Consider the following 56225-nt stretch of genomic DNA (forward strand, 5'->3'; position numbering starts at 1 on the left):
GACCGGCACCATGGGCTATGTCCGCGGCCTGGCCGGCTACCTGTCGGCCAACAGCGGCCGGCAGCTCGGCTTCGCCATCTTCGTCGTCGACGAGGCGCAGCGCGCCGCGGCCGATGCCGCGACCGATCCCTATGTCCTCGCCGTGTCGCAGCCGGCCCGGCGCTGGCTCGGCCGGGCGCGGGCGACCGAGCGGGAGCTGCTGCGGCAATGGGCCGCCGCGTATTAAAGCAGGTCGCGCAGCCGGTACCAGGCCATCGCCAGCACCAGCGCCGGCATGCGCAGCAGCCTTCCGCCCGGGAAGGGCTGATGCGGGATCCGGGCGAAGACGTCGAAGCGGTCGGCCTGGCCGCGGATCGCTTCGGCCATCACTCGCCCGGCCATGCCGGTCAGCAGCACGCCGTGGCCGGAGAAGCCCTGGGCGAAGAAGATATGCGGCGCCAGCCGGCCGAAATGGGGCGTGCGGTTCAGGGTGATGCCGACATGGCCGCCCCAGCAGAACTCGATCTTCTTGTCGGCCAGGCCGGGCAGGGTGCGTGCCATGGTCCGCCGCATGGTCTCGGCCAGGCGCCGCGGCTCGTAGCCGGAATAGCTGACACCGCCGCCGAACAGCATCCGGGAGTCGTGGCTCAGCCGGTAGTAGTTCAGCACGAAGTTGATGTCGGCGACCGCGAAGCCGGACGGCACGGTCTGCTGCGCCAGCTCCTCGCCCAGCGGCTCGGTGGCGATGATGTAGGTGCCGACCGGCATGACTCGCGAGCGGATGGTGCGGTCGACCTCGGCCGACAGCGCCGGCAGGTAGGCATTGCCGCAGAGCGCCACGAAATCGGCGGTGATCCGCCCCGTCGGCGTCTCCGCCACCGCGGGGCTGGCCTGGTCCAGCCGGGTGATCGGCGTGTCCTCGAAGATCCGCACGCCGAGCGAGCGCGCGGCTTCGGCCAGGCCGAGCGCGTAGTTCAGCGGATGCAGCTGGCCGCTGCCGCTGTCGAGCAGGCCGCCGACATAGCCGGGGGCATCGACCAGCGCCCGGACCTCGGCCCGCGACAGTATCCGGCCGTGGTGGTAGCCGAGCCCGTCCCATTCGGCGAGATGGGCCTCCAGCTCCTCCATGTGCCGGCGCTTCAGCGCGCCCAGCACATAGCCCCAGCGCAGGTCGCAGTCGATGCCGTACTGCTCGACCCGCTGCCGCAGGATCGTCTTGGCCTCCTCCGACATGTCCCACAGCTTGCGGGCGTCGTCGCGGCCGACCCAGCCGGCGATGGCGCTGATGTCCTTGTTGAAGCCGGTCACCGCCTGGCCGCCGTTGCGGCCGGAGGCACCCCAGCCGACCCGCTGGGCCTCGACCAGCACCACGTCGAGGCCGCGCTCCCTCAGTTCGATCGCGGTGCAGAGGCCGGTATAGCCGCCGCCGACCACCAGCACCTGGCAGCGCAGGTCCCCGTCCAGCGCGGGGAAGCGCAGGTCGCGATTGGCGGTGGCGGCATACCAGGAGCGGACATGGCCCCCCGGGCGGGCTGGTTGCATGACACGATTTTGCTGGCCTCGGATGGCGCCTTCAATAACCTGCGCCGGGCCGGGGCGGCCAGCCGGGCAGACGCCCGGTCCGTCATGTCCTGCCCGCATGACCGCAGCCCAGGGCTGCCCGGACGGCTGTTCGCTTGTCCCGGCCGGATCGAAGGGTAAAAATAGGACCATAAGCCGTGACCCCGGGGTAGCCCTTGCCGGTGCGCATGCAGATACGCGAGGTGGTGGAGGCGACGGTCCTGACCTTCGTCCTGGCGATGCTCGGCATCGCCACGAAGGGGCTGGAACCGCTCGCCCTGTTCTGGCCGGCGAACGGTGCCCTGATCGCCTGGTTCCTGCGCCGTCCCGGCCGTCAGCACCCGCTCTGCTGGGCCGGGGTGGCCGTCGCCTTCGTCGCCGCCGACCTGTACAACCTGCGCAGCATCGATCTCGCGGCGGTGCTGCTGCTGTCCAACCTCGCCGAGATCACCGCCGGGCTGCTCCTGCTGGCGCCGCTGGGGCCGGAGGACAGGGAGCTCGACCATCCCTCCGCGGTGCTGCGCGTGGGGGGCGCCTGCATCGTCTCGGCCCTGGCCGGCGGCGTCGTCTCGGCGCTCGGCTTCGCCCTGCTCGGCGACTCGGCGATCCTGCTGAACATCGGGACCTGGTGGATGTCGGAGATCGCCGCCCTGGCGGCGGTGCTTCCGCTGGCGATGACCCTGCCGTCGCGGCCATGGCCGTCCGGCTGGCTCTCGCGCATGATCCGCCTGGATGCGCCGGAGCTGGCGGGGCCCCTGGCCCTGCTGGTCCTGATGGCGGCGCTGGGCGTGGCCACCGGGGGGATCGGCACCACCGGATACCTGCTGCTGCCCCTGATCTGGTCGGCGATGCGGGCCGGCATCTTCGCCACCACGGTGCTGGCCGCGCTGGCCGGGCTGTGGATCTTCGCCGCCCTCGGCCTCGGCCTCGACCGGCTGCCGTCGCAGACGCTGGCCGAGGATCCGCTGCGGATCCTGTTGTCCGTCCGCCTCTCCGTCGCCCTGATCTCCCTGGCCGCCGTCCTGGTCGCCAGCATCATGGCGACGCGCCGGCGGATCGAGCGGCGGCTGGCCGAAAGCGAGAATCGCCTGGCCCTGGCCTTCGAGGGGACCCATGACGGCATCTGGGACCTGGAGGTGGCGTCCCGCCAGCTCTCCATCCTCGACGCCATCTCGCTCGCGGCCAGGAGCGAGGAGGCGCCGCGCCGGCCGCTCGACGACTGGCTGCGCCGGGTCCATCCGGACGACCGGGAGCAGGCGACGACGGCGCTGGAGGAGCATCTGGCCGGGCGGTCCTCGGGCTGCATCGTCGAATACCGCTGGCCGGGACCGGATGGCGGCTGGATCTGGCTGCTGGCACGGGGGCGGGCGGTCGAGCATGACGCCGAAGGGCGGCCGCTGCGCGTGGTCGGTTCCTTCATGGACGTCTCGGCCCGCAAGGCGCTGGAGCAGAAGATCGAGTACATGGCCAATCACGACGCGCTGACCGGGCTCGCGAACCGGCACGCGCTCGATGCCGCGCTGCGCGACCGGATGGCGGATTATCGCAGCCGGTCGGCGGGCGCGGTGCTCATGGTGGTCGATCTCGACGGCTTCAAGGCGGTGAATGACGGGCATGGTCACCTGGCCGGCGACACCGTGCTGCGCACCCTGTCGCAGCGCCTGACCGAGGTTCTGCCCGCGGGCATGGTGGTGGCGCGGGTCGGCGGCGACGAATTCGCCGTGATCGGCGGCGAGCTGAGAGCCGATGAGATCGAGGCCCTCGCCGGCCGGATCGGGGCGGCCCTGGCCGTTCCGATCGCGGTGGGCACCGGCACCGTATCGGTCGGCGCCAGCATCGGCTGGGCTTTCGTGCCCGGAGATGCCGAGGATGAGCACCGGCTATCCGCCGTGGCCGATGCCCGGCTCTACGCCGCGAAGCAGGAACTGCGGCGCCGCGCCGCGCCGGAGTCGCCGTCGCGCGCCTCGGCCTAGCGACGCCGCGCGCCGATCTGGGCTGGGGGCGTCGGGTTCGACTCAGCCGGCGGCGGCCGGCCGGCACCCCTGCGGCTTGAACACCCGCGTGGTCGAGGCGGGGTGGCGGGCCAACGCCGCCGGCGGCCGGACCGGGCGCGGGGCAAAGCCACCGCCGCAGTTCGGGCAGCGGCCGCCCAGCACCGTCCCGGCGCAGCTCGCGCAGAAGGTGCATTCGAAGCTGCAGATCATTGCCTCCCGCGACTCGGGCGGCAGGTCCTTGTCGCAGCATTCGCAGCTCGGGCGCAGCTCCAGCATTCGCTTCTCCTCGAAGGATTCCGGCCGGGAGTCCCGTCCGGGCGGCGACTGCCGCACCGCCGGAATCATACAAATGGTTAATGCCTCGACAACTGCTGCAAAAGCGGTGCGCGCTGTGTCAGTATCCCTATGGCCAACAAGGAGATCTCGATGCGCGTGAGCCGAATTGACAACCCCGCCAAGCGAATGCTCGGTTGGCTCGTGCGGTATTCGGTTGCCGGCAAGCACACACGCAAATTCTTCTCTGACCTGGCTCATGGCGGCTCCTCGAAGAAGGCGAAGGCCGCCGCCGAGGCCTTCGCGCTGGAGCATCTGGCCGATCATCAGGAGATCCGATCGCTGCGGACGCGGCTGCTGCCGCGCCGGAACACGCCGCACGGGATCCCGGGGGTCGCGCGCTATGTCCGTCCCGGCGGGACGTCCGCTTTCTGGACGGCCTATTGGACTCAGGACGGGGTGCGCCGCCAGAAGAAGTATTCGGTCACCCAGCTCGGCGAGCATGACGCGCGGGAGCTGGCCTTCGCCACCCGTGCGGAGATGACCTCCGGCAATCAGGAGCGTCTGGTCGAGCTGCTCGAGATCTATGTGCACGACCGCAAGGCCAAGCGGCAGCGCCGCGCGGCCGAGCCGGCCGTCGCCCCGCCGCCGGATGCGCCGAAACGGCGGTCCAGGCCGGCAGTGGACGCAGCCGGCCAGGAGCGCCGCAGCCGGGCCTAGACCTTGCTCAGGTACCAGTCGTATTCGAGTTGGCTGATCTGGGAGAAGAACTTGTCGCGCTCGGCCCATTTCAGGGCCAGATAGATGTCGAGGAAGCGGCGGCCGAAATACTCGTTGAAGAAGGCCGAGCCGTCGAGCTGCTCCAGCGCCACGATCCAGGACGAGGTCAGGGTCGGCTCGATCTTGTCATAGGCGTTGCCAGAGATCGGCGGGCCCGGATCGATCTGCCGCCTGATCCCGTGATGCGCCCCGGCCAGCACCGCCGCGACCACCAGATAGGGGTTGCTGTCGGCACCGGCGACGCGGTGCTCGACCCGGCGGTCCTTCGGCTTGCCCGGCGGGATGCGCAGCGACACGCTGCGGTTGTTGGCGGCCCAGGTCGGAGCGTGCGGCACGTATGAGTTCGGTTGGAACCGGCGGAAGGCGTTCTGGTTCTGGGCGAACACCGCCATGCCCTCGGCCATGGTGGCGCCGAGGCCGCCGATGGCGTGGCGCAGCATCGGCGTGCCGTGCGGGTCCTCCGCGGCGAACAGGCTCGCGCCGGCCGCGTCCAGCAGGCTCATATGGATGTGGAAGCCGCTGCCGGCCTGGTCCGGATAGGGCTTGGCCATGAAGGTGGCCTCGACCCCGTGCTTGGCCGCGACCGACTTGACCACGCGCTTGAACAGCACGGCATCGTCGCAGGCCTCCAGCGGGTCGTCGACATGGCGCAGATTGATCTCGTACTGCCCGGGGGCGTATTCCGAGACCAGGCTGTCGACCGGGATGCCCTGCGCCACGCAGGTGTCGTAGATCTCGTGCAGCAGGTCGTTGAAGTCGTACAGCTCGTCGATGCCGTACACCTGGGTGGTGTCCTGCCGCTTGCCGCTGATCGGCGACACCGGCGGCCGCGGCCGCCCGTCCTCGCCGCGCTTGCGGTCGACCAGGTAGAACTCGAGTTCGACCGCCACCACCGGGTGCAGCCCGTCGTCCCGCAGGCGCTGCACGACATTGGCCAGGACGGTGCGCGGATCGGCGAAGAAGGGGGATCCGTCGAGATCCTGCATCGCCAGCAGCACCTGGCCGGTCGGGCGCGACAGCCACGGCACCGGATCGAGCGTGTGGGGGACGGGGAAGCAGTCGCGGTCCGCGTCGCCATCGGCGAAGCCGAGGCCGGTCTCCTCGACCGTTTCGCCGGTGATGTCGGTGGCGAAGAGGGAGCCGGGGAAGGTCAGGCCGTCGCGGAAGATCTTTTCCAGCGCGGTGACGGGGACTTTCTTGCCGCGCAGGACGCCGCACATGTCGCAGACCAGGGCGTCGATGTGGGTGATGTCAGGAAATTGCGCGCGGAAATTCCTTACGATGTCGTTCGGTGTGCGTTCATGCATTTGGTCACGCAATTGTTGCCACGAAGCGCCCATCCTCGCAGCCGGCCTGGAAGTGTCAAGGCGAACCGAGTCGGTTCCCTGGGAGGGAGGGGCAAGCCTTGCGCAGGACTCGGACGGCAGGCCATGCTCGCCCGATGTTTCGCCGCCTCCTTCTCATGTTCCGCCGGATCGCTCTTCGCCGCTTCGTCAGGGCGCATCCGCCCTCGCGGCACGTCGCGTCGGCTTCCGAGGACCTCGTTGCCGCATATCAGGGCAGGCTTCCCGCCAGCTTGCTCGAGTTGTGGCGCAGGAAGGGGCTGGGCCTCTACGGAGATCGCCAGCTCGCCCTGATCGACCCGCGGCAATGGCAGGCCGTGCTCGACCGCTGGATCGTCTCGCCGCCGGACGCCGTGCAGCGCATCCCGATCGCGGTGACTCCGTTCGGCATCCTTCTGTATTACCGGAAGCTGACCGCCACGGACGAGGATGTGGTTGGTTTCGACCCGGTGTCGAAGACCATGGACGTGCTGACCTGGAGCCTCGACGATTTCTTCAACCGGTTCCTGTGCGATCGGAAGCCGCTCGATACCCTAATTCCGCCGAGAATGGCGCAGGTCGCGCGGGAGGAATGCGGACCGTTGGCGCCGGGCGAGGTCTATGAGGCCGACCGGATGCTGCTGACGATGCAGATGCTGAAGCTGGCGAAGGTCGATGCGCTCGAGATGCACAGGCGTCTGCGCGACGCGGTCGATCTGCCCGAGCCGAAAGCCGACAAGCCGAAGACCGTCGCCGAAGCGCTGCCGGCCACGCATCGCGCCATGTTCACGGACATCGTGCCGGGCGGTGGCCTCTGCGGGCTCTATCTCTCGTCCTATATCGACTGGCACCGCCTGTTGGCGCTCCAGCCGGACGGCCAATACCACCTGCTGTTCTGGCGCATCCATCACCAGACGTTCGAGCGGATCGAGGTGCGGTCCTACACCGGCTCTTACGAGATCTCGCACGGTGCCGGGGGCGACGAGGTCGTCGTGCTCGGCATCGCCTTGCGAAGGGATTCGACCGGCAGCGACGCCAATGACAGCAAGTTGGTCGTGATGCGCTCGGGCGGCGTGACCTTGCTGCTGCGTGCCGAGGAGCTGGAGGATGTTGCAACCGCGATCGGCGGGCGGGACGTGATGGGGCGAAGCGAATATTATTTCCAACGCGTGTCGTTGGACGACGCTTTCACGGCGGAGCCGAGCGACGGTCGCGCAGCGCCCCCGTTCGAAGACCTGCCGCGTGCGCTGCAGGCGCTGATCCATGTCGAGCCGCTGGTCGCCACGATCATCCATATCGACGACCCCGTCCTGGCCGACGAGGAGGATGGCCGAGGAACAGTCATGTGCACGCTCGACCTCGGCGAGAACGACGGTCTGCGCCACAATATGCCGCTCTATTCGCCCCACGATACCGGCCGTGGCCTTATCGGCTGGGTCTGGGGGATGGCTCCCAAAGCGTGCAAGGTCGGCGTCCGTTACCGGCGCGGCCAAAACGGCACGATCGCGCATGGCCCTGCAATCGGAGACATGCTCACCACCCGCGCGCCGGGCAAACGGTAGAACCCTTTATCCCCTCGTCGACGGGTGCGAACCTGGGACGGACGGCTGATCCCCCTTCCCAACCCCCCGGGGGGCTCGGCTATGGTGACCCGGCTGAAACGAGAAGCGGGGTCCGCCTAAAGGGGCTGACCGGATTTTATGCAAAAGATGGTGGACTTCATTCACGACCATGGCGTGACCGAAGTCGAGTGCCTGGTCCCGGACATCAACGGGATCGCCCGGGGCAAGATCCTGCCCGACGACAAGTTCATCAAGGGCCTGAAGACCCGCGGGATGCGGATCCCGGAATCGATCTTCATGCAGACGGTGACCGGGGATTACCCCGACGACGACGTCACCAACGCTGCCGACATCGACATCTACATGGTGCCGGACCGCGAGACGATCCGCATCGTGCCCTGGTACGAGGAGCCGACGGCGCAGGTGATCTGCGACGCGGAATATGTCGACGGCAGCCCCTGCGAGCTGTCCTGCCGTCATGTGCTGCGGCGGGTGCTGAAGCTGTACGAGGCGAAGGGCTGGAAGCCGCTGGTGGCGCCCGAGCTCGAATTCTACCTGGTCAAGAAGAACATCGACCCCGACTACCCGCTGGAGCCGCCGGTCGGCCGGTCCGGCCGGCCGGAGACCGGGCGCCAGTCCTACGGCATCGACGCGGTCAACGAATTCGACCCGATCTTCGAGGAGATCTATGATCATTGCGAGGCGATGGGCCTCGACGTCGACACCCTGGCGCATGAGGCCGGGGCGGCGCAGATCGAGATCAACTTCAACCATGGCGACCCGCTCGAACTCGCCGACCAGGTGCTGATCTTCAAGCGCACGGTGCGCGAGACGGCGATGCGCCACGACGTCTACGCCACCTTCATGGCCAAGCCGCTGCAGAACGAGCCCGGCAGCGCCATGCATCTGCACCAGAGCGTCAACGACGCCAAGACCGGCCGGAACCTGTTCGCCACCGAGGACGGCGAGAACAGCGACCTGTTCCTGTCCTACATCGCCGGCCTGCAGAAATTCGTGCCGGCGGCGATGCCGCTGTTCGCGCCGAACGTGAACTCCTACCGCCGACTCGACCCCGAGAGCGACGCGCCCATCAATGTCCATTGGGGCATGGACAACCGCACCGTCGGCTTCCGCGTGCCGATCGACGAGCCGCAGGCCAAGCGGGTCGAGAACCGGGTCGCCGGCGCCGACTGCAACCCCTATCTGATGTTCGCGGCCTCGCTGGCCTGCGGCTATCTCGGCATCGTCAACGAGATGCAGCCGTCGAACCCGGTCGAGGGCTCGGCCAAGCGCCTGGCCTTCACCCTGCCGCGCCACCTCTATGACAGCCTCAACAAGTTCTCCGCCTCGCGGCCGTTGCGCGAGGTGCTGGGCGAGAAGCTGGTCGACGCGGTGTGGTGGGTGAAGAACAAGGAGTACGACGCCTATCACCGCGTCATCAGCTCCTGGGAACGCGAGAACCTGCTGCTGAACGTCTGAGCCGGATCGCCCGCTCCGTGGGGGCGGGCGGGGATGATCGGGAGGTGGCCTTGGTGGGCAAGTTCGAGCCGGTGGATTCCGGCCAGGTGCCGCGCTTCGCCGGCATCCCGACCTTCATGCGCCTGCCGGTGACGACGCCCGCCGAGGTCGACATCGCCCTGGTCGGCGTGCCGTTCGACGGCGGCGTTACCAACCGCGCCGGGGCGCGGCACGGCCCGCGCGAGCTGCGCAACCAGTCCAGCCTGATGCGCCGCGTGCACCACGCCACCGGCGTCTCGCCCTACGACCTGGTGCGGGTCGGCGATTGCGGCGACGCGCCGGTCGACCCGATCAGCCTGGCCAAGTCGCTGGAGTCGATCGAGGCCTTCTACGCGGGTCTGCGCCGGGCTGGCGCGGTGCCGGTCTCGGCCGGCGGCGACCATCTGGTGTCGCTGCCGATCCTGCGCGGCATCGCTGCTGGCGCCCCGGTCGGGCTGATCCAGTTCGACGCCCATTCCGACACGTATGACAGCTTCTTCGGCAATCCCTACAACCACGGCACGCCGTTCCGCCGGGCGATCGAGGAGGGGCTGGTCGACCCGAAGCGGATGGTCCAGATCGGGCTCCGCGGCTCGATCTCCGATGCCGGCAACTACGATTTCGCCAAGGCCTGCGGCATCCGCATGATCTTCATCGAGGAGTTCGACCGCCGCGGCCCCGACCATGTGATGGACGAGGCGCTGGAGATCCTCGGCGCCGGGCCTGCCTATGCGACTTTCGACATCGACGCCCTCGACCCCTCGATGGCGCCGGGCACCGGCACGCCGGAGATCGGCGGCATCACCACACGCGAGGCCCAGCGGATGGTGCGGCGCCTGGCCGGGCTGGACCTGATCGGGGCCGATCTGGTCGAGGTGGCGCCGCCCTTCGACCCGTCGGGCCTGACCGCCGTGACCGGGGCGACCCTGATGTTCGAGCTGCTCTGCGCGGTCGCCCCGGGTGTGGCGGCGCGCCGCGCAACCGCCTGACGCGGAGGAGGCCATGGCCATCGTCTTCGCCTATGTCACCGTCCCCTCGGAGGCCGATGCCGCCCGCATCGGCCGGGCCCTGGTCGAGGAGCGGCTGGCCGCCGGCGTCAACATCCTGCCCGGCATGCGGTCGATCTACCGCTGGCAGGGCAGGGTGGAGGAGGCGGCGGAGGCGGTGCTGATCGCCAAGACCCGCGCCGACCGCTTCACCGCCTTGTCCGCCCGGGTGCGCGAGCTGCACCCCTATGAGCTGCCCTGCATCACGGCGCTGCGGGTCGAGGCCGGCGACGCCGCGTATCTCGACTGGATCCGGCACGAGAGCGCGGCTTAGGCCGGTCGGATCAGGGCCGGCCGGTGCGAGGCTGCAGCCAGGCCAGGATCCGGGCCGGCCGGTCGCCGGCGCAGCGGAAGTCGCGCGCCGCGGCCGTCCGAGCCGCGAAGGCGGCGGCCTGTTCCGGCGATTGCCGCTGCTCGGGCGGCAGCGCCATCCAGTCGCGGATGATCGCGCGGCGAGGGGCATGTTCGGACTTCATCTCTGTCGCTCCTCCGGTTCCAATGCGGCGGCTGTCCTAGCCGGAGGGCGCGTAAAGATGGAATTCGGGACTCTCCGCCGACCCGAGTCTCGCGGCTGTCCATGGCCGTCCGGCGTCTGCGGCGGATGACCGCCATGCGGCCGGCGCAGCCGTGCCGGATCGCCTCGCGCCTTGAACCAAGGCCGCGTCTGCCAAAGTTCAGGATATGACATTGCCCCTCTCGGTCCTCGACCTCGCGCCGATCGCCTCCGGCTCCCAGCCCGGCCAGGCCGTCCGCAACTCGCTCGATCTCGCCCGGCTGACCGATCGGCTGGGCTTCACCCGCTACTGGGTGGCCGAGCACCACTCGATCCCCGGCGTCGCCTCGACCGCGCCGGAGGTGCTGATCGGCCATGTGGCCCAGGTGACCGAGCGCATCCGCGTCGGCTCCGGCGGAGTGATGCTGCCCAACCACGCGCCACTGCGGGTGGTCGAGGCCTTCAAGATGCTGGAATCGCTGCATCCGGGCCGGATCGACCTCGGCCTCGGCCGGGCTCCGGGCTCGGACCAGCTGACGGCGCTGGCGATGCGCCGGTCGCAGGAGGCCGTCGTCGCCAACGATTTCCCCGAGCAATATGCCGAGCTGCGCGCCTTCGCCGACGGCACCTTCCCGGCGGACCATGCTTTCCGCAATGTCCATGCGGTACCGGACGACGTGCCGCTGCCGCCGGTCTGGATGCTGGGCTCCAGCGAGTTCGGCGCCCGCTTCGCCGCCCGGATCGGGTGCGGCTTCGCCTTCGCCCATCATTTCAGCCCGCAATACACGATGCCGGCGATGCATCTGTACCGCGCCAACTTCCAGCCCTCGCCGGCGATGCGGGCCCCGCACTCGATCCTGACCGTCTCGGTCTATTGCGCCGAGGATGCGGCGGAGGCGGAGCGGCTGGCGGCGCCGCACCAGCTGTCCTGGGTGCGCCTGCGCACCAACCGCCCGGGCCTGCTGCCGAGCCCGGAGGAGGCGCTGTCCTACCCCTACACGGCGGAGGAAAAGCGCGTGGCCGAGAATTCGCGCCGCAACCAGATCGTCGGCACGCCGGAGACGGTGAAGGCCGAGATCGAGCGGCTGGCGGGCGAGACCGCAGCCAGCGAGGTGATGATCACCAGCATGATCCACGACCACGCCGCCCGGCTGCGCAGCTATGAGCTGGTGGCGAAGGCGTTCGGGCTGCCGGGGGCTGCGGCGGCGTGACCCGGCCGCGGCCTCTTCCCCTCGCTCCCCACATGCGCTAAAAGCGCCGCCCTTTCACAGCCCCGTCCGACCGGATCCGGGGCCTTTCGGCGTTGTGCGGCGGAGGCGGAGATGGCGGTCTGCGGCCTGGATTTCGGCACCTCGAACTCGACCCTCGGCATCGTCGATACGCAGGGCGCGCGGCTGCTGCCGCTCGAGGATGCGGCGACTGCGCTGCCCAGCGCCATCTGGTTCGACCTGGTCGGCGGCGCGCCGCGCTTCGGGCGTTCGGCCATCGACTCCTATGTCGAGAGCCTGGACGGCCGCCTGATGCGTTCGATCAAGTCGGTGCTCGGCACGCCGTTGATCGAGGAGGACACCTGGGTCGGGCGCGAGCGCATCGGCTTCAAGCAGGTGATCGCGATCTTCCTGGCCGAGATGAAGGCGCGCGCCGAGGCCGCCTGTGGCCATGCCCTGGAGCGGGTGGTGCACGGCCGGCCGGTGCATTTCGTCGATGACGACCCCGCCGGCGACCGTGCCGCCCAGGACACGCTGCAGGGCATCGCGCGCGAGGCCGGCTTCTCCGAGGTGTCGTTCGAATACGAACCGATCGCCGCCGCCCGCACCTACGAGGCAGGGCTGGACCGGGAGGAGGTGGCGCTGATCGTCGACATCGGCGGCGGCACCTCCGACATCTCGATCGTCCGGCTGGGGCCGCAGCGCCGGGCGCTGCCGGAGCGGGCGGCCGACATCCTGGCGAATGACGGCATCCGGCTGGGCGGCACCGATGTCGACCGGCTGTTCAGCCTGGCCACGGTGATGCCGGCGCTGGGCTTGGGCACGAAGATGAAGCGCCAGGGCGCGGTGGCGCCCAGCCGCTACTTCCACATGCTGGCAACCTGGAGCCGGATCAACGCCCTCTATGCCCCCAAGGTGGTGGCGGAGGTCCGCGACGTGCGCCGCGAATCGCGCGCTCCGGAGAAGTTCGACCGGCTGCTGCGGGTGCTGGAGGGCAATCTCGGCCACAGCCTGGCGCTGCGGGTCGAGGCGGCGAAGATCGCGCTCGGCAGCCAGGATCCGACCGTGATCGACCTGCGCCTGGTCGAGCCCAAGCTCGGGCTGCGGGCTGGCCGGGCGGTGCTGGATGCGGCGATCGGCGACGCCGTCGGCCGGCTGTCGGCACTGATCCGGCGCTGCATCCAGGCGGCCGGCCTCACCCCGGACCGGCTGGACGCCGTGTTCCTGACCGGCGGCTCGGCCCTGCTGCCGGCCTTCCGCGCAGCGGCGCTGGCCGAGGCGCCGGCCGCCCGGGTGGTGGAGGGGGACAGCTTCGGCGCCGTCGGGGTCGGCCTCGCCATCGAGGCGCAGCGTCGTTACGGATCCTGAGAACAACAGCCTGAAACATTGAGCCGTCATGGCGAGCCCAAAAGGGGCGTGGCCATCCAGGGCGGCTCGCACTGGCCGCTGGACGGCCACGGCGCTCCGCGCCTCGCCATGACGGAAAAAGGGTCGAAGACTAAATATCAAAGGCCGCGGTGTGAGCGCCTAAGTCATGGCCCGGTCTGCTCGGGCAGCATGCGGTCCAACGTACCGTCGCGGCGGATGGCAACATGCCAGACCGAAGCGGCGACGTGTAGCCCGACGAGGCCGTAGAGCGCCCAGTGTCCCACCGCGTGCACGTTGGCGCCGATCCACCAGATCGCCTCGGTTGCCGGGGTCAGCAGCGGCACCTCGAACAGGCCGAAATACGGGATGGTGCGGCCGCGGCCGGCCGACATGAGATAGCCGCTGATCGGCATCGCCAGCAGGACGAGGTACAGCAGCCAGTGGCTCGCCGTGGCGGCCATCGCCTCCCACGCCGCCCATCGGGCCGCGGGCGACGGTGGATGGATCGCCCGCCACACCAGCCGCACGGCGGTCAGGGCCAGGATCGTCAGCCCGACCGATTTGTGCAGCATGACGATGGTGGCGCGCGAGGCGTCACCGTTCGGCAGGCTCTCCATCACCCAGGCCAGCACCAGCACGGCCAGCATCAGCGCCGCCGAGATCCAGTGCAGCCATTGCGCCGTGGCACTGTAACGGCCGGTGGCAGCCCGGGGCGTGGCGGTGGTCATCACCTCCGTGCTCATTCGGCACGCTCCTGCAGCGACGGGGACGGGGCGGCGGGTCGGCCGAGGCGTCCGGCCACGTGCTCCAGCCCGCGGCAGGCGACGTAGAAGGCGGGGGTGAAGATCAGGCCGAAGGTGGTGACGCCGATCATGCCGAAGAACACCACCACGCCCAGCGATTGGCGCATCTCCGCCCCGGCGCCGGTGGCCAGCACCAGCGGCACCACGCCCAGGATGAAGGCCAGTGAGGTCATCACGATCGGCCGCAGCCGCACCCGCGCCGCCTCGATCGCGGCTGCCGCGCGGTCGGCACCCGCCGCCTCGGCCTGGCGCGCGAACTCGACGATCAGGATCGCGTTCTTGGCGGCCAGGCCGATCAGCACCACGAAGCCGATCTGCGCCAGGATGTTGACGTCCATCGCCGAGGCCAGCAGGCCGGTCAGCGCCGCCAGCAGGCACATCGGCACGATCAGCACCACCGACAGGGGCAGGGTCCAGCTCTCGTACAGCGCCGCCAGCAGCAGGAAGACGAACACCGCCGAGGCCGCGAAGACCGGGAGCGCGCTGGTGCCGGCCAGCCGCTCCTGCAGCGCCACCTCGGTCCATTCGAAGCCGTAGCCCTCGGGCAGGGCCTCCGCGGCGATCCGCTCCATCCGGTCCAGCGCGGTGCCGGTCGACACGCCGGCCGCGGCGGCGCCCTGGACCTCGGCCGCCGGGTACAGGTTGTAGCGCGGGATGCGGTAGGCGCCGGCCCGCTCCTCGAAGGTCGCGACCGAGCCCAGCGGCACCATGGCGCCGGCGTCGCTGCGGGTCTTCAGCCCCTCCAGCGCCGCCGGGTCCTGGCGGAACCGGGCGTCGGCCTGCGCCCGGACCTGGAAGGTGCGGCCCAGCAGGTTGAAGTCGTTGACATAGGCCGAGCCGAGATAGATCTCGAGCGTCTCGAACACCCGGGATGCGGGCACGCCCAGCATCTCCGCCTTCACCCGGTCGATGTCGGCGTACAGCTTCGGCGTCGCCGTGTTGAACGGGCTGAACACATTGGCGAATTCGGGCAACTGGCCGGCTGCGATGACGACCTGGCGCACCGCCGCCTCCAGCTCCTCCGGCGTGCCGCCGGCGAGGTCCTCGACCATCAGCTTGAAGCCGCCGGTGTTGCCCATGCCGCGGACCGAGGGCGGCTTGATCGGCACCACCCGCGCCTCCGGCACGTCGGCCAGGCGCGCGGTCAGGTCGGCGATGATCCGGTCGACGGTCTGGCCGCGTGCCGCCCGCGCCTCATAGGGATCGAGGATGGCGAAGACCACGCCGCTGTTCGACGCGTTGGTGAAGGTGGCGCCGTCCAGCCCGGCGATCGCGACCGTGTGGGCCACGCCCGGGGTCGCGTCCAGCCGGTCGGAGACGGCCTTCATCGCCGAATCGGTGCGGGCCAGGGCCGCGCCGGGCGGCAGCTGCACCGCGGTCAGGAAATAGCCCTGGTCCATCACCGGGATGAAGCCGGTCGGCGCCTGGCTGAACTGCCAGCCGGTCAGGCCCAGCAGCCCGCCATAGGCGACCAGCACCAGCGGGCCGACTCGCAGCAGCCGCCGGGTCAGCCCGCCATAGCCCAGTGAGATCCGGTCGAAGCCGGCATTGAAGCCGTGCGCGCCGGCGACCAGGCCACGCAGCAGGAGATTGCGGGGCCGGGTCGGGTGCTCGCCATGCGGCCGCAGCAGCAGGGCGCACAGCGCCGGGCTCAACGTCAGCGACACGAAGGCTGAGATCGCGGTGGCCGCGGCGATGGTCACGGCGAACTGGCGGAAGAATCGGCCGGAGATGCCGGACATCATCGCCGCCGGCACGAACACCGCGCACAGCACCAGGGCGATGGCGATCAGCGCGCCGCTGATCTCCTCCATCGATCTGTGCGCCGCCTCCCGCGGCGACAGGCCGGCGCGCAAATGCCGTTCCACGTTCTCGACCACCACGATGGCGTCGTCGACGACGATGCCGATGGCCAGCACCAGCCCGAGCAGCGACAGGTTGTTCAGCGAATAGCCGAGGCCGGCCATCACGGCGAAGGTGCCGATCAGCGAGATCGGGATCGCCAGGATCGGGATGATCGCCGCCCGCGAGCTGTGCAGGAACAGGATCACCACCAGCACCACCAGCGCGATCGCTTCCAGGATCGCCGTGCTTCCAGGATCGCCGTGTAGACCTCGCCGACCGACTCGGCGATGAACCGGGTCGGGTTGAACGGGATGGCGTAGTCCACGCCGGCCGGCAGGCTGCGGCCCAGCTGCGCCATCGCCGCGACCACGCGGTCGGCCGTCTCCAGCGCGTTCGAGCCGGGCTGCTGGAACACCTGGATCGGCTGCGAGACGCGGCCGTCGAACAGCGCGCCGCCGCGGAAGCTCTGCGCCGTCAGCTCGACCCGGGCGACATCGCGGATCCGGGTGACGCGGCCGTCGGTGTCGGTCTTGACGATGATGTCCTCGAACTCCGCCGGATCGGACAGGCGCCCCAGCGTCTCGACATTCAGCTCGAAGGCGCCGTCGGACGACACCGGCGGCTCGTTCACCACGCCGGCGGCGACCTGCACGTTCTGGGCCCGCAGCGCCGCCAGCACCTCGCCGGCCGTCAGGTTGCGGGCGGCGACCGCGTCCGGGTCCAGCCAGACCTGGATGGCGTAGTCGCGGGCGGTGGGCATGCGGACGTCGCCGACGCCGCTCACCCGCAGCAGCGCGTCGCGGATCCGCAGCGTCGCGTAGTTCGAGAGGTAAAGCGGCGAGCGCGAGCCGTCCGGCGAAAACAGCTGCACCACCATCAAAATGTCCGGCGACGATTTGCGCACCGTGACGCCGAGGCGGCGGACCTCCTCCGGCAGCCGCGGCTCGGCCACCGCCACCCGGTTCTGCACCAGCACCTGCGCCTCGTCGAGGTCGGTGCCGAGCGCGAAGGTGACGGTGATGGCGAGTTGGCCGTCGCCGGTGGCCTGCGAGGCCATGTAGAGCATGTTCTCGACGCCGTTGATCTCCTGCTCGATCGGCACGGCGACGGTGCTGCTCATCACCTCGGCCGAGGCGCCGGGATACTGGGCGCGGACGACGACGGTGGGCGGCGTGATCTCCGGATACTGCGCCAGCGGCAAGGTGAGATAACCGGCGATGCCGATCAGGACGATCAGCACCGACAGCACCGTCGCCAGGATCGGCCGCTCGATGCAGAGATGGGGCAGGTGCACGATCAGTTGACCATCGCCGTGGCGGCCGGCGCGATCTCGCCGGCCTGCGGCACCACCTTCTGCCCGGCGCGGCCGCGCAGCAGGCCGTTGATCACCACCCGGTCCTCGGCCTTGAGCCCGCTCTCGACCACACGCAGGCCGCCTGGCAGGCGGGCGCCCAGCCGCACCGGCGTGGCGCGCAGCGTGTCGTCCTCGGCCACGGTCAGGACGATGCGGCTGGCCTGGTCGGTCAGCAGCGCCGTCTCCGGCACCAGCAGCGCATCGCGCTCGCCGGACGATGCCAGCCGCAGCCGGCCGAACTGGCCGGGGGTGATGAACAGGTCCGCATTGGCCAGCACGGCGCGCGCGCGGATGGTGCCGGCGCCGCTCTCAAGCCGGTTGTCGACGAAGCTCATCGTGCCCTGGTAGGGCCAGCCCTCGTCATCCTGCAGCCGCGCCTCGATCGGCACGCCGCGGTCCCGGATCGATCGCAGGTCGCCCGACTTCACCGCCCGCTCATAGGCGACGAAGTCGCGCTCGCTCATGTCGAAGACGAAGTAGATCGGGTCGAGCGCGACGACGGTGGTCAGCAGCGTGCCGGTGTCCGACACCAGGCTGCCGGCATCGACCCGCCGGTTCGACACGCGGCCGCTGATCGGCGCCTTGATCTCGGTGAAATCCAGGTCCAGCTGCGCCCGGGTCAGCCCGGCCTGGGCCAGCTCGAAGGCGGCGTCGGCACCCTGTTTCTGCTGCCGGCGCTGGTCCAGCGTGGAGCGCGACACGGCGGAGGTGCCGGCCAGCTGCTCGGCCCGCCGCAGCTCCAGGTCGGAGAGGTCGCGCTGCGCCCGGGCGCTGGACAGCTGGGCCTGGGCCTCGGCGACCGCGGCCTGGTAGGGGCGGGGATCGATGGTGAACAGGGTCTGGCCGGCCTGCACGATCTGGCCGTCCTCGAAGCCGATCGACTGCAGGTAGCCCGAGACCCGGGCGCGGATCTCCACGCTCGCGGTCGGCTCGAAGCGGCCGGCATATTCCCTCTGGTCGACCACCCGCCGCAGCAGCGGCGGCGACACGATCACGCTGGGGGCCGGCCGCGCGGCCGCCTGGGCCGTCGTCGCCGCGGTGCTCCGCGACGCCTGCCATCCCAGCACGGCCAGCCCGCCGACCAGGGCCAGCGCCACAACTCCCGCCAACGTCCGAATCACCGGGCGTCCCATGCCTCGAGCTCCCTATGGCCTGGAGCGCAGAGTGCGGGCCGGTTGTCTCAGAACTGTGTCGCGACGGATCGGGGATTGTCGCGAATTGTCTCAGCGTTGCTGCATTGCACAATTCGATACGAAAGGGGCCGGATGACGGTTCATCCGGCCCGCCGAGACGCTCAGCCGTGGCTCAGTTGCAGAAGTTCGGCTGGTACTGATAGACCCACTGGGTCTTGGTGGTCGGGTTGGTCGACACCCAGCCGGTCATGCCGCGGATGGTGTCGAACATCAGCTTCGAGCGCTGGTCGACCTTGTCGGTGAAGTCGCCGTCCTTGTCCTCGACCTTGAACGACACCTCGGCGCTGGCGACGGTCGACGACCCGTTGGCGTACCAAAGGGTCAGGTCGAACTCGGCGTCCTGCTGGCCCAGGTCGCTCTCCGGCCCGTCATAGGTGCGCTCGGTGATCGACAGGTTGCCGACGATCGCCAGCGTCTCCTGGCTCGGCAGGTTCAGGTTCTCGGTCGGCGGAAACAGGTCGACCACGTCGTCGAGGATGTTCAGGTTCTTGGTCGCCGACAGCGGCTCGGTGGTCGAGTGCGAGTAGACCCATTTGAATGGCGGGGTGATGTCCGCCTCCAGCTTGGTCTCGGCGTCGTCGTGGCTGCCGCCGACATCGGTGTTGGCCGCGGTCGACTGGCTGTCGGAGCGGAACTTCAGGTTGATCTCGCGATCGGTGCCCTCGACCCGCTCGCGGAAGCTGTAGCCGAGATTGTTCAGCCGGCAGGTGCCCGGCGAATCGTAGTAGCGGACGGTGCGGACCTTATCGACGGCGAAGCTGCCGTCGACGGTGCGGTCGAAGCCGGCGGCGGTCAGCCTGGTCCGCAGCTGGGACAGGAAGCTGTTGGCGGTGGCGACCGGCTGCGCCTGGAACTTTGCCGGATCGAGCAGGACCTTGTATTCCTTGCCCGTCAGCGGGTCGGCGGCCTGCGCGGTCCCCGCGCCGGCCACCACGAGGCCGATCAGCCCGAGGCGAAGCCATGTCATCATTTGGTGCGAATCCCCCGGCATGAATGATGCGAATGCGCGGCAGGCTAGGCGGTCTGTATGAAGCTGATATGTCACCGACCCCATGATCGACGTCACATGGCGAGACTTTTCTCCATGCTCGCGCTGCTGCTGACCGCCGCCTGCGGCGCGGCCGTGAGCACGCCCAAGCCTGCTGAAGTCGCCCTGCCGGCGCCGCCGGCAGCCGAGGCAGCTCCGGCGCCGGAAGCCTCGGCCGCGGCCCAGCCGTGCCGGCCGGTGTCCTTCGAGGCGGTTGACTACACGATCTGCGAGATCGACCTGCGCCGCTATCGGCTCGGCCTGTTCTGGCAGGACCGCGACGGTCGGCCCTATGGCTCGCTCTACGCCTTCAAGCGGGCGATGGCAGCGGCGGGCGATCCGCCGCTGGTGGCGATGAATGCCGGCATGTACCACCCGGACCTGTCGCCGGTCGGCCTCTTCGTCTCCGGCGGGCGGCAGCTGAATCCGGCCAATGAGGCGGATGGCGACGGCAACTTCTTCATGAAGCCGAACGGCATCTTCTACACCGACGGCGAGCGCGCCGGGATCCTGGAGACCGGGGCCTATCTGCGCCAGGCCCCGGCCGCCGGCATCGCCACCCAGTCCGGCCCGCTGCTGGTGATCGACGGCGCCTTGCACCCGCTGTTCAGCGACGACGGCCCGTCGCGCAAGACCCGCAACGGCATCGGCCTGCGCGACGACCACACCGTGGTCTTCGCCATCTCGCGCGACGGGGTCAGCTTCGGCAGCTTCGCCCGGCTGTTCCGCGACGCGCTGGGCTGCCGCAACGCGCTCTATCTCGACGGCTCGGTCTCGGCCCTGTCGGCGCCGGACGGGCTGTCGGTCGGCTGGGGCATCCGGGTCGGTCCGATCCTGGCCGTATTCGACCGCAGCGCGCCGGTCAGCTAGCCGGGCCCGAGTCGCTCGGCTAGTGACGCCGCGTGCCGGTGGCGATATGCTTCAAGGCACCATGACACGGCCAAGGCCCCATCGCAGTCGCCAATCGCGCAAGCAGGAGCTGATGCTGCTGTGCGCCCGGATCGGCTATAACCCGCCGCGCGCCTGACTTTGCTATGGGGCCGCGGGGAGGCGGCCCGGTTTCCGCATTTTTTCGTCCGGATTCACGCGAGGTCGCGTCATGAACAGCTTTGCCGCCAGCCGCACCACCGCCGAGTGGAAGGCGCTGGACACCGCCCATCACCTGCATCCGTTCACCGACTACAAGTCGCTCGCCAGCGAAGGCGGCAGCCGCGTCATCACCCGCGCCGAGGGCGTCTGGCTTTGGGATTCCGAAGGCCGCCAGATGATCGACGGCATGGCCGGGCTGTGGTGCGTCAATGTCGGCTACGGCCGCAAGGAGCTGGCCGACGTCGCCCATGAGCAGATGCTCGAACTGCCGTTCTACAACACCTTCTTCAAGACCACGACGCCGGCCGCGACCGAGCTGTCGGCCAAGCTGGCCGAGATCACGCCCGCGGGCCTCAGCCGCGTCTTCTACGCCAACAGCGGGTCGGAGGCGAACGACACCATCGTCCGCATGGTCCGGCACTATTGGGACCTGAAGGGCAAGCACCGCAAGAAGGCGATCATCGGCCGGCAATACGGCTATCACGGCTCGACCATGGCCGCCGTGTCGCTGTGCGGCATGGGGGCGATGCACCGCCAGGCCGACCTGCCGTTCCCCGGCTTCCACCACGTCATGGCGCCCTACTGGTACGACAATGGCGGCGACCTGGAGCCCGAGGCCTTCGGCAAGCTCGCCGCCAAGGCGGTCGAGGACCGGATCAAGGAGCTGGGCGCCGACAGCGTCGCCGCGGTGATCGCCGAGCCGATCCAGGGCGCGGGCGGCGTCATCATCCCGCCGGCCAGCTACTTCCCCGAGCTGCAGCGCATCTGCCGCGAGCATGACGTGCTGCTGATCGCCGACGAGGTGATCTGCGGCTTCGGCCGCACCGGCGAATGGTTCGGCTCCGACCTGTTCGGCATCCAGCCGGACCTGATGACCCTGGCCAAGGGCATCACCTCGGGCTACTTGCCGCTCTCCGCCGTCATGGTCGGCGACCGGGTGGCGGAGACGCTGATCGAGGAGGGCGGCGAGTTCTATCACGGCTTCACCTATTCCGGTCACCCGGTGGCCTGCGCCGTGGCGCTGGCCAACATCCGGATCCTGGAGCGGGAAGGGCTGGTCGACCGCACCCGGACCGATATCGGCCCGTATTTCCAGGACCGGCTGCGCGAGGCCTTCGCCGACCATCCGATCGTCGGCGAGGTCCGCGGCGTCGGCCTGATCGCGGCGATCGAGCTGGTCCAGGACAAGGCCACCCGCCGGCGCTTCCCGAACTATGGATCGGTCGGCACCCAGTGCCGCAACCACTGCTTCGCCAACGACCTGGTGATGCGTGGGGTGCGCGACGCCATGGTGCTGTCGCCGCCGCTGGTGATCTCGCGCGACGAGGTCGACGAGCTGGTCCGCCGGGCCAAGCTCGCGATCGACGCCACGGCGCGGGACGTCGGCAAGATGTGAAGGGCAGGGCGGTCGTGATACGGCCGCCCTTCTTCGTTGAGGACAGGGTTGCAAATGTCACGGACGCAGGGCACAGGGAGGACGGTTCGAGCCCGTTTTGTGCACCGCGCCATCGCCGCGATTGACAGTTTTCCCAGCGGCGAGTTGCATTGAATCAGAAGGGGGAGCCGGCTCGACGGGTTCTCGAACAGATCACAGACAGGGAATGGTTACATGAAGCGTCTCGTGCAAAGCCTTCTCGCGACCGCCGCGCTGTGCGCCGTGGCAGCGCCGGCTCTGGCCCAGGAGAAGGTCGTCAACATCTACAACTGGTCGGACTATATCGGCGAGACCACGCTGGCCGACTTCACCAAGGCCACCGGCATCAAGACCGTCTACGACACCTATGACGGCAACGAGGCGCTGGAAGCCAAGCTGCTGACCGGCAATTCCGGCTACGACGTCGTCGTCCCGACGGCGCAGCCCTTCCTGTCGCGCCAGATCAAGGCCAAGGTCTATCTCGAGCTCGACAAGTCCAAGATCCCGAACTGGAAGAACCTCGACCCGGCGCTGATGAAGCTGGTCGAGAGCGCCGATCCGGGCAACAAGCACGCCATCATCTACCAGTGGGGCACGGTCGGCGTCGGCTACAATGTCGACCAGGTGAAGAAACGGCTGGGCGACACGCCGCCGGACAGCATCGCCATGGTCCTGGACCCGGAGAACGCCAAGAAGCTGGCCGATTGCGGCATCACCATGCTGGACAGCCCGACCGACGTGATCCCCTCGGTCCTGAACTATCTCGGTCTCGATCCCAACAGCCAGAAGCCTGAGGATCTGAAGAAGGCCGAAGACGCCCTGATGAAGGTCCGCCCCTATCTGAAGTACCTGCACTCGTCGCAGTACATCAACGACCTGGCGGGCGGCAATGTCTGCGTCTCCCTCGGCTGGTCGGGCGACGTCAACATCGCCAAGACCCGGGCCGATGAGGCGAAGAACGGCGTCACCATCGACTATTTCATCCCCAAGGAAGGGGCGCAGATCTGGTTCGACATGGCGGCGATCCCGAAGGACGCGCCGCATGTCGACAATGCCTACGCCTACATCAACTTCCTGCTCGAGCCGAAGGTGATGGCCGGGATCGACGATTTCGTCGGCTACGGCAACGCGGTGCTCGGCGCGAAGGAACTGATGAATCCCGACATCGCCAACGACCCGCGCATCTTCCCGCCGGAGGACGTGATGAAGCGGCTGTTCGCGATCACCGAGGCGTCGTCCAGCTACGAACGCCTGCGGACGCGGACCTGGACCCGGTTCCGCACCGGCCAGTAGACAGCGCGGCCGCCGCATCCAGCACCGGATGCGGCGGCCGTTCCACTTGAGGGACAGGGTCCGGAGACGGGGATGGGGCAAGCCAAGCCGAAGCAGCAGACGGCGCCGCAGCCATGGCGCAATCCGGACGAGAAGCCATATGTCCGGATCGAGAAGGTGACCAAGAAGTTCGGCGACTTCACCGCCGTCGACGATGTCAGCCTGTCGATCTATCGCGGCGAGTTCTTCGCCCTGCTGGGCGGGTCGGGCTGTGGCAAGACCACGCTCCTGCGGATGATGGCGGGGTTCGAGCGGCCGACCGAAGGCAAGATCTTCATCGACGGCGTCGACATGACCGCCGTGCCGCCCTATGAGCGGCCGGTCAACATGATGTTCCAGTCCTACGCGCTGTTCCCGCATATGACGGTGGAGCAGAACGTGGCCTTCGGACTGCGCCAGGACCGGGTGCCGGCGGCCGAGATCAAGACCCGCGTCGCCGAGGTGCTGGACCTGGTCCAGCTCGGCCGCTTCTCCAAGCGCAAGCCGCACCAGCTCTCGGGCGGCCAGCGCCAGCGCGTCGCCCTGGCGCGCAGCCTGGTCAAGCGGCCGAAGATCCTGCTGCTGGACGAGCCGCTCGGCGCCCTCGACAAGAAGCTGCGCGAGCAGACCCAGTTCGAGCTGGTGAACATCCAGGAGAAGGTCGGCATCACCTTCGTGGTCGTGACCCACGACCAGGAGGAGGCGATGACGATGTCCAGCCGCATCGCGGTGATGAACTCCGGCTACATCTCGCAGCTCGGCACCCCGGCCGAGATCTACGAATACCCGCAATCGAAGTTCGTCGCCGATTTCATCGGCTCGGTGAACCTGTTCGAGGGGCGGGTGGCCGAGGACCATCCGGAGCATGTCATCATCGACAGCCCGGAGGCGGGCTGCCAGCTCTATATCAGCCACGGCCTGCCGGTGCCGGTCGGGACCCAGGTCTGGGTCGCGGTGCGGCCGGAGAAGATCGCGATCTCGAAGCAGCCCGGTGAGGGCGACACCAACTGCACTGTCGGCGTGGTCAAAGAGATCGCCTATCTCGGCAACCTGTCGATCTATCTGATCGCGCTGCCGAACGGGAAGACGGTGCGGGTGACGGCGCCCAATGTCTCGCGCCTGACCGAGATGCCGATCACCTGGGAGGACGAGGTCTGGCTGTCCTGGCAGCCCTTCGCCGGCGTGGTGCTGACGCAATGACCGCGGTGACGGCGAGCGAAGCGGCAGAAGGCTCGGGCCCGCGGGTCGCGGCGGGCCCCTCGATCCTGCGGCGGCTGGGCGGGCGGCTCGGCCGCAGCCTGGTCATCGCCATCCCCTATGTCTGGCTGTTCCTGTTCTTCCTGATCCCCTTCGTCATCGTCCTGAAGATCGCCTTCGCCGACAAGGTGATCGGGCAGCCGCCCTACACGCCGCTGTGGGACTGGATCGACGAGGCCCATCTCGGCATCTCGCTCAGCGTCGGCAATTTCCAGTTCCTGCTCGACGATCCGCTCTATGTCAGCGCCTATTTCAGCTCGGTGAAGATCGCCGCGATCTCGACGGTGCTCAGCCTGCTCGTCGGCTATCCGATGGCCTATGCCATCGCCCGGTCGAGCCAGCAGTGGCGGGTGCCGCTGCTGATGCTGGTGATCCTGCCGTTCTGGACCTCGTTCCTGATCCGGGTCTATGCCTGGATCGGCATCCTCCAGCAACAGGGCCTGCTGAACAACCTGCTGATCTGGCTGGGCATCATCGACCAGCCGCTGGAGATCCTCCACACCGACACCGCCGTCTATATCGGCATCGTCTATTCCTACCTGCCCTTCATGATCCTGCCGCTCTATGCGACCTTGGAGAAGCTCGACGTCTCGCTGCTCGAGGCGGCGGAGGATCTGGGCTGCCGGCCGTGGAAGGCGTTCCTGCTGATCACCCTGCCGCTGTCGCTGCCCGGCATCATCGCCGGATCGCTGCTGGTGTTCATCCCGGCGGTCGGCGAATACGTCATCCCCGAGCTGCTCGGCGGCATCGACACGCTGATGATCGGCAAGGTGCTGTCGAACGAGTTCTTCCAGAACACCGACTGGCCGGTCGCCTCCGCGGTCGCGATCGTGCTGCTGCTGGTGCTGGTGATCCCGATCATGGTCTTCCAGTACGTCCAGGCCAAGCAGCAGGAGGCGGAGCGATGAGGCGGCCCTGGTTCCTGTTCACGTCCCTGGTGTTCGGCTACGCCTTCCTCTACGTGCCGATCATCCTCCTGATGATCTACTCCTTCAACGAGAGCCGTCTGGTCACGATCTGGGGCGGCTTCTCGACCAAATGGTACGGCACGCTGCTGGAGAACCAGCAGATGCTGGACGCTGCGCGGCGGTCGCTCGAGATCGCCGCCATCGCCGCCACGGTGGCCTGCGTGTTCGGCACCGTGGCCGGGATGGTGCTGGCCCGCTTCGGGCGGTTCCGCGGCCGCACCCTGTTCTCCGGCATGGTCACGGCGCCGCTGGTGATGCCCGAGGTGATCACCGGCCTGTCGCTGCTGCTGCTGTTCGTGGCGATGGAGGGGCTGTTCGGTTTTCCCCAGGGCCGCGGCATGGTGACGATCACCATCGCCCACATCACCTTCTGCCTGGCTTATGTCGCGGTGATCGTGCAGTCGCGGCTGGTCAGCCTCGACGAATCGATCGAGGAGGCGGCGATGGATCTCGGCGCCCGGCCGCTGACGGTGTTCTTCTGGATCACCCTGCCGATCATCTCGCCCGCGGTGATCGCCGGCTGGCTCCTGTCCTTCACCCTGTCGCTGGACACGCTGGTGATCACCAGCTTCGTCTCCGGCCCCGGCTCGACCACCCTGCCGGTCTACATCTTCTCCAAGGTGAAGCTCGGGGTGACGCCGGAGATCAACGCGCTGGCCACCATCATCGTGGTGATCGTCACCACGGGCGTGGTGATCGCCGGCGGGCTCCTGGTGCGGCACGAGAAGAAGCGGCGGCGGGACGAGCAGCTGGCGTTCGCCGCAGGAACGTAAGGCGGACGGGGTCGAAACGGCGTTTTCTGCCGATTTTTGCCGGCACCGCGCAGGACTCTGAGTCATGCGTGGCGCGCAGGTGACCCTCGGCGTTTGCCCCTGGAGCAAAAACCGGGCCCGATCGACTATATCTACTGCACCAGAGAACAAAAGATGAGTTTCTCATGTCGTTTCTGTCGATCTTTGGAACCATTCGTCTGGCGCCGTTCGGCCGCCGTTTGACGAAGGGGGAAAAGTCGATCTCCCAGCGCCGCATTTGATTGCCGCGCTGTCGTCATAGGTCCTTCGGGACGATCGGTTTCTCGGGCCTGGCCGGTTGGTCGGGCCCGTTCCATATCCGGGGGACCGCACAGCGCTCTTTCATCCGGACGCGGCGGACGCTAGCCTCTGGCGCTTGAGCCAGAACCACTGCGGAACCCGATTGTGACCGTCCCTGCATCCCTCGGCTACGTCATGCCCGCGGAATGGGAGCCCCACAGCCGTTGCTGGATGGCTTGGCCCTGCCGCGAGGAGATCTGGGGCGAGCACATGGACGCCGCCTGCACCGCCTATGCCGACGTGGCCCGGGCCATCGCCGATTTCGAGCCGGTGACCATGGTCTGCAACCCCTCGGACGTGGCGGAGGCGTCGCTGACCCTCGGCAACGGCACGCCGATCGATGTGGTGTCGATGGAGATCGACGACAGCTGGCTGCGCGACTCGGGGCCGACCTTCCTGCTCGACCGCAATGGCCATCTCGCCGGTGCGCATTGGCGCTTCAACGCCTGGGGCCAGAGATACCAGCCCTACAGCCGCGACGCGGTGGTGGCGAAGCGGATCCTGAAGCATGTCGGCGCCCGACGCTTCCGCGCGCCCTTCGTGCTCGAGGGTGGGGCCATCCATGTCGATGGCGAAGGCACGGTGCTGACCACCGAGCAATGCCTGCTGAACCCGAACCGCAACCCCGACGTGACCAAGGCCGAGGTCGAGCAGAGCCTGCGCGACTGGCTCGGCATTTCCACCGTGATCTGGCTGCCCGAGGGGCTGGAGGACGATGTGACCGACGGCCATGTCGACGAGATCGCCTGCTTCGTGCGGCCCGGCGTGGTGCTGGCACTGTCGACCGACGACAAGAGCGACGGCAATTTCGACGTGCTGCAGACCAATCTGGACATCCTGCGCTCGGCCAAGGATGCCAAGGGCCGGCCGCTGCAGGTGATCGAGGTGCCGCAGCCGGCGCGGCAGGAGCATCGCGGCGAGCGGCTGAGCCTGTCCTATGTCAATTTCTACATCGCCAATGGCGGCATCGTGATGCCGGCCTTCGACGTGGCCGAGGACGAACGCGCCTTCCGCATCATCCGCGACGCCTTCCCGAACCGCCGCGTGGTCCAGGTCCATGCCCGAGACATCTTCCTGGGCGGCGGCGGCATTCATTGCATCACCCAGCAGCAGCCGGCGCCGTAGCGCCGGCTGCTGCCGGAGCGATCAGGCCGTCGCCAGGCGCGGGTTGCGCACCGCGTCCAGGCTCCAGGCGCCGCCGCCGGCCGTAGCGAGGTACAGGAAGACGAAGCTGTACAGCGCCGCCAACTCGCCCTGGTTCAGGATCGGGAAGAAGCCGCCGGGCGCATGGGCCATGAAATAGGCCACGGCCATCTCGCCCGACAGCAGGAAGGCGACCGGGCGGGTGAACAGCCCGATCAGCAGCAGCACGCCGCCGACGATCTCCATCACGCCGGCCAAGCCGATCAGCGAGAACAGCTCCAGCCCGTCGAAATAGGCGACATGCGGGAAGCCGAACAGCTTGGCGAAGCCGTGCTGCAGGAAGAACAGGGCGGTGGCGATGCGCAGGATGCTGAGCACGCGCGGCGCCCAGGTACGGTCGAGCTGGTCGTTCAGGTCAGCCATGATCGTCTCCGGATCAGAGGGGAGGGGTGCCGCTTGGGCCTTGAGCCCGTTGGTCCGGGCCCGGTCGAACGCCGATCCGGGCCCGGTGGTGGCGTTGCGATTGAGTTGCTTTTGCGGTCCGCGGTCAAGCCGCCGATCGCACAACAATTCGTCGCGCCGCGGACAACAATGGCGGTTTCAGTAGCCGACGGTGAAGCGCTGCCTGATATGGGCGGGCTTCTCCAGCTCGTCGATCAAGGCGACGGCGTAGTCTTCCTGGCTGATCCGGCTCTGCCCGTCCGCGCCGACCAGAAGCTGGTCGCCGCCCAGACGGAATTTGCCGCTGCGCTGGCCCGGCGCGATCACCGCCGAGGGCGACAGGAAGGTCCAGTCGAGGCCGGTCTCGCCGCGCAGCAGGGTGAGGTAGTCGCGGCCCCTGGACGCCTCCTCCTTGTACAGCGCCGGGAAGTCCGGCGTGTCGACCAGCGCCACGCCCGGCGCGACCTCCAGGCTGCCGGCGCCGCCGACCACCAGGTAGCGCTTCACGCCCGAAGCCTTGACCGCCTGCAAGAGCAAAGCAGGGTCGGAGGCGGTGTAGTGCACCGAGCTGATCACCGCATCGTGCCCGGCCAGCAGCTTCGCCAGGCCATCGGCGTCGAACACGTCGCCGTGCTTGGCGGTCAGCTTCGGGTGCTGCGGCAGCTTCTCCGGGTTGCGGACGATGCCGGTGACCTCGTGGCCGCGGCTCAGGGCCTCGGCCAGGATCTTGGAGCCGACATTGCCGCTGGCGCCGATCAGGGCGAGCTTCGCCATATTGAATTCTCCGAACTTGGTTACGAATAGGTACCGACAGGAAGTTCGGGATGCCCGCCGGTCCGCGCAAGAAGGGTGTTGAAAGTAACCGAGGGACCGCGGAATGACCGGCGGCGGCTAGAACCGCTTGTACCAGACGCGCTGGGGTCCGGTGTCGAGATGAACGAAGTCGGAGCGCCAGTAGAGGCCGAGGCCGCCGCTGGCGACCGCCTGGGCGTGGTTCGCCAGGAACACCATGCCGTAGCCCTGCACCGACAGGTCCACCGCCTTGCCCTGCAGGTGGAGGCTGTTCCGGGCGGCGCCTTCGGGGCGCAGCTTCTCGTTGGTCTCGGGGGTGCGGAAGCCGGAGTGCAGGTTGATCGTCACCCGCCGGCCCTTGGCCACCTGGTAGCGCCGGGCCATCAGCCACAGCAGGTCGAACACGCCCGGATCCATGTCGGTCGCCTTGTCGACATGGTGGTCCCGCAGCAGCCAGTTCAGGCGCTTCCAGGCGTCGAACGAAACCACGCCGTCGACGGCGTAGACGTCGTCGAAGCGCTCATCGGTGTGCGGGTTGTAGAGCTTGAGGCGCCGTTCGCCGGCCTGGTCGACGGCAGGGGCCGCCGCGGCGCAGAAGGGAAGGGCGGCGAGCCCGAGCAGGGCCCGCCGCCGCGTCACCCGGCTGGGGTCAGCCGGCATCCTTGATGCTGTCGATGATCTTGCCGACGAGGCCGTAATCCTTCGCCTCCTCGGCCGACATCCAGTAGTTGCGGTCGGTGTCGCGCTCGACCTTCTCGATCGGCTGGCCGGTTTCCTTGGCGATGATCTCGTTCAGGCGGCGGCGCATCTTGATGATCTCGCGCGCCTCGATGTCGATATCGACCGCCCGGCCGCCGGCGCCGCCGGACGGCTGGTGCAGCAGGAACCGGGTGTTCGGCAGCGACAGGCGGTTCTCCTTCTTCGCCGCCAGGTAGATATGGGCCCCGGCGCTGGCCACCCAGCCTGTGCCGATCACCTTCACCGGCACGCCGATGAAGCGGATCATGTCGTGGACGGTGTCGCCGGCCTCGACATGGCCGCCCGGCGAGTTGATCACCAGCCGGATCGGCGTCTTGTCGTCATCGGCGGCGAGCGCCAGCAGCTGCGCGCTGATCCCCTGCGCCAGCTTCATGGAGATTTCACCGAACAGCAGCACCGTCCGGTTCTTGAAGAGGATGTTGCCGATCTGCGGGCCGAGCTCCTCCTTCTTCTCCTTCTCGGGGCGCTCTTCCTCTTCTTCCTCTTCCTCGTCGTCGAGACGCGGCGGGAACGGGCGGTCGACCATGGGGGATCCTGTCACTTAAGAGATCTGTCTGACCTGCAAGAGGTAGCGTGCCGGACCCCGCTTCGCAACCAGGGCCTTTCCTGAAGTCCGGCGAAGCGGCTCAGTGGAACAGCTGGACGGCGTTGGTCAGGGTGGTTACAGACGCCATAATTTGGCCCAAAGCAGGACCGCCCTGCACAGGGCAGGGCGGTTGCATCGCGGCTCAGGCTTGTAGATCAGGATTTGAGGCGGGTCCAGACCCGGTCGCGCAGCTCGACCGCCGCGGCGGAGCAGTTCTTGTTCGGGTTCAGCCGGCCGAGAGCTTCCTGCGGCGTGTTCACCGCCGGGTCGTCGCGCAGCTTGGCATCCATGAACTCCGGCGATCCCTTGATGCCGTTGTTGTAGCCGGTGAAGTTGCTGACCGCGGCGATGGTCTCGGGCTTCATCATCCAGTCGATGAAGATCTTGGCGTTCTCGACGTTCCGCGCGCCCTTGGGCACGGCGAAATTGTCGTTCCAGAAGTTGATGCCTTCCTTCGGATAGACATAGGTGACGGTCGGCTTGCCCTCCTTGGTGCGGTGCGCGGCGCCGTTCCACTGCATGTGGGCGACCACCTCGCCGGCGATCATGCGCTCGATCGTGCCGTCGGAGTTGTAGAGGGCGACGGCCGGCTTCTGCGCCTCCAGCAGCTTGAAGATCTTGCCGGCGTCGTCGCTGCTCTCGGTGCAGAAATCGACCTTCAGGTACATCGCCGCGGCCTTGTAGACCTCGACCGGGTCGTTCAGCATCGCCAGCTGTCCCTTGAACGGGCCGTCCGGGTCGAAGATCGACCACCAGCTGTCGTCGACCTTGGCGCTGACCTTGGCAGTGTCGTAGCTGAAGCCGGTGGTGCCCCACATATAGGGGGCGGAGTATTTCCGCTCCGGGTCGTACCAGGGCTTGTCGTGCGGCGCGCCGACATTCTTGAAGTTGGCCATCTGGCCGGCATCGATCTCCTGCAGCAGGCCCTGCTTGATCATGATGTCGACCATGTAGTCGGACGGCACCACCACGTCGTAGCCGGCGGCGCCGGCCTGCAGCTTGGCCAGCAGGGTCTCGTTCGAATCATAGACGTCGAGCGTGACCTTGATCCCGGTCTCGGCCTCGAACTTCTTCAAGAGTTCCGGCGGGTAGTAGTTCGACCAGTTGTAGAAATAGAGCTCGCCGGCGGCCTGCGCGGCCGATGCCGCGGCCAGCGCCCCGGCGGCCGCGACGGCGGCGAGCAGAAACTGTCTTGCGGATCCCATCTCAACCTCTCTGTTGTCGCCGGATTGTGATGTTGCCCCGCCGACGTCCGGGACGGTGGCCTGGCCGCTCAGGATTTGAGGCGGGTCCAGACCCGGTCGCGCAACTCGACCGAAGCGGGGGAGCAGTTCTTGGCCGGCCGCAGCCGGCTGGCATCCTCCGGCGGCATGTTGATCGCCGGATCCTCGCTCAGGGCCTTGTCCATGAAGGCCTCGGAGCCCTTGATCGCGTTCATGTAGGTGGTGAAGTTGCTGGCCGCGGCGATGTTCTCCGGCTTCAGCATCCAGGCGATGAAAATCTTGGCGTTCTCCGGGTTCTTGGCGTCCTTCGGCACCACCAGATTGTCGGCCCAGAGGCTCAAGCCCTCCTTCGGATAGACGAAGACCGCGCTCGGCCGCTGCACCTTGGTGCGGTGCGCGGCGCCGTTCCACTGCATATGGGCGACGACCTCGCCGGCGGCCATGCGGTCGACCGACCCGTCGGAGTTGTAGAGCGACACCGCCGGCTTCTGCGCCTCCAGCAGCTTGAAGATCTTGCCGGCGTCCTCGCTGCTCTCGGTGCAGCGGTCGATGCCCAGGTAATAGGCGGCCGCGTTGAACACCTCGACCGAGTCGTTCATCATCGCCAGGCTGCCCTTGAATGGGCCGTCCGGATTGAAGATCGACCACCAGCTGTCGTCGACCGGGCCCTTCACCTTGGCGCTGTCATAGGTGAAGCCGGTGGTGCCCCACATGTAGGGCGCGGAATATTTCCGTTCCGGGTCATACCAGGGCTTGTCATGCGGGGCCACGACGGCGCCGAAGCCGGGCATGGCGGCGGCGTCGATCTCCTGCAGCAGACCCTGCTTGACCATGATGTCGACCATGTAGTCGGACGGCACCACCACGTCGTAGCTGGCGCCGCCGGCCTGCAGCTTGGCCAGCAGGGTCTCGTTCGAATCATAGACGTCGAGCGTGACCTTGATGCCGGTCTCCGCCTCGAACTTCTTCAGCAGGTCGGGCGGGGTGTAGTTGGTCCAGTTGAACAGGAACAGGTCACCGGCCGCCCAGGCGGCGGGACCGGTCAGCAGGGCCGCGGCGAAGGCGGCGGCCAGGCAGATGCGTCGGTTCCGAATTTTAGACCTCCCTGGTTAGCTCCGCGCCCGTCCCACCACCCAGGACAGGGCGACGAAGACGATCGAGATCAGCAGCATCAGCGCGGAGATGGCATTGACCTCCGGCGTCACCCCGATGCGGATCATGCCGTAGATGTAGATCGGCAGGGTGGTCGCCCCGGCGCCGGAGACGAAGAAGGTGATGACGAAATCGTCGAGCGAGATGATGAAGGCCAGCATCAGCCCGGACAGGATGCCGGGCCAGAGCAGCGGCAGCGTCACCCGGCGGAAGGCCCGCCAGGGCGTGGCGTAGAGGTCGGACGCGGCCTCGCCCAGGCTGGCATCCATCCCCTCCAGCCGCGCCCGGATCGGCAGGTAGGCGAAGGGGATGCAGAACACCACATGGGCCAGGATGATGGTGAACAGGCCCAGCGGCAGGGCGACGGCGGTGAAGAACAGCAGCGTCGCCACCGCCGTCACCACCTCCGGCACCACCAGGGGCAGGGCGATCAGGGCGCTGACCGCGGCCTGGCCGCGGAAGCGCCGCCGGGCCATGCCGATCGCGGCGGGGATGGCCATGACGGTCGCGACCACCGACGACACCGAGGCGACGATCAGCGAGTTCTTCGCCGCCCGCAGGATGTCCGGATTGTTCAGCACCACGCCGAACCAGCGCATGCTGAAGCCGCCCCAGATCGTCGCCGTGCTGCCGGCGTTGAAGGCCAGCACCAGCAGCACCACGATCGGGATGTAGAGATAGGCGAAGAAGGCCCAGGCGGTGGCGCGGACGCCGGGGAAGCTGCGAAGCGGGCTGCTCATTTCGCCACCTGCGGCGCTCCGCGGAAGCGGATCAGGTACAGCATCATCGCCAGCAGCACCACGGCCAGCAGGGCGAAGGACAGGGCGGCCCCGAACGGCCAGTTGCGGGCCGAGCCGAACTGGTTCTGGATCAGGTTGCCGATCATCATCGATTTCGACCCGCCCAAGAGGTCCGGCGTCACATAGGCGCCGAGGCAGGGGATGAAGACCAGGATGGCGCCGGCGGCGATGCCCGGCATGGCCAGCGGGATGACGATACGGCGCAGCGCCCGCCATTTATCGGCGCCCAGGTCGTAGGCGGCCTCGACCAGTCGGAAATCCAGCTTCTCCAGGCTGGAATAGATCGGCAGCACCATGAAGGGCAGGAAGGAGTAGGTGAGGCCGATGGCGATCGCCGTCTCGGTGTACATCAGGTTCAGCGACCCGGTGGTCAGCCCCAGCCCCTGCAGCGCCGAATCGAGCAGCCCGCCGGAGCGCAGCATCAGGATCCAGGCGTAGTTGCGGACCAGGAGGTTGGTCCAGAACGGGATGGTGACCAGGAAGATCAGCAGGTTGCGCCGTGGCGGCGGCTGCATCGCGATGTGCAGCGCGGTCGGGAAGCCGACCAGCACGCACAGCACCGTGGTCAGCAGCGACAGCCAGACCGAGCGCAGCAGGATCTGGGTATAGGCCGGGTTCCAGATCAGGCTGTCGTCGAAGTCGCGCTCGTACAGGAAGCGGAGATAGGCGTCGGTGGAAAAGGTGTTCCACTGCACTCCGCCGAATTGGCCGCGCTCGGCGACCGAGACCACCGCCATGATCGCCAGCGGAACGATGAAGAAGATCAGGATGAAGCCGACCGGGACGCCGATCAGGCTCAGCGTCTTGAGTCCGTTGCCGCGCGCCATCGGGGACCTCAATCGGCCAAAGCGTGGCCGGCGCCGGCCGGCACCGCGATGCCGACCCGGTCGCCGGGCCGGAAGCTCTGCGGCGACCCGGTCCGGTTCTGCAGCCGGGCGGTGACCAGCGGGCCGTCCTCGGCCAGGCGGATGTGGTAGGTGGTGTCAGTGCCGACATAGACCACGGTCTCGACCGTTCCGGCCAGGCTGTCCGGTCCGGGCTCGGCGGACAACAGGACGCGCTCCGGCCGCACCGCCAGGGTGGCACCGTCGGCGCCGCCGAGGCGGGCGGCGAGGGGGCCGTCGAAGAAGTTGGTCTCGCCGATGAAATGGGCGACGAAGCGTCGCTCCGGCCGGTCGTAGATGTCGCGGGGGCCGCCGATCTGCAGGATCTCGCCCTGGCTCATCACCGCGATCCGGTCCGACATCGTCAGCGCCTCCTCCTGGTCGTGGGTGACGAAGATGAAGGTGATGCCGGTCTCGGTCTGCAGCCGCTTCAGCTCGATCTGCATCTCCTTGCGCAGCTTGAGGTCGAGGGCCGACAGCGGCTCGTCCAGCAGCAGCACCTGCGGCTCGCTGGCCAGGGCCCGGGCCAGGGCGACGCGCTGCTGCTGGCCGCCGGACAGCTGCGCCGGCTTGCGGTGCTCCATCCCGCCCAGCTTGACCAGGGCGATCATCTCGGCGACGCGGGCATCGGCCCGGCTGCGGTCGACGCCCTTCATCTCCAGCCCGAAGCGGATGTTCTCGCGCACCGTCATATGCGGGAACAGGGCATAGCTCTGGAACACCGTGTTGACCGGCCGCTTGTGCGGCGGCAGCCCCTCGATCGGCTTCCCGTGCAGCAGGATGTGGCCGCTGGTCGGCTCCTCGAATCCGGCGATCATGCGCAGCAGGGTGGTCTTGCCGCAGCCGGACGGGCCGAGAAGGGTGAAGAACTCGTTGTCCCGGATCTGGACCGATACGCCGCTCAGGGCCCGGACCGCCCCGCTCTGCTCGCTGCCGAACACCTTGGTCACGTCGACAACGTCGATTGCCGTCCCTGTCAAGATGGCCTCGCTTCTTGTTCCGGCAGGGCGCGAGACCTCGGGGGCGGACCGTCGGGGACCCCTGGCGGCACCGCGCCTGGCCGGCCGGGTCCCTGTGGTTTCCCGCTTCCGGCCGCTGCGCTGCTGGGAACGATATCAGCAGGTGCGGCGGGCAATCGCAAGCCCATCCCGCCTGCCATCCGCGCAAGAAAAAACCCCGCCGTCGCCGGCGGGGTTCTCTCGGGTCGAAACCGGTCCGATCAGGCCGAGTAGTACATCTGGAACTCGATCGGGTGCGGGGTGTGCTCGAAGGCGTACACCTCTTCCCACTTCAGCTCGATATAGGCCTCGATCATGTCCTTGCTGAAGACGTCGCCCTTCAGCAGGAAGGCATGGTCGGCCTCGAGCGCCAGCAGCGCCTCGCGCAGCGAGCCGCAGACCGTCGGGACGTTCTTCAGCTCCTCCGGCGGCAGGTCGTACAGGTTCTTGTCCATCGCCTCGCCCGGATGGATCTTGTTCTGGATGCCGTCCAGGCCGGCCATCAGCATGCCCGAGAAGGCGAGGTAGGGGTTCGCGGTCGGGTCCGGGAACCGCACCTCGACGCGCTTGCCCTTCGGCGAGGCGACGTAGGGGATGCGGCAGGACGCCGAGCGGTTGCGGGCCGAATAGGCCAGCAGCACCGGCGCCTCGAAGCCCGGGATCAGCCGCTTGTAGCTGTTGGTCGACGGGTTGGTCAGGGCGTTCAGCGCCTTGGCGTGCTTGATGATGCCGCCGATATAGTACAGCGCAGTGTCCGACAGGTCGGCATAGCCCGACCCGGCGAAGGTCGGCTTGCCTTCCTTCCAGATCGACTGGTGGACATGCATGCCCGAGCCGTTGTCGCCCTTGACCGGCTTCGGCATGAAGGTCGCGCTCTTGCCATAGGCGTCGGCGACGTTGTGCACGACATACTTGAACGCCTGCAGCGCGTCGGCGCTCCTGATCAGGGTCTCGAACTTGATGCCCAACTCATGCTGCGAGGCGGCGACCTCGTGGTGGTGCTTCTCGACCGTGACGCCCATCTCGGCCAGGGTCGTCAGCATCTCGGCGCGCAGGTCGTGCGCGGCATCGAGCGGCTGCACCGGGAAGTAGCCGCCCTTCGGCTGCACGCGGTGACCGCGGTTGCCGTCCGGATAGACCTTGCCGCTGTTCTCGGACGCATCCTCGCTGTCGAGGTAGTAGAAGCCCGAGGTCGTGCCCTGCTGGTAGCGCACGTCGTCGAAGATGAAGAATTCGGCTTCCGGGCCGAAATAGGCGGTGTCGCCGACGCCCAGCGACGCCATGTAGCGCTCCGCCGCCTTGGCGATCGAGCGCGGATCGCGGCTATAGGGCTGGCCGGTGGCCGGCTCCAGGATGTCACAGGTGATGTTCAGCTGCGCCTGGGCGGCGAAGGGGTCCATGACCGCGGTGTCGGCGTCCGGCATCAGGATCATGTCGGACTCGTTGATCGCCTTCCACCCGGCGATCGAGGAACCGTCGAACATGACGCCGTCGGTCAGCATGTCCTCGTCCACCGTCGAGACGTGCTGGCTGACGTGATGCACCTTCCCGCGGAAGTCGGTGAAACGGAAATCGACGTATTTGACGTCGTTCTCTTTGATCAGATCGAGGACCTTGGTCACACCGTCGGCCATGATGGTTTCTTCCTGTGTTTGGACTGTACGCGAGTGTTCTTATGAGAGGCGTTCTTGGGCGGCAAGCGCGGACGGCCGACGCTCAGATGGCGTCGGCGCCCTTCTCTCCGGTGCGGATGCGGATCACTTCCTCGACCGGGGTGACGAAGATCTTGCCGTCACCGATCCGGCCGGTCTGGGCGGCCTGCTGGATCGCCTCGATCGCACGCTCGACCAGGGCGTCCTCCATGACCACCTCGACCTTCACCTTGGGCAGGAAGTCGACCACGTATTCCGCGCCGCGATACAGCTCGGTGTGGCCCTTCTGGCGGCCGAAGCCCTTCGCCTCGGTCACGGTGATGCCCTTGATCCCGACCTCGTGAAGGGCCTCCTTCACCTCGTCGAGCTTGAACGGCTTGATGATGGCTTCGACTTTCTTCATGGGTTCAGAACCGTTCCCTGGATCGTTTGCGCGCCACCGCCGGGTGCGGAACGCTCTCGCCGACAATGTGAAGCAAGCCCCGTGCCAGCCGCCGACTCCGCGTCGGCGACCGGGACGAATAAGGGCTTGCTCAGAATTTAGGCATAGTGCTGCTTCCTTAGGCGTCGATCAAGTCAGACAGGGCGCCGGCCATCCGTTCCACCGCCCGCTCGATGGCCTCGACGCTGTTGGCATAGGACAGGCGCAGGAAGCCCTCACCCATGGCGCCGAAGCTGGTGCCGGCGATGGTGGCGACGCCGCATTCCTCCAATAGCTTGGTCTGCAGCGCCTTGGCCGTCAGGCCGGTGCCGCTGATGTTCGGGAAGGCATAGAAGGCGCCGCCCGGCTCGACGCAGCGCACGCCCGGCAGCCGGTTCAGCGCATCGACCACGACGAGGCGGCGCTCGGCGAAGGCGGCGCACATGGTGTCGACCGCGTCCTGCGGCCCCTGCAGCGCGGCGATGCCGGCATATTGGGCGGCGGCGTTGACGCAGGAGTGGGAGTTGACGGCCAGCCGCGTCGCGCCCTCGCGCAGCGCCTTGGGCCACACGCTCCAGCCCAGCCGCCAGCCGGTCATGGCGTAGGTCTTCGACCAGCCGTCCAGCAGGATCACCCGGTCGCGCAGGGCGGGGTAGGAGAGGAAGCAGCTGTGCTCCGCCCCGTCATAGAGGATGCGGCTGTAGATCTCGTCGCTCAGCACCGCGACATGCGGGTGCCGCTCCAGCCCGGCGGCCAGGCGGTCCAGCTCGGCCTTCGGGACAAGGCCGCCGGTCGGGTTGGCGGGGCTGTTGATGATCAAGAGGCGGGTGCGCGGCGTGATCTGGGCCAGCACTTCCTCGGCCGAGAAGGCGAAGCCGTTTTCTTCCTTCAGCCGCACCGGCACCGGCGTCGCCCCGGTGAAGCGGATGGCGGATTCGTAGATCGGGAATCCGGGGTTGGGATACAGGATCTCGGCCCCCGGCTCGCCGAACATCAGGATGGCGAACCACATCGTCACCTTGCCGCCGGGCATGATCACGACGTCGTCCGGATCGACCGTGACGCCGCGCCGGGCCTCCAGGTCGTCGGCCACCGCCCGGCGCAGCGCCGGGATGCCGCCGGCCGGGGTGTAGCCGTGATGGCCGTCGCGCAGCGCCTTCACCGCCGCCTCGACGATGTGGTCCGGCGTGCGGAAATCGGGCTGGCCGATGCCGAGATTGATGATGTCGCGGCCCTGCGCCGCCAGCGCCTGGGCCCGTGCCAGCACGTCGAACGCGGTTTCGGTGCCGAGATTGGCCATGGCGGCCGACTGGATCAGCATCATGCCTTCCCCTGATGAGTGCGTCGTGGCGGACTATGCCGCCTTGCACGGCCCCGGTCATGCCCGGCAACGCCCTTGATCGGCGGGAATGCGTCTTGCGCTTGACGCCGAAGCGGCGATGCCTCATATGAGCCGCCGCTAACGCTGTGGCGGCCATAGCTCAGCTGGTAGAGCACTCGGTTGTGGTCCGAGATGTCACGGGTTCGAGCCCCGTTGGTCGCCCCATTTCCCTTCTCGCCATCGTCTGATACGCCTGTCTCCACCGCATCGGAGGAGGCTGCCTTGTATCGACCGAACGCCGCGAAACGGAAGCTGCGGGCGGGTGAGCCCGTCTATGGCTGCTGGCAGGGCATCGGCCATTCGCTGATCTCCGAGCTGCTCGGCCTCGCCGGCTACGACATCGTGCTGCTCGACCACGAGCACGGGCCAGCCGCGGTCGCCGACGCGGTGCCCAGCCTGCAGGCCCTGGCCGGCACCCCGGCCACCGGCATCGTCCGCATGCCCTGGAACGACCCGGTCTACGCCAAGCGCATCCTCGACATCGGCGCCGAGGGCGTGATGGTGCCGCAGGTCAATTCCAGGGCCGAGGCGGAGGCCGCGGTCGCCGCCTGCCGCTATCCGCCGGCCGGCATCCGCGGCGTCGCCTACGGCATCGCCCGCGGCGCCGATTTCGGCCTGGCGCCCGACTATCAGCAGACCATCAGCGACAACCTGCTGATCCTGTGCCAGATCGAGACCCGGCAGGCGGTGGAGGCGATTCCCGACATCGCCGCGGTCGACGGCGTCGACGGGCTGTTCATCGGCCCCTGGGACCTGTCCGGCAGCCTCGGCAAGCTCGGCCGCTTCGACGACCCGGAGGTGAGCGACACGATTCGCCGGGCCGAGCGCGCCATCCAGGACAGCGGCAAATGGCTCGGCTCGCTGCCCTCGCTCGGCCGCTCGCCGGCCGAGATGGTGCGGGATGGCTGCCGCATCGTCATCGGCCCGGCCGAGATCACCCTGCTGCGCGACTCCGCCCGGGCCGACATCGCCGCCTTCAAGGAGGCGGTCGGGAAGATCGCGCAGTGACGATCTCCGACCTCGCCCTGCTGACCGCGGCGGAGATGGGCGAGGCCGACCGCCGCACCATCGCCGCCGGCACGCCCGGCATCGTGCTGATGGAGCGGGCAGGGGCGGCGGTGGCGCGGGCGATCCGCGCCCGCTGGTCGCCGCGCCCGGTCGCGGTGCTGTGCGGCCCCGGCAACAATGGTGGCGACGGCTATGTCATCGCCCGGCTGCTGGCGGAAAGGGGCTGGCCGGTGCGGCTGGCGTCGCTGGTCCCGGTCAAGGCCGTGAAGGGCGACGCGGCCGAGGCGGCGGCCCGATGGCAGGGCAGGATGGGGCAGGGCAGGGTGGAGCGGCCCGATCCCGCGGTGCTGGACGGCGCCGGGCTGATCGTCGACGCCCTGTTCGGCGCCGGGCTGAACCGGGCGCCGGAGGGCAGGGCCGCAGCGCTGATCGAGGCGATGGCGCGCTCCGGCCTGCCGGTGGTCGCGGTCGACGTGCCGAGCGGCCTGTTTGGCGACGACGGCTCGGCTCCCGGCCCGGTGGCGCCGGCGGCGCTGACCGTCACCTTCTTCCGCCGCAAGCCCGGCCATCTGTTGCTGCCCGGCCGCACCCTCTGCGGCGAGACCCGGGTCGCCGATATCGGCATCGAGCCGGCGGTGCTCGACGCGATCGGGCCGGTGCTGCACGAGAACGGGCCGGCGCTGTGGCGCGCCGCCCTGCCGCAGATGGCATCGTCGCAGCACAAATACGATCGCGGCCACCCGCTGATCCTCGCGGGCGGCAGCCTGACCGGCGCGGCCCGGCTGGCGGCCCGGGCGGCGCGGCGGGCCGGCGCCGGCCTGCTCACCGTGGTGGCGCCCGAGGCGGCGCTGCCGGCCTTCCGCGCCGACTGGCCCGGGGCGATGGCGCTGCCGCTGGAGCGCTGGGACGGGCTGCTGGCCGACCGGCGCCTCGGCCCGGTGCTGATCGGCCCCGGCGGCGGGGCCGGGCCGGCGCTGCGCCAGGCGGTCGCGGCGGTGCAGGCCGCCGGCAAGTCGCTAGTGCTCGATGCCGATGGCCTCGCCAGCTACGCCGGCGAGCCGCAGGCGCTGGCCGGGCTGCTGGACGCCGATTGCGTGCTGACGCCGCATCAGGGCGAGTTCGACAAGCTGTTCGGCAAGGCGGATGCGCCGCGCCTGGTCAGGGCCTGTGAGGCCGCGGCTTTGGTCGGCGCCGTGGTGGTGCTGAAGGGGGCAGATACCATCATCGCCGCGCCGGACGGGCGCGCGGCGGTCAACGCCAACGCACCGCCGACCCTGGCCACCGGCGGCACCGGCGACGTGCTGGCCGGCATCGTGCTGGGGCTTAAGGCGCAGGGTATGCCCGGCTTCGAGGCCGCCTGCGCCGCGGTCTGGCTGCACGGCGCGGCGGCGCAGCAGGTCGGCGCGGGGCTGATCGCCGAGGACGTGATCGACGCTCTGCCCCGGGTGCTCGACCGGCTGTAGCCTCCGCGTTTTGCCTGTCGTCCGCAAAAACCCTGTGCTATGACCGCCCCTTCGCAGGGCCGACTCCCTTCGCTGCGCGCCGTTTTGTGCGTGTTTTCGGGGGCACGCAGGGGTGGGGGTCTTCGCGGGCGTGGCGGAATTGGTAGACGCACTGGATTTAGGTTCCAGCGGCGAAAGCCGTGGGGGTTCAAATCCCTCCGCCCGCACCATTGAACATCTCGACAGGGCACAGCACGACCGACCTGTCACATCGACGGATTCCTGAAGACCGATGCAAGTGATCGAAACCAGCACCGAGGGTCTGCGGCACGAGTTCAAGATCGTCGTGCCGGCGGCCGACATCGAACAGCGCGTCCAGACGGAGCTCGTCAAGCTCGCGGGCCGGGTCAAGCTCCCGGGCTTCCGCCCCGGCAAGGTGCCGGTGTCGCTGATGAAGCAGCGCTACGGCAAGTCGGTCATGGGCGAGGTCCTGGAAGGGGCCGTCGACGAGGGCACCCGCAAGGCCCTGGACGAGCGCAACCTGCGCCCGGCCCTGCGCCCGAAGGTCGAGGTGACCAGCTTCGACGAGGGCAAGGACCTCGAATACAAGGTCGATGTCGAGGTGCTGCCGGAGATCGCCGCGCCGGCCTTCGACAGCGTCGAGATCGACCGCCCGGTCGCCGAGGTGACCGAGGAGCAGATCTCCGCCGGCCTGCAGCGGATCGCCGAGACCCGCCGCAAATTCGAGCCGGTGACCGAGGAACGCGGCCTGGAGGCCGGCGACGTCGCCGTCATCGACTTCGAGGGCAGCCTCGACGGCGCCGCGCCGAGCGAGGAGATGTCCGGCAAGGACCACCGCCTGGAGATCGGCTCGAACCGCTTCATCCCGGGCTTCGAGGAGCAGCTGATCGGCAAGAAGCCGGGCGAGCACGTCACCGTCTCGCTGAGCTTCCCCGAGGAGTACCAGAGCCCCGAGCACGCCGGCAAGCCGGCGAAGTTCGAGGTCGACGTCAAGTCGATCGAGAAGGGCGTGGTGCCCGAGGTGAACGAGGATTTCGCCAAGGAACTGGGCTTCGAGGACCTCGAGGGCCTGCGCACCGCGGTCAAGGGCCAGACCGAGCAGGAGTTCGGCCGGGTGTCGCGCCTGCGCGCCAAGCGCAAGCTGCTCGACAAGCTGGCCGAGCTGGTCGATTTCGCCGTGCCGCAGGGCATGGTCGACCTGGAGTTCGACCAGATCTGGAAGCAGGTACAGCAGTCGATCGAGACCGGCGGCGACGACAATCCGGACAAGAACAAGCCGGAGGACGAGCTGAAGGCCGAGTACCGCGCCATCGCCGAGCGTCGGGTGCGCCTCGGCCTGCTGTTCGCCGAGATCGGCCGCGCCGAGAACGTCGAGGTGTCGCAGGAGGAGCTGAACCGCGCCCTGATCGCCGAGGCCCGCCGCTATCCGGGCCAGGAGCAGCAGGTGGTCGACTTCTTCCGCCAGAACCCGCAGGCGATCGAGAATCTGCGCGCGCCGCTGTTCGAGGAGAAGGTCGTCGACGTGATCCTCGGCAAGATCAAGGTCAACGACACCACCGTGACGCCGGAGGAGCTGGCGCGCGACCCGGACGAGGACGAGGCGGAAGCCAAGCCGGCCGCCACCGACACCGCTTCCGGCGCTTGATCGGTTGAAGGTCGCCGCGGACCTCCCCTAATGTAGGGGCGAGCCGCGGCGCCCTGCCGGCCCGCGCGAGCCTTTCGAGGAACGTATGCCTCCGTATGAGCCGTCCATGAACGCCCTGGTCCCGATGGTCGTCGAGCAGACCAATCGCGGCGAGCGCGCCTATGACATCTATTCCCGCCTCCTGAAGGAGCGGATCATCTTTCTGACCGGGCCGATCTACGACGAGCTGGCCAGCCTGGTCTGCGCCCAGCTGCTGTTCCTGGAATCGGAGAACCCGAAGAAGGACATCGCCTTCTACATCAACTCGCCGGGCGGGGTGATCACGGCGGGCATGGCGATCTACGACACCATGCAGTACATCCAGCCGCAGATCATGACCGTGTGCATCGGCCAGGCGGCGTCGATGGGCTCGCTGCTGCTGGCGGCCGGCGCCCCCGGCAAGCGCTTCGCCCTGCCGAACAGCCGGATCATGGTGCACCAGCCCTCCGGCGGCGCCCGCGGCCAGGCTTCGGACATCGAGATCCAGGCGCGCGAGATCCTCAAGCTGCGGCAGCGGCTGAACGAGGTCTACGTCAAGCACACCGGCCAGTCGCTCGAGGAGATCGAGCGCTCGATGGACCGCGACAAGTTCATGTCGGCCGACGAAGCCAAGGGCTTCGGGATCGTCGACGAGGTCGTCGAGCGGCGTCCGACCGTTGCCGAATAATCGATCTCTTTGCCCGCGGCCCTACCGATCCGGGCCGAAGGGCGCTATCTTGATTCGTGATGATGCGGATCTGCCTTGCGCCGGGACGAGCTTGTCGCAGGGTGGAGCCGCCGCCATCTGGAGGCAGCCGCATCCTGGCCCGCGAGTTCGTTTCCCCGCGGCGGGGGGCACGCGGATCGGTATCGCGGATGCGGAAGTGAGGCAGTGATGGGTAAGACCGCAGGCGGTGACTCGAAGAACACGCTCTACTGCTCGTTCTGCGGCAAGAGCCAGCACGAGGTTCGCAAGCTGATTGCGGGCCCGACTGTGTTCATCTGCGACGAGTGCGTCGAGTTGTGCACCGACATCATCCGCGAGGAAAACAAGACCACGCTGGTCAAGAACCGCGACGGGGTCCCGACGCCGAAGGACATCCGCAAGGTTCTGGACGACTACGTGATCGGCCAGGAGCACGCGAAGAAGGTGCTCTCGGTCGCCGTGCACAACCACTACAAGCGGCTGGCGCATGGCCAGAAGAACGGCGAGGTCGAGCTCGCGAAGTCCAATATCCTGCTGATCGGGCCGACCGGCTGCGGCAAGACGCTGCTGGCCCAGACCCTGGCCCGCATCCTCGACGTCCCGTTCACCATGGCGGACGCGACGACGCTGACCGAGGCAGGCTATGTCGGCGAGGATGTCGAAAACATCATCCTCAAGCTGCTGCAGGCCGCCGACTACAACGTCGAGCGGGCGCAGCGCGGCATCGTCTACATCGACGAGGTCGACAAGATCAGCCGCAAGTCGGACAACCCCTCGATCACCCGCGACGTCTCGGGCGAGGGCGTGCAGCAGGCCCTGCTGAAGATCATGGAAGGCACCATCGCTTCGGTGCCGCCCCAGGGCGGGCGCAAGCACCCGCAGCAGGAGTTCCTGCAGGTCGACACCACGAACATCCTGTTCATCTGCGGTGGCGCCTTCTCCGGGCTGGAGAAGATCATCTCGCAGCGCGGCCGCGGCAGCTCGCTCGGCTTCGGCGCCGATGTGCGCGGGCCGGATGAGCGGACGACCGGCGAGATCTTCAGCGAGGTCGAGCCCGAGGATCTGCTGAAATTCGGCCTGATCCCCGAATTCGTCGGCCGCCTGCCGGTGGTGGCGACGCTCGAGGACCTCGATTCCGAGGCGCTGATCGAGATCCTGTCCCGGCCGAAGAACGCGCTGGTGAAGCAGTACCAGCGCCTGTTCGAGATGGAGGACGTGCATCTGTCGCTGACCGACGATGCGCTGAAGGGCATCGCCAGCCGCGCCATCCAGCGCAAGACCGGCGCGCGCGGCCTGCGCTCGATCATGGAGAGCATCCTGCTCGAGCCGATGTACGACCTGCCGAGCATGAACGGCGTGGTCGAGATCGTGGTCAACCGCGAGGTGGTCGACGGCCGCGCCAAGCCGCTCCTGATCTACGCCGAGAAACAGCAGGACCGCGCTCCCGGCGCCTGACGCCGGGCCTGCGACAGATCCTGATCGACCTGACAGCCGATGCCTCCGGGCATCGGCTGTTTCGTTTCATAATTACCGCTAAAGGCCGCCTTTGGCTTGCCACTGTGGCCCGATTGCGCTCTTGTGACCGGGTCATGAGGGCTGCAGCATTCCCGTCCCTTGAACGGCTTCCGGTCATCGCCACGTCTATTGGGCGCGCCGGGTCTCCACCGTCCGGCGCCGGCGCGGCGCCGCTCCTCGGGCCGCTGCCCATCCCAGTAAGGCAGAACGCATGTTGAACCTGAACAAAGACACGCTGTACCCGGTGTTGCCTCTGAGGGACATCGTGGTCTTCCCGCACATGATCGTGCCCTTGTTCGTCGGCCGCGAGAAATCGGTGCGTGCGCTTGAGGATGTGATGAAGGAGGACAAGCAGATCCTCCTGGTCACCCAGCGCAACGCCTCGCAGGACGACCCGTCGCCGGAGGAGATCTTCGACGTCGGCACGATCGGGACGGTGCTGCAGCTGCTGAAGCTGCCGGACGGGACCGTCAAGGTGCTGGTCGAAGGCGTCAAGCGTGCGCGCATCGTCCGCTACGCCGACAATCCGGACTTCTTCCAGGCCCAGGTGGAGCCGCTCGAGGAGGTCGGCGCCGACCCGCAGGAGGTCGAGGCGCTGGGCCGGGCCGCGGTCGCCCAGTTCGAGCAGTACATCAAGCTCAACAAGAAGATCCCGCCGGAGGTGCTGGTCTCGGTCAACCAGATCGAGGACGGCGCCAAGCTGGCCGACACCATCGCCGCGCACCTGTCGCTGAAGATCCCCGAGAAGCAGCAGATCCTCGAGATCGCCTCGATCACCGAGCGGCTGGAGAAGGTCTATGGCTTCATGGAGGGCGAGATCGGCGTCCTCCAGGTCGAGAAGCGCATCCGCAGCCGCGTCAAGCGGCAGATGGAGAAGACCCAGCGCGAGTACTACCTGAACGAGCAGCTGAAGGCGATCCAGAAGGAGCTCGGCGAGGGCGAGGACGGCCGCGACGAGGCGGCGGAGCTCGAGGAGCGGATCAACAAGGTCAAGCTGACCAAGGAGGCCCGCGACAAGGCCATGGCCGAGCTGAAGAAGCTGCGGTCGATGAGCCCGATGTCGGCCGAGGCCACGGTGGTCCGCAACTATCTCGACTGGATGCTGTCGATTCCGTGGAAGCAGCGCACCCGGATCAAGAAGGACCTGCTGAACGCCGAGCAGGTGCTGAACGACGACCATTTCGGCCTGGAGAAGGTCAAGGAGCGCGTCCTCGAATATCTCGCCGTGCAGCAGCGGACCAACAAGATCCGCGGCTCGATCCTGTGCCTGGTCGGCCCTCCGGGCGTCGGCAAGACCTCGCTGGGCAAGTCGATCGCCAAGGCCACCGGCCGCAACTTCGTGCGCATGTCGCTCGGCGGCGTCCGTGACGAGGCGGAGATCCGTGGCCACCGGCGGACCTATATCGGCTCGATGCCCGGCAAGATCCTCCAGGGCATGAAGAAGGCGAAGTCGTCGAACCCGCTGTTCCTGCTCGACGAGATCGACAAGCTCGGTGCCGACTACCGCGGCGACCCGTCCTCGGCGCTGCTCGAGGTGCTGGATCCGGAGCAGAACTCGACCTTCAACGACCACTACCTCGAGGTCGATTACGACCTGTCGGACGTGATGTTCATCTGCACCGCCAACAGCCTGCGCATGCCGCAGCCGCTGATGGACCGCATGGAGATCATCCGCATCCCCGGCTACACCGAGGATGAGAAGGTCGAGATCGCCAAGCGCCACCTGATCCAGAAGCAGGCCGAGGCCAACGGCCTGAAGAAGGGCGAGTGGACGCTGACCGACGAGGCGCTGCGCGACCTGATTCGCTACTACACCCGGGAGGCGGGCGTCCGCAGCCTGGAGCGCGAGATCGCGGGCCTGGCGCGCAAGGCGGTGCGCGAGATCCTGTCGACCGACGTCAAGAAGATCGTCGTCAAGCCGGAGGATCTCGACAAATACGCCGGCGTGCGCAAGTTCCGCTACGGCGAGGCGGAGCTGGAGGACATGGTCGGTGTCGTCACCGGCCTGGCCTGGACCGAGGTCGGCGGCGAGATCCTGTCGATCGAGGCCGTGCCGGTCCCCGGCCGCGGCCGCGTGGTCGCCACCGGCAAGCTCGGCGACGTGATGAAGGAATCGGTGCAGGCGGCGGAAAGCTTCGCCAAGGCTCGCGCCGTGTCCTTCGGCATCAAGCCGACCCTGTTCGGCAAGCGCGACATCCACGTCCACGTGCCGGAGGGGGCGACCCCGAAGGACGGGCCGTCGGCCGGCGTCGCCATGGTCACGGCCATCGTCTCGGCGCTGACCGGCAACCCGGTCCGCCGCGACGTGGCGATGACCGGCGAGGTCACCCTGCGGGGGCGCGTGCTGCCGATCGGCGGGCTGAAGGAGAAGCTGTTGGCGGCCGTCCGGGCCGGCATCAAGACCGTGATTATTCCGAAGGACAATGAAAAAGACCTTGCGGATATCCCGGATTCGGTGAAGAAGGCCCTGGCAATCCTGCCGACTGCCAGTGTCGAGGAGGTTCTGAAGAACGCCCTGGTGCGTCCTCTGGAGCCGATCGAGTGGAAGGAAACGGAAGTCGACGACATCGCCCCTGTTGCAGCCGATGGCGACGACGAAGCGGTGATCCGTCACTGAGGCATCGCGGCGGCCTTGGAACTTGGCAGAATTCCATGTGTTTCAGGGCCGCCGACGATTGACCATGTTTCCGCGATACGCTTACATTTCGTGACGTTTCGGTGTCGGGAAAAGGCGCATCGAACGGTTGTCGGTTTGGAGAGTACCTAGCCTGTATCCGGCGAACCCGCCGGAACGACCAACACAGAGCCTGAAGGAGGCCGACACGTGAACAAGAACGATCTCGTCGCACACGTCGCGGAAAGCACCGGTCTGTCGCGTGCCGATGCTGGCAACGCCATCGACAGCTTCATCGACGGTGTTACCCAGACGTTGACGAAGGGGGGGGAAGTCCGCCTCGTTGGGTTCGGCACCTTCGGCGTCGCGGCACGTGCCGCTTCGGAGGGCCGCAATCCGCGGACCGGCGAGACCATCAAGATCGCCGCCTCCAAGCAGGTCAAGTTCAAGGCCGGCAAGGGCCTGAAGGACTCCGTCAACAGCGCCGGCGGCAAGAAGAAGTAAGCGCCTCCGCTTATGGACCCGAACCGGCCGGTCGGCGCCTTGGCCCGACCGGCCGTTTCATGTCCGGACCCCGCGGGATCGTCCCCGCGGGTCCGCCCGGGCGATTAGCTCAGTTGGTAGAGCATCGGTTTTACACACCGAGTGTCGGCGGTTCGAGCCCGTCATCGCCCACCAGTTCCCGCCGCCGGTTTCCCGGCGGTATCGTTGCCTTGGTGGTCCAGAATTCAAGGGTTCGGAGCGCCGCGAAAATCCCGCACCGCCCGCTGGCAATTCAAGTTGACAGCCCCCGGTGGAGTGGGTATCTCAAGCGCCTCGCCGCGATGAGCGGCCAGATGCGCGGGTGTAGCTCAGTTGGTTAGAGCGCCGGCCTGTCACGCCGGAGGCCGCGGGTTCAAGTCCCGTCACTCGCGCCACTTCCTGTTTTCCGGTCTCGCTCCGGGTTTCGGCGCTCCGCCGAAGGCCCTGTGATCGTTGCCGGCACCCTGCGCGGGTGTAGCTCAGTTGGTTAGAGCGCCGGCCTGTCACGCCGGAGGCCGCGGGTTCAAGTCCCGTCACTCGCGCCACTTCCTCCGACCATCACCGATATTTGCCGGGCCGGCCTCGTCTTCGACGGGCGCAGCGGCCCTTGCTGCATTTGGACGCGGCTGGACGCGCCGGTCCAACTGGCTGTCCGCGGCATCGTCCGGAAGCGCGAAGATCCCAGCAAAATCATGCGGTTGAGAAGCATTCGCATCTACAAAATGTGGCGGAAATTCGCTTCTCTCGTCCGACATGCCGGCCTATAAAGGCCGCGCCGGAAGGGCGGCCGTGACGGACGGCCCTTCACGACGAAGAAAGAGATTTGGGGTGGAGCGCCTGCCGATCAAGATCGCGCAGGCTCCACGTGTGACGGGTGAGCGATGACGACCTCTCTTGTGTCGGAGTACTTTCCGATCCTCGTCTTCCTGGCGATCGCCATCGTGATCGCCGGCGCCGCGGTCGGCCTGTCCTTCATCGCCGGCAAGCAGAATCCGGACAGCGAGAAGCTCTCGGCCTATGAGTGCGGCTTCGACGCCTTCGCCGATGCGCGCTCCAAGTTCGACGTCCGGTTCTATCTGGTCTCGATCCTGTTCATCATCTTCGACCTGGAAGTGGCCTTCCTGTTCCCCTGGGCGGTGGCGCTCAAGGACATCGGGATGTTCGGCTTCTGGTCGATGATGGTGTTCCTCGGCGTCCTGACCGTCGGCTTCATCTACGAGTGGAAGAAGGGAGCGCTGGAATGGGAGTGAGCGCGACGCAGTCGAGCAGCCCCGTGGCGACCAGCCCCGTGGGCGTCGGCACGCCAATTCCCCAGGGCGCCGGGCAGGACGCGGTGATCCGCGCCGCCAATGCCGAGATCCAGGACAAGGGCTTCCTGCTGACCCGAGTCGACGCGCTGTTCGACTGGGCGCGCACCGGGTCGCTGTGGCCGATGACCTTCGGCCTGGCCTGCTGCGCGGTGGAGATGATCCACGCCTACATGCCGCGCTACGACCTCGACCGACTCGGGGTCATCCCGCGGCCCAGCCCGCGCCAGTCCGACGTCATGATCGTCGCCGGCACCCTGACCAACAAGATGGCCCCGGCCCTGCGCAAGGTCTACGACCAGATGCCGGAGCCGCGCTGGGTCATCTCGATGGGCTCCTGCGCCAATGGCGGCGGCTACTACCACTATTCCTACTCGGTGGTGCGCGGCTGCGACCGCGTCGTCCCGGTCGACATCTATGTCCCGGGCTGCCCGCCGACTGCCGAGGCCCTGGTCTACGGCATCATGCAGCTGCAGAAGAAGATCCGGCGCGGCAACCGGATCGTCCGCTGAGGGATCGGGAAGCAAGGAATGGCATCGATCCAGGAACTGACCGATCTCGGCACGGCCCTCGCGGCGGTGCTGGGCGGGGACGTGCTCGGCCACGCGGTGTCGCCGACGGCCGAGCTGACCCTGACCGTCCGGCGCGACTCGATCGTCCGGGTGCTGACCCATCTGCGCGACGCGCCCGAGACCCTGTTCGAGCAGCTGACCGACATCTGCGGCGCCGACTACCCGACCCGGCCGGAGCGGTTGGAGGTCGTCTACCACCTGCTCAGCTTCCGGCATAACCGCCGGATCCGGCTGAAGGTGACGACCGACGAGGACACGCCGGTGCCGTCTGCCGCCGACGTCTTCCCGGCGGCGACCTGGTTCGAGCGCGAGGCCTGGGACCTGTACGGCATCTTCTTCGCCGACAATCCGGACCTGCGCCGTATCCTCACCGATTACGGCTTCGAGGGGCACCCGCTGCGCAAGGACTTCCCGCTGACCGGCTATGTCGAGGTCCGCTACGACAATGAGCAGAAGCGGGTGGTCTACGAGCCGGTGAAGCTGACCCAGGATTTCCGCACCTTCGACTTCCTCAGCCCGTGGGAGGGCATGACGCGGCCCGGTCCTGACGTGCCCGTGGTCCTGCCGGGCGACGAGAAGGCCGCGCTGAACGAGCCGAAGGCGTAAGCATCATGGTCGAGACCCAGATCAAGCCCTACACCATGAACTTCGGCCCGCAGCATCCGGCCGCGCACGGCGTGCTGCGCCTGGTGCTGGAACTGGACGGCGAGGTGGTGGAGCGGGCCGATCCGCATATCGGGCTGTTGCATCGCGGCACCGAGAAGCTGATCGAGTACAAGACCTACATGCAGGCGACGCCGTATTTCGATCGCCTGGACTATGTCGCGCCGATGAACCAGGAGCACGCCTTCGCCCTGGCGGTCGAGCGGCTGCTCGGCATCACCGTGCCGGAGCGGGGGCAGTATGTCCGCGTGCTGTTCTCCGAGATCAGCCGGATTCTCAACCATCTGCTCAACATCACCACCTACGCGCTCGACGTCGGCGCTGTGACTCCGTCGCTGTGGGGCTTCGAGGAGCGCGAGTTCCTGATGGAGTTCTACGAGCGCGCCTCCGGCGCCCGGCTCCATGCCAACTACTTCCGGCCCGGCGGCGTGGCCCAGGACATGCCGGCCGGCCTGGCCGACGACATCTGGGCCTATACCGAGCGCTTCCCGAAATTTGTCGACGACCTCGAAAGCCTGCTGACCGAGAACCGGATCTTCAAGCAGCGCCTGGTCGATATCGGCGTGGTGACGGCTGAGCAGGCCAAGGCGTGGGGCTTCACCGGCGTCATGCTGCGGGCCTCGAACGTGTCCTGGGACTTGCGCAAGGCGCAGCCCTACGAGGTCTATGACAAGCTCGATTTCGACATCCCGGTCGGCCTGACCGGCGACTGCTACGCCCGCTACCTGCTGCGGATCGAGGAGATGCGGCAGTCCAACCGCATCATCCGCCAGTGCCTGGAGCAGATGCCGAAGGACGGCCCGGTGAAGACCACCGACCGCAAGGTGTCGCCGCCACCGCGCGCCGAGATGAAGCGCTCGATGGAAGCGCTGATCCACCACTTCAAGCTCTACACCGAGGGCTATCATGTCCCGGCCGGCGAGACCTACGCGGCGGTCGAGGCGCCGAAGGGCGAGTTCGGCGTCTATCTGGTCGCGGACGGCACCAACCGGCCGTATCGCTGCCGCATCCGCGCCCCGGGCTTCGCCCATCTGCAGGGACTCGACTTCATGAGCCGGGGGCACATGCTGGCCGATGCGGTCGCGATCATCGGCAGCCAGGACATCGTGTTCGGGGAGATCGACCGATGACGGCCGCAGGAATTGCGCCGGAGGCGGACCAGCCGAAGGAATTCGCCTTCACGCCCGAGAATCTCGAGCGGGCGAAGAAGATCATCGCCAAATATCCCGAGGGCAAGCAGCAGAGCGCGGTGATCCCGCTGCTCGACATCGCCCAGCGCCAGCATCACAACTGGATTCCGCGGGTGGCGATGGACCACGTCGCCGACCTGCTGGAGATGCCGCGGATCCGGGTGTATGAGGTCGCGAGCTTCTACACCATGTTCAACAAGGCGCCGGTCGGCCGCCACTTCTTCCAGGTCTGCACCACCACGCCGTGCTGGCTGCGCGGGTCGGGCGACGTGATGCGGGCGCTGCAGGACCGGGCTGGCTGCGGCAACCACGAGACCAGCGAAGACGGCCAGTTCTCGGTGCTCGAGGTCGAGTGCCTTGGGGCCTGCGTCAACGCCCCGATGGTCCAGATCAACGACGATTTCTACGAGGATCTGGACTACGACAAGACGGTGGCGCTGATCGACGCGCTGAAGGCCGGGCAGCAGACCACGCCCGGCCCGCAGAACGGCCGCACCAACTCCGAAGCGCTGTCCGGCGCGACCACGCTGCTGAACATGCGCCCGGGTCATCGCCCGGCCGTGCCGGCCTCGGCCGGTCGGGTCGCGGATGGCGCCCAGGCCGATCAGCCGGACCCGGCGTCTGGCGGCACGCCGCCGGCGCATGAGGTCGCGGCCCAGGCCGAGGCCTCGCCGGGCGCCCATCGTGGCGACGCGGAGCCCGAGAAGAAGGGCAGGCCGAAGCAGAAGGTCGAGACGAGCGGCGACCACGCCGGCACCGCGGATACGGGAGAGAAGTGATGCTGCGCGACGAAGACCGCATCTTCACCAATCTCTACGGCTGGGACGATTGGGGCCTTGAAGGCGCCAAGCGCCGTGGCATCTGGAGCGATATGAAGTCGCTGGTCGACCTCGGCCGCGACAAGATCATCGAGGAGGTCAAGACCTCCGGCCTGCGCGGCCGCGGCGGCGCCGGCTTCCCGACCGGCATGAAGTGGTCCTTCATGCCGAAAGAGAGCAAGGACGGCCGCCCGAGCTACCTCGTCATCAACGCCGACGAGTCGGAGCCGGGCACCTGCAAGGACCGCGAGATCCTGCGCTTCGACCCGCACCGGCTGATCGAGGGCGCGCTGCTGGCCTCCTTCGCCATGGGGGCGCATGCCTGCTACATCTACATCCGGGGCGAGTTCTACGGCGAAGCCTCGAACATGCAGGTCGCGATCGACCAGGCCTATGACGCCGGCCTGCTCGGCAAGAATGCGGCCGGCACCGGCTGGGACTTCGACCTGTACCTGCACCGCGGCGCCGGCGCCTATATCTGCGGCGAGGAGACCGCGCTGCTGGAGAGCCTGGAGGGCAAGAAGGGCCAGCCGCGCAACAAGCCGCCGTTCCCGGCCGGCGCCGGCCTCTATGGCTGCCCGACCACGGTCAACAACGTCGAGACCATCGCCGTCGTCGGCGAGATCCTGCGCCGCGGCGGCGCGTGGTTCGCCGGCATCGGCCGGCCGAAGAACCAGGGCACCAAGCTGTTCTGCATCTCCGGCCATGTGAACCAGCCCTGCAATGTCGAGGAAGAGCTCGGCATCCCGATGCGGGAGCTGATCGACAAGCATGCCGGCGGCGTCCGCGGCGGCTGGGACAACCTGAAGGCGGTGATCCCCGGCGGCTCCTCGGCGCCGATCCTGCCGAAGGACATCTGCGACACCGTCCTGATGGATTTCGACGCGCTGCGCGAGGTCAAGTCGGCGCTCGGCACCGCCGGGCTGATCGTCATGGACAAGTCGACCGACGTGATCTACGCGGTCGCCCGCCTGTCGCGCTTCTACATGCATGAGAGCTGTGGCCAGTGCACGCCGTGCCGCGAAGGCACCGGCTGGATGTACCGGGTGATGCAGCGCATGGTCACCGGCAATGCGCGGTCGGACGAGATCGACATGCTGCTGCAGGTGACCAAGCAGATCGACGGCCGCAGCATCTGCGCCCTGGGCGACGCGGCCGCCTGGCCGGTCCAGGCGCTGATCCGGCATTTCCGCGACGAGATGGAGGAGCGGATCCGCGATCATCGCGACCGCGCCCATCGCCGCGAAGCTGCGGAATAGGAAGGCACCGATGCCCAAGCTGACGATTGACGGGGTCGAGATCGAGGTCGAGCCGGGCACGTCGGTGCTGCAGGCCTGCGAGCGCCTCGGCATCGAGGTGCCGCGCTTCTGCTTCCACGACAAGCTCTCGGTGCCGGCCAACTGCCGCATGTGCCTCGTCGAGATGGAGAAGGCGCCGAAGCCGATCGCGTCCTGCGCGATGCCTGCGGGCGACGGCATGGTGATCAAGACGAACACCGATGTCGTGCGCGACGCGCGCCGCGGCATCATGGAGTTCCTGCTGATCAACCATCCGCTCGACTGCCCGATCTGCGACCAGGGCGGCGAGTGCGACCTGCAGGACCAGGCCGTGGCCTACGGCTTCGACCGCGGCCGCTACACCGAAGGCAAGCGCGCGGTCACCGACAAGTATCTCGGGCCGCTGATCGAGACCTTCATGACGCGGTGCATCCAGTGCACCCGCTGCATCCGCTTCATCGACGAGATCGCCGGCGTGCCGGTGCTCGGCGGCGTGAACCGCGGCGAGCACATGGAGATCACCACCTATGTCGAGCAGGCGATCGCGTCCGAGCTGTCGGGCAACCTGGTCGATGTCTGCCCGGTCGGCGCGCTGACCTCCAAGCCCTACGCCTTCAGCGCCCGGCCGTGGGAGCTGCGCAAGACCGAGACGGTCGACGTGCTCGACGCCATCGGCTCGAACATCCGCATCGACGCCCGCGGCGGCGAGGTGATGCGCGTGCTGCCGCGGCTGAACGAGGACGTCAACGAGGAGTGGATCAGCGACAAGACCCGCTTCGCCGTCGACGGGCTGAAGCGCCGTCGCATCGACCGGCCTTATGTCCGGCGTGACGGCAAGCTGCAGCCGGCCAGCTGGGCCGAGGCGTTCCAGGCCATCGCCGACAAGGCCAAGGGGCTGGACGGCAAGCGCATGGCGGCGATCGCCGGCGACACCGTCGACGCCGAGGCCATGGTCGCACTGAAGGACCTGATGGCGTCCTTCGGCTCGCCGAACCTCGACTGCCGCCAGGACGGGGCGAAGCTGCCGGCCGGGCCGCGCGGCGCCTATCTGTTCAACAGCGGCATCGCCGGGATCGAGCAGGCCGACGTCATCCTGCTGGTCGGCACCAACCCACGTTCGGAGGCGGCGATCGTCAACGCCCGCATCCGCAAGCGCTGGCTGAAGAACGGCCTGACCGTCGGCGTGGTCGGCCCGGATGCCGACCTGACCTACCGCACCCGCCATCTCGGCGCCGGGCCGGAGACGCTGGCGGCGATCGCCGACGGCACCGACGGCTTCGCCGAGGTGCTGCGCAACGCCAAGGCGCCGCTGCTGATCGTGGGGCAGGGGGCCCTGACCCGCGAGGACGGCGCCCAGGTCCTGGCGGCCTGCCGCCGGATCGCCGAGACCTTCGGCCTGGTCCGTGACGGCTGGAACGGCTTCAACGTGCTGCACACCGCCGCGGCGCGGGTCGGCGGCCTGGATCTCGGCTTCCTGCCGGGCCCGGGCGGTCGCGACGTCGCCGGCATTCTTGACGGCGCGAGCAAGGGCGAGATCGACTTCGTCTGGCTGCTCGCGGCCGACGAGATCGACACCGGCCGCCTCGGCCAGGCCTTCGTGGTCTATCAGGGCCATCATGGCGACCGCGGCGCCCACCGCGCCGACGTGATCCTGCCGGGCGCCGCCTATACCGAGAAGAACGCGACCTACGTCAACACCGAAGGCCGCGTGCAGCAGGCCCGCATGGCGGTGTTTCCGCCGGGCGAGGCGCGCGAGGACTGGAAGATCCTGCGCGCTGCCAGCGAGGCGATGGGCCGCAAGCTGCCCTATGACAGCCTGCGCGAGGTGCGCCAGCGTCTGGTCGCGGTGAACCCGGTCTTTGGGACGCCGGACACCCAAGCTGCGGGCGAGTGGGGGGCCTTCGGCGCCGAGGGCGCGATGGGCTCGGCGCCCTTCGTCTCGGCGGTCGAGAACTTCTACATGACGGACCCGATCACCCGCGCCTCGGAGACGATGGCGCAGTGCATCGACGAGATCCTGGGCCAGCACAAAGCGGCGGCGGAGTAACGCGATGGGTTTCTGGAGCGGATACGCCTGGCCGACGATCCTCGTCGTCCTTCAGATCGTCGCGATCGTCCTGCCGCTGATCATCGCGGTGGCCTATCTGACGCTTGCCGAGCGCAAGGTGATGGCGGCGATGCAGCTGCGCCAGGGCCCGATGGTGGTCGGCCCCTTCGGCCTGCTGCAGCCGCTGGCCGACG

52 protein-coding genes and 5 tRNA genes (1 of these 57 running past the window's edge) are annotated in these 56225 nt (G+C 68.1%); 36 read left to right on the forward strand and 21 right to left on the reverse strand.

The genetic code is table 11. The features are described 5' to 3' along the window. Window positions 1-226 (forward strand): D-alanyl-D-alanine carboxypeptidase (locus FFK22_RS42940; protein WP_221938576.1); only part of this gene is annotated, 226 nt, incomplete at its 5' end. Here FFK22_RS42940 and FFK22_RS13625 read toward each other — a convergent pair. Continuing rightward, window positions 223-1521, reverse strand: coding sequence for an FAD-binding oxidoreductase (locus FFK22_RS13625; RefSeq protein ID WP_138891069.1), 1299 nt, complete (start codon window positions 1519-1521; stop codon window positions 223-225). The two genes, FFK22_RS42940 and FFK22_RS13625, sit on opposite strands and share 4 nt — an antisense overlap. A gap of 206 nt (window positions 1522-1727) precedes the next feature. On the opposite strand from FFK22_RS13625, the gene FFK22_RS13630 reads away from it, so the two are divergent. Beyond that, entirely contained in the window at window positions 1728-3512 is a 1785-nt protein-coding gene (locus FFK22_RS13630) for a diguanylate cyclase domain-containing protein (protein ID WP_138891070.1), read from the forward strand. Window positions 3513-3554: 42 nt separating this feature from the next. On the opposite strand, the gene FFK22_RS13635 is transcribed toward FFK22_RS13630, so the two are convergent. Further along, window positions 3555-3809 (reverse strand): DUF1272 domain-containing protein, encoded by a 255-nt coding sequence (locus FFK22_RS13635; RefSeq protein ID WP_138891071.1) that lies wholly within the window; start codon window positions 3807-3809, stop codon window positions 3555-3557. A 150-nt stretch (window positions 3810-3959) separates the two neighbouring features. On the opposite strand from FFK22_RS13635, the gene FFK22_RS13640 reads away from it, so the two are divergent. Continuing rightward, on the forward strand, window positions 3960-4526 hold the full coding sequence (locus FFK22_RS13640) for an AP2 domain-containing protein (RefSeq protein WP_186002455.1): 567 nt from the start codon (window positions 3960-3962) through the stop codon (window positions 4524-4526). Here the strand turns inward: FFK22_RS13640 and FFK22_RS13645 are convergent. Continuing rightward, window positions 4523-5893: a glutamine synthetase family protein gene (locus FFK22_RS13645; RefSeq protein WP_138891073.1), complete on the reverse strand. Its 1371-nt coding sequence runs from the start codon at window positions 5891-5893 to the stop codon at window positions 4523-4525. The genes FFK22_RS13640 and FFK22_RS13645 overlap by 4 nt on opposite strands. Before the next feature lie 134 nt (window positions 5894-6027). On the opposite strand from FFK22_RS13645, the gene FFK22_RS13650 reads away from it, so the two are divergent. The 4 genes from FFK22_RS13650 (at window position 6028) to cutA (ending at window position 10287) form a co-directional block, all read left to right on the forward strand. Further along, the gene (locus FFK22_RS13650; protein WP_138891074.1) at window positions 6028-7470 is read left to right on the forward strand and encodes a GAD-like domain-containing protein; all 1443 of its coding nucleotides are present in this window, start codon (window positions 6028-6030) and stop codon (window positions 7468-7470) included. 147 nt (window positions 7471-7617) lie between these two features. Next, entirely contained in the window at window positions 7618-8949 is a 1332-nt protein-coding gene (locus FFK22_RS13655; RefSeq protein ID WP_221938577.1) for a glutamine synthetase family protein, read from the forward strand. A 53-nt stretch (window positions 8950-9002) separates the two neighbouring features. Next, window positions 9003-9956: an agmatinase gene (gene speB, locus FFK22_RS13660; RefSeq protein WP_221938578.1), complete on the forward strand. Its 954-nt coding sequence runs from the start codon at window positions 9003-9005 to the stop codon at window positions 9954-9956. A 13-nt stretch (window positions 9957-9969) separates the two neighbouring features. Then, window positions 9970-10287, forward strand: coding sequence for a divalent-cation tolerance protein CutA (gene cutA / locus FFK22_RS13665; RefSeq protein ID WP_138891077.1), 318 nt, complete (start codon window positions 9970-9972; stop codon window positions 10285-10287). A 10-nt stretch (window positions 10288-10297) separates the two neighbouring features. Here the strand turns inward: cutA and FFK22_RS13670 are convergent, their stop codons facing one another. Next, window positions 10298-10489, reverse strand: coding sequence for a hypothetical protein (locus FFK22_RS13670; protein ID WP_138891078.1), 192 nt, complete (start codon window positions 10487-10489; stop codon window positions 10298-10300). Window positions 10490-10700: 211 nt separating this feature from the next. Between FFK22_RS13670 and FFK22_RS13675 the strand changes: the two genes are divergently transcribed. Next, on the forward strand, window positions 10701-11717 hold the full coding sequence (locus FFK22_RS13675; protein ID WP_221938579.1) for an LLM class flavin-dependent oxidoreductase: 1017 nt from the start codon (window positions 10701-10703) through the stop codon (window positions 11715-11717). 111 nt (window positions 11718-11828) lie between these two features. After that, window positions 11829-13082 carry an Hsp70 family protein gene (locus tag FFK22_RS13680; protein ID WP_138891080.1) on the forward strand — a complete coding sequence of 418 codons (1254 nt, stop codon included), beginning with the start codon at window positions 11829-11831 and terminating at the stop codon, window positions 13080-13082. 164 nt (window positions 13083-13246) lie between these two features. Here the strand turns inward: FFK22_RS13680 and FFK22_RS13685 are convergent, their stop codons facing one another. The 5 genes from FFK22_RS13685 to FFK22_RS13700 all read right to left on the reverse strand — a co-directional run bounded on the left by FFK22_RS13685 (window position 13247) and on the right by FFK22_RS13700 (window position 19247). Beyond that, window positions 13247-13825, reverse strand: coding sequence for a cytochrome b (locus FFK22_RS13685; RefSeq protein WP_138891081.1), 579 nt, complete (start codon window positions 13823-13825; stop codon window positions 13247-13249). Beyond that, the gene (locus tag FFK22_RS13690; protein ID WP_221938580.1) at window positions 13822-15948 is read right to left on the reverse strand and encodes an efflux RND transporter permease subunit; all 2127 of its coding nucleotides are present in this window, start codon (window positions 15946-15948) and stop codon (window positions 13822-13824) included. Before FFK22_RS13690 ends, FFK22_RS13685 begins: the two co-directional genes overlap by 4 nt. After that, entirely contained in the window at window positions 15933-17024 is a 1092-nt protein-coding gene (locus FFK22_RS43830; protein ID WP_221938581.1) for an efflux RND transporter permease subunit, read from the reverse strand. Before FFK22_RS43830 ends, FFK22_RS13690 begins: the two co-directional genes overlap by 16 nt. A 2-nt stretch (window positions 17025-17026) precedes the next feature. Continuing rightward, complete coding sequence (locus FFK22_RS13695; protein ID WP_138891082.1) at window positions 17027-18217, reverse strand: efflux RND transporter periplasmic adaptor subunit; 1191 nt, start codon at window positions 18215-18217, stop codon at window positions 17027-17029. Between the two features lie 172 nt (window positions 18218-18389). Next, window positions 18390-19247, reverse strand: coding sequence for a hypothetical protein (locus FFK22_RS13700; protein WP_138891083.1), 858 nt, complete (start codon window positions 19245-19247; stop codon window positions 18390-18392). Between the two features lie 114 nt (window positions 19248-19361). Between FFK22_RS13700 and FFK22_RS13705 the strand changes: the two genes are divergently transcribed. From FFK22_RS13705 to FFK22_RS13735, 7 genes are all read left to right on the forward strand, one after another. Then, window positions 19362-20174, forward strand: a complete 813-nt coding sequence (locus FFK22_RS13705) for a phosphodiester glycosidase family protein (RefSeq protein WP_138891084.1) — start codon at window positions 19362-19364, stop codon at window positions 20172-20174. Window positions 20175-20403: 229 nt separating this feature from the next. Further along, the gene (locus FFK22_RS13710) at window positions 20404-21789 is read left to right on the forward strand and encodes an aspartate aminotransferase family protein (protein ID WP_138891085.1); all 1386 of its coding nucleotides are present in this window, start codon (window positions 20404-20406) and stop codon (window positions 21787-21789) included. A gap of 213 nt (window positions 21790-22002) precedes the next feature. Continuing rightward, window positions 22003-23100 (forward strand): polyamine ABC transporter substrate-binding protein, encoded by a 1098-nt coding sequence (locus FFK22_RS13715; protein WP_138891086.1) that lies wholly within the window; start codon window positions 22003-22005, stop codon window positions 23098-23100. Window positions 23101-23172: 72 nt separating this feature from the next. Continuing rightward, the gene (locus FFK22_RS13720; RefSeq protein WP_138891087.1) at window positions 23173-24318 is read left to right on the forward strand and encodes an ABC transporter ATP-binding protein; all 1146 of its coding nucleotides are present in this window, start codon (window positions 23173-23175) and stop codon (window positions 24316-24318) included. Beyond that, a complete protein-coding gene (locus FFK22_RS13725) occupies window positions 24315-25283 on the forward strand; it encodes an ABC transporter permease subunit (protein ID WP_138891088.1) in 969 nt (322 codons plus the stop codon). Before FFK22_RS13720 ends, FFK22_RS13725 begins: the two co-directional genes overlap by 4 nt. Next, on the forward strand, window positions 25280-26116 hold the full coding sequence (locus tag FFK22_RS13730; RefSeq protein WP_138891089.1) for an ABC transporter permease subunit: 837 nt from the start codon (window positions 25280-25282) through the stop codon (window positions 26114-26116). Before FFK22_RS13725 ends, FFK22_RS13730 begins: the two co-directional genes overlap by 4 nt. A 423-nt stretch (window positions 26117-26539) precedes the next feature. Further along, entirely contained in the window at window positions 26540-27559 is a 1020-nt protein-coding gene (locus FFK22_RS13735; protein ID WP_138891090.1) for an agmatine/peptidylarginine deiminase, read from the forward strand. 21 nt (window positions 27560-27580) lie between these two features. Here FFK22_RS13735 and FFK22_RS13740 read toward each other — a convergent pair whose 3' ends face one another. The 12 genes from FFK22_RS13740 to FFK22_RS13795 form a co-directional block, all read right to left on the reverse strand. Next, on the reverse strand, window positions 27581-28000 hold the full coding sequence (locus FFK22_RS13740) for a DoxX family protein (RefSeq protein ID WP_138891091.1): 420 nt from the start codon (window positions 27998-28000) through the stop codon (window positions 27581-27583). A 177-nt stretch (window positions 28001-28177) separates the two neighbouring features. Next, window positions 28178-28792: an NAD(P)-dependent oxidoreductase gene (locus tag FFK22_RS13745; RefSeq protein WP_138891092.1), complete on the reverse strand. Its 615-nt coding sequence runs from the start codon at window positions 28790-28792 to the stop codon at window positions 28178-28180. 117 nt (window positions 28793-28909) lie between these two features. Further along, complete coding sequence (locus FFK22_RS13750; RefSeq protein ID WP_138891093.1) at window positions 28910-29470, reverse strand: DUF882 domain-containing protein; 561 nt, start codon at window positions 29468-29470, stop codon at window positions 28910-28912. Continuing rightward, the gene (locus tag FFK22_RS13755) at window positions 29460-30095 is read right to left on the reverse strand and encodes an ATP-dependent Clp protease proteolytic subunit (protein WP_138891094.1); all 636 of its coding nucleotides are present in this window, start codon (window positions 30093-30095) and stop codon (window positions 29460-29462) included. Before FFK22_RS13755 ends, FFK22_RS13750 begins: the two co-directional genes overlap by 11 nt. A 215-nt stretch (window positions 30096-30310) precedes the next feature. Further along, complete coding sequence (locus FFK22_RS13760) at window positions 30311-31360, reverse strand: extracellular solute-binding protein (RefSeq protein WP_138891095.1); 1050 nt, start codon at window positions 31358-31360, stop codon at window positions 30311-30313. 68 nt (window positions 31361-31428) lie between these two features. Beyond that, window positions 31429-32472 carry an extracellular solute-binding protein gene (locus FFK22_RS13765; RefSeq protein ID WP_138891096.1) on the reverse strand — a complete coding sequence of 348 codons (1044 nt, stop codon included), beginning with the start codon at window positions 32470-32472 and terminating at the stop codon, window positions 31429-31431. 15 nt (window positions 32473-32487) lie between these two features. Continuing rightward, entirely contained in the window at window positions 32488-33270 is a 783-nt protein-coding gene (locus FFK22_RS13770) for an ABC transporter permease (protein WP_138891097.1), read from the reverse strand. Further along, entirely contained in the window at window positions 33267-34157 is an 891-nt protein-coding gene (locus FFK22_RS13775; protein ID WP_138891098.1) for an ABC transporter permease, read from the reverse strand. The genes FFK22_RS13770 and FFK22_RS13775 overlap by 4 nt, the downstream gene beginning before the upstream one ends. Window positions 34158-34165: 8 nt before the next feature. Beyond that, window positions 34166-35194, reverse strand: coding sequence for an ABC transporter ATP-binding protein (locus FFK22_RS13780; protein WP_306770108.1), 1029 nt, complete (start codon window positions 35192-35194; stop codon window positions 34166-34168). Window positions 35195-35433: 239 nt separating this feature from the next. Continuing rightward, a complete protein-coding gene (gene glnA / locus FFK22_RS13785) occupies window positions 35434-36846 on the reverse strand; it encodes a type I glutamate--ammonia ligase (protein WP_138891099.1) in 1413 nt (470 codons plus the stop codon). An 82-nt stretch (window positions 36847-36928) separates the two neighbouring features. Beyond that, window positions 36929-37267 (reverse strand): P-II family nitrogen regulator, encoded by a 339-nt coding sequence (locus FFK22_RS13790; RefSeq protein WP_034832554.1) that lies wholly within the window; start codon window positions 37265-37267, stop codon window positions 36929-36931. A 157-nt stretch (window positions 37268-37424) separates the two neighbouring features. Further along, window positions 37425-38609, reverse strand: a complete 1185-nt coding sequence (locus tag FFK22_RS13795; RefSeq protein ID WP_221938582.1) for a pyridoxal phosphate-dependent aminotransferase — start codon at window positions 38607-38609, stop codon at window positions 37425-37427. 146 nt (window positions 38610-38755) lie between these two features. On the opposite strand from FFK22_RS13795, the gene FFK22_RS13800 reads away from it, so the two are divergent. The 20 genes from FFK22_RS13800 to nuoH form a co-directional block, all read left to right on the forward strand. Continuing rightward, window positions 38756-38831 (forward strand) — tRNA-His (locus tag FFK22_RS13800). Window positions 38832-38888: 57 nt separating this feature from the next. Continuing rightward, complete coding sequence (locus tag FFK22_RS13805; protein WP_186002456.1) at window positions 38889-39674, forward strand: HpcH/HpaI aldolase/citrate lyase family protein; 786 nt, start codon at window positions 38889-38891, stop codon at window positions 39672-39674. Next, window positions 39671-41137 (forward strand): NAD(P)H-hydrate dehydratase, encoded by a 1467-nt coding sequence (locus FFK22_RS13810; protein ID WP_221938583.1) that lies wholly within the window; start codon window positions 39671-39673, stop codon window positions 41135-41137. Before FFK22_RS13805 ends, FFK22_RS13810 begins: the two co-directional genes overlap by 4 nt. A gap of 124 nt (window positions 41138-41261) precedes the next feature. Continuing rightward, window positions 41262-41346: transfer RNA gene (locus FFK22_RS13815), tRNA-Leu, on the forward strand. Between the two features lie 62 nt (window positions 41347-41408). After that, on the forward strand, window positions 41409-42782 hold the full coding sequence (tig, locus tag FFK22_RS13820) for a trigger factor (protein WP_138891101.1): 1374 nt from the start codon (window positions 41409-41411) through the stop codon (window positions 42780-42782). A gap of 85 nt (window positions 42783-42867) precedes the next feature. Beyond that, window positions 42868-43488: an ATP-dependent Clp endopeptidase proteolytic subunit ClpP gene (gene clpP, locus FFK22_RS13825; protein ID WP_138891102.1), complete on the forward strand. Its 621-nt coding sequence runs from the start codon at window positions 42868-42870 to the stop codon at window positions 43486-43488. Between the two features lie 207 nt (window positions 43489-43695). Beyond that, entirely contained in the window at window positions 43696-44961 is a 1266-nt protein-coding gene (clpX, locus tag FFK22_RS13830; RefSeq protein WP_138891103.1) for an ATP-dependent Clp protease ATP-binding subunit ClpX, read from the forward strand. Between the two features lie 271 nt (window positions 44962-45232). Further along, complete coding sequence (gene lon / locus FFK22_RS13835) at window positions 45233-47638, forward strand: endopeptidase La (RefSeq protein ID WP_138891104.1); 2406 nt, start codon at window positions 45233-45235, stop codon at window positions 47636-47638. Window positions 47639-47845: 207 nt separating this feature from the next. Continuing rightward, window positions 47846-48139: an HU family DNA-binding protein gene (locus FFK22_RS13840; RefSeq protein ID WP_138891105.1), complete on the forward strand. Its 294-nt coding sequence runs from the start codon at window positions 47846-47848 to the stop codon at window positions 48137-48139. A 98-nt stretch (window positions 48140-48237) separates the two neighbouring features. Next, window positions 48238-48313 (forward strand) — tRNA-Val (locus FFK22_RS13845). A gap of 162 nt (window positions 48314-48475) precedes the next feature. Next, window positions 48476-48552: transfer RNA gene (locus FFK22_RS13850), tRNA-Asp, on the forward strand. A 73-nt stretch (window positions 48553-48625) separates the two neighbouring features. Continuing rightward, window positions 48626-48702 (forward strand) — tRNA-Asp (locus FFK22_RS13855). 336 nt (window positions 48703-49038) lie between these two features. After that, complete coding sequence (locus FFK22_RS13860) at window positions 49039-49407, forward strand: NADH-quinone oxidoreductase subunit A (protein WP_138890680.1); 369 nt, start codon at window positions 49039-49041, stop codon at window positions 49405-49407. Further along, a complete protein-coding gene (locus FFK22_RS13865; protein WP_221938585.1) occupies window positions 49398-49976 on the forward strand; it encodes an NADH-quinone oxidoreductase subunit B family protein in 579 nt (192 codons plus the stop codon). The genes FFK22_RS13860 and FFK22_RS13865 overlap by 10 nt, the downstream gene beginning before the upstream one ends. Window positions 49977-49994: 18 nt before the next feature. Further along, on the forward strand, window positions 49995-50642 hold the full coding sequence (locus tag FFK22_RS13870; RefSeq protein ID WP_138890682.1) for an NADH-quinone oxidoreductase subunit C: 648 nt from the start codon (window positions 49995-49997) through the stop codon (window positions 50640-50642). Between the two features lie 5 nt (window positions 50643-50647). After that, window positions 50648-51829: an NADH-quinone oxidoreductase subunit D gene (locus FFK22_RS13875; RefSeq protein WP_138890683.1), complete on the forward strand. Its 1182-nt coding sequence runs from the start codon at window positions 50648-50650 to the stop codon at window positions 51827-51829. Next, on the forward strand, window positions 51826-52668 hold the full coding sequence (gene nuoE, locus FFK22_RS13880; RefSeq protein WP_138890684.1) for an NADH-quinone oxidoreductase subunit NuoE: 843 nt from the start codon (window positions 51826-51828) through the stop codon (window positions 52666-52668). Before FFK22_RS13875 ends, nuoE begins: the two co-directional genes overlap by 4 nt. After that, window positions 52668-53966, forward strand: coding sequence for an NADH-quinone oxidoreductase subunit NuoF (gene nuoF, locus FFK22_RS13885; protein WP_138890685.1), 1299 nt, complete (start codon window positions 52668-52670; stop codon window positions 53964-53966). Before nuoE ends, nuoF begins: the two co-directional genes overlap by 1 nt. Before the next feature lie 10 nt (window positions 53967-53976). Further along, window positions 53977-56031, forward strand: a complete 2055-nt coding sequence (nuoG, locus tag FFK22_RS13890; protein ID WP_138890686.1) for an NADH-quinone oxidoreductase subunit NuoG — start codon at window positions 53977-53979, stop codon at window positions 56029-56031. 4 nt (window positions 56032-56035) lie between these two features. Next, window positions 56036-56225: the beginning of an NADH-quinone oxidoreductase subunit NuoH gene (gene nuoH, locus FFK22_RS13895; RefSeq protein ID WP_138890687.1), read on the forward strand. 818 nt of this gene lie beyond the right edge of the window; 190 of the gene's 1008 nt are visible here — the first part of the coding sequence; its start codon is at window positions 56036-56038; its stop codon lies off the right edge, out of view.

Origin of the sequence: Mycobacterium sp. KBS0706 (assembly GCF_005938675.2) — a bacterium.
Lineage (GTDB): Bacteria > Pseudomonadota > Alphaproteobacteria > DSM-16000 > Inquilinaceae > Inquilinus.

Bases quoted from the DNA above. Each gene is read 5' to 3' on its own strand.
- FFK22_RS13625 (WP_138891069.1), bottom strand. From the start codon at position 1,521: ATGCAACCAGCCCGCCCGGGGGGCCATGTCCGCTCCTGGTATGCCGCC.
- FFK22_RS13670 (WP_138891078.1), bottom strand. From the start codon at position 10,489: ATGAAGTCCGAACATGCCCCTCGCCGCGCGATCATCCGCGACTGGATG.
- FFK22_RS13865 (WP_221938585.1), top strand. From the start codon at position 49,398: ATGGGAGTGAGCGCGACGCAGTCGAGCAGCCCCGTGGCGACCAGCCCC.
- tig (WP_138891101.1), top strand. From the start codon at position 41,409: ATGCAAGTGATCGAAACCAGCACCGAGGGTCTGCGGCACGAGTTCAAG.
- FFK22_RS13750 (WP_138891093.1), bottom strand. From the start codon at position 29,470: ATGCCGGCTGACCCCAGCCGGGTGACGCGGCGGCGGGCCCTGCTCGGG.
- FFK22_RS13795 (WP_221938582.1), bottom strand. From the start codon at position 38,609: ATGATGCTGATCCAGTCGGCCGCCATGGCCAATCTCGGCACCGAAACC.
- FFK22_RS13695 (WP_138891082.1), bottom strand. From the start codon at position 18,217: ATGGGACGCCCGGTGATTCGGACGTTGGCGGGAGTTGTGGCGCTGGCC.
- FFK22_RS13760 (WP_138891095.1), bottom strand. From the start codon at position 31,360: ATGGGATCCGCAAGACAGTTTCTGCTCGCCGCCGTCGCGGCCGCCGGG.
- FFK22_RS13685 (WP_138891081.1), bottom strand. From the start codon at position 13,825: ATGAGCACGGAGGTGATGACCACCGCCACGCCCCGGGCTGCCACCGGC.
- lon (WP_138891104.1), top strand. From the start codon at position 45,233: ATGTTGAACCTGAACAAAGACACGCTGTACCCGGTGTTGCCTCTGAGG.
- FFK22_RS13870 (WP_138890682.1), top strand. From the start codon at position 49,995: ATGGCATCGATCCAGGAACTGACCGATCTCGGCACGGCCCTCGCGGCG.
- FFK22_RS13655 (WP_221938577.1), top strand. From the start codon at position 7,618: ATGGTGGACTTCATTCACGACCATGGCGTGACCGAAGTCGAGTGCCTG.
- nuoF (WP_138890685.1), top strand. From the start codon at position 52,668: ATGCTGCGCGACGAAGACCGCATCTTCACCAATCTCTACGGCTGGGAC.
- FFK22_RS13700 (WP_138891083.1), bottom strand. From the start codon at position 19,247: ATGATGACATGGCTTCGCCTCGGGCTGATCGGCCTCGTGGTGGCCGGC.
- FFK22_RS13645 (WP_138891073.1), bottom strand. From the start codon at position 5,893: ATGCATGAACGCACACCGAACGACATCGTAAGGAATTTCCGCGCGCAA.
- FFK22_RS13720 (WP_138891087.1), top strand. From the start codon at position 23,173: ATGGGGCAAGCCAAGCCGAAGCAGCAGACGGCGCCGCAGCCATGGCGC.
- FFK22_RS13635 (WP_138891071.1), bottom strand. From the start codon at position 3,809: ATGCTGGAGCTGCGCCCGAGCTGCGAATGCTGCGACAAGGACCTGCCG.
- FFK22_RS13730 (WP_138891089.1), top strand. From the start codon at position 25,280: ATGAGGCGGCCCTGGTTCCTGTTCACGTCCCTGGTGTTCGGCTACGCC.
- FFK22_RS13710 (WP_138891085.1), top strand. From the start codon at position 20,404: ATGAACAGCTTTGCCGCCAGCCGCACCACCGCCGAGTGGAAGGCGCTG.
- FFK22_RS13770 (WP_138891097.1), bottom strand. From the start codon at position 33,270: ATGAGCAGCCCGCTTCGCAGCTTCCCCGGCGTCCGCGCCACCGCCTGG.
- FFK22_RS13630 (WP_138891070.1), top strand. From the start codon at position 1,728: ATGCAGATACGCGAGGTGGTGGAGGCGACGGTCCTGACCTTCGTCCTG.
- cutA (WP_138891077.1), top strand. From the start codon at position 9,970: ATGGCCATCGTCTTCGCCTATGTCACCGTCCCCTCGGAGGCCGATGCC.
- clpX (WP_138891103.1), top strand. From the start codon at position 43,696: ATGGGTAAGACCGCAGGCGGTGACTCGAAGAACACGCTCTACTGCTCG.
- FFK22_RS13875 (WP_138890683.1), top strand. From the start codon at position 50,648: ATGGTCGAGACCCAGATCAAGCCCTACACCATGAACTTCGGCCCGCAG.
- nuoE (WP_138890684.1), top strand. From the start codon at position 51,826: ATGACGGCCGCAGGAATTGCGCCGGAGGCGGACCAGCCGAAGGAATTC.
- FFK22_RS13640 (WP_186002455.1), top strand. From the start codon at position 3,960: ATGCGCGTGAGCCGAATTGACAACCCCGCCAAGCGAATGCTCGGTTGG.
- clpP (WP_138891102.1), top strand. From the start codon at position 42,868: ATGCCTCCGTATGAGCCGTCCATGAACGCCCTGGTCCCGATGGTCGTC.
- FFK22_RS13745 (WP_138891092.1), bottom strand. From the start codon at position 28,792: ATGGCGAAGCTCGCCCTGATCGGCGCCAGCGGCAATGTCGGCTCCAAG.
- FFK22_RS13650 (WP_138891074.1), top strand. From the start codon at position 6,028: ATGTTTCGCCGCCTCCTTCTCATGTTCCGCCGGATCGCTCTTCGCCGC.
- FFK22_RS13715 (WP_138891086.1), top strand. From the start codon at position 22,003: ATGAAGCGTCTCGTGCAAAGCCTTCTCGCGACCGCCGCGCTGTGCGCC.
- FFK22_RS13740 (WP_138891091.1), bottom strand. From the start codon at position 28,000: ATGGCTGACCTGAACGACCAGCTCGACCGTACCTGGGCGCCGCGCGTG.
- FFK22_RS13775 (WP_138891098.1), bottom strand. From the start codon at position 34,157: ATGGCGCGCGGCAACGGACTCAAGACGCTGAGCCTGATCGGCGTCCCG.
- FFK22_RS13755 (WP_138891094.1), bottom strand. From the start codon at position 30,095: ATGGTCGACCGCCCGTTCCCGCCGCGTCTCGACGACGAGGAAGAGGAA.
- glnA (WP_138891099.1), bottom strand. From the start codon at position 36,846: ATGGCCGACGGTGTGACCAAGGTCCTCGATCTGATCAAAGAGAACGAC.
- FFK22_RS13790 (WP_034832554.1), bottom strand. From the start codon at position 37,267: ATGAAGAAAGTCGAAGCCATCATCAAGCCGTTCAAGCTCGACGAGGTG.
- FFK22_RS13725 (WP_138891088.1), top strand. From the start codon at position 24,315: ATGACCGCGGTGACGGCGAGCGAAGCGGCAGAAGGCTCGGGCCCGCGG.
- FFK22_RS13705 (WP_138891084.1), top strand. From the start codon at position 19,362: ATGCTCGCGCTGCTGCTGACCGCCGCCTGCGGCGCGGCCGTGAGCACG.
- FFK22_RS13860 (WP_138890680.1), top strand. From the start codon at position 49,039: ATGACGACCTCTCTTGTGTCGGAGTACTTTCCGATCCTCGTCTTCCTG.
- FFK22_RS13680 (WP_138891080.1), top strand. From the start codon at position 11,829: ATGGCGGTCTGCGGCCTGGATTTCGGCACCTCGAACTCGACCCTCGGC.
- nuoG (WP_138890686.1), top strand. From the start codon at position 53,977: ATGCCCAAGCTGACGATTGACGGGGTCGAGATCGAGGTCGAGCCGGGC.